Source organism: Stenotrophomonas sp. JAI102, from assembly GCF_013409105.1.
Lineage (GTDB): Bacteria > Pseudomonadota > Gammaproteobacteria > Xanthomonadales > Xanthomonadaceae > Stenotrophomonas > Stenotrophomonas maltophilia_AA.
The window spans coordinates 1-57671 of record NZ_JACCCI010000002.1 but is presented as its reverse complement, the minus strand read 5'-3'; the positions used below and the strand labels follow the sequence as shown (position 1 = coordinate 57671).

Genomic DNA, 57671 nt, shown 5'->3' with positions numbered 1-57671 from the left:
CGGCCCGACATTCGGCAGGTCGGTCAGACGCAACAGATGGTTGCGGTCGACCTTGGTGGGGTTCATTGCTTGGGGGAAATCCTCTGACGCCTGCGGGGGACTCAGCCCTTCTGTGCGCGAAGTCGGTCGAGCACGCCATCCAGCGTGTCCAGGTCGGTGTAATGGATGATCAGCTTGCCCTTGCCGCCACGGCCGTGGTTGATCGCCACGCGGGCGCCCAGCGACTCGGACAGTTCGGTTTCCAGCGACGCGATGTCGGCCTGCGGCGCGGCGGCCGCGGGCTTCTTGCGCAGCGCGCCCGGCACCTTGCCGGCGGCGAACTGCTGCGCGCGGTGCTCGACTTCGCGCACCGACCAGCCCTGGTCGGCCGCTTCCTGGGCCAGCTTGCTGGCCAGTTCCGGGGCCAGCGTCAGCAGCGCGCGGGCATGGCCCATTTCCAGCCGGCGGGTTTCCAGCAGCAGGCGGATCGCGATCGGCAGCTCGAGCAGGCGCAGCAGGTTGGAGACCGCCGCACGCGAGCGGCCGACGGCCTGCGCGGCCTCGGCGTGGGTCAGCGCGAATTCGGTGATCAGCCGCTGCAGCGCTTCGGCTTCTTCAAGCGGGTTGAGGTCTTCGCGCTGGATGTTCTCGATCAGCGCCATCGCGATGACGGTGCGGTCTTCCAGTTCGCGCACCACCACCGGCACTTCATCCAGGCCGGCCAGCTGCGAGGCGCGCCAGCGGCGTTCGCCGGCCACGATCTCGAAGCGGTCCGCGCCAAGCTGGCGGACCAGGATCGGCTGGATCACGCCCTGCGACTTGATCGATTCGGCCAGCTCGCCGAGCTTGGTCTCGTCCATGTCGCGGCGCGGCTGGTACTTGCCCGGCTGCAGGTGGCCGACCGGCAGCTTGCGCAGGATCTCACCCGGCTGCGGCTCGACCACCGCCGCTGCCTGCACCTGTGTCACCGCCCCCTTGGGCCCCAACAGCGCGTCGAGGCCACGGCCGAGGCCGCGTTTCTTGCCGAGGGCAGGCTTGGTGCTCATCAGGCGGTCTCCATGGCCTTGTCGGCCTTCTTGCGTTGGTTGTTGCGACGGATGATCTCGCCGGCGAGGCCGAGATAGGCAACGCCACCGCGCGAGGCACGGTCGTAGCCGACGATGCTCTGGCCATGGCTGGGCGCCTCGGCCAGGCGCACGTTGCGCGGCACGATGGTGCGGAACACCTGCTCGCCGAAGTGCTCGGTCAGCTCGGCCGACACGGCGTTGGCCAGGTTGTTGCGCACATCGAACATGGTGCGCAGCACGCCCTCGATCTCCAGCGCGGGATTGAGGTTGGCGCGCAGCGCTTCGATGGTTTCCACCAGCGCGCTCAGGCCTTCCAGCGCGTAGTACTCGCACTGCATCGGCACGATCACCGAGTCGGCCGCGGCCAGCGCGTTCAGCGTCAGCAGCGACAGCGCCGGCGGACAGTCGATCAGGATGTAGTCGTATTCGTCGCGGATCGGGGCCAGCGCGCGCTTGAGGCGCTGCTCGCGCTCGCTCTGATCCATCAGCTGGATCTCGGCGGCGGTCAGGTCGATGTTGCCCGGGAGCAGGTCGAAGCCTTCCGGCGTCTTGACCCGGACCTCGGCCGCGGTGCTTTCGCCCAGCAGCAGGTCACAGGTGGACGCGGCGACTTCACGCTTGTCCACGCCGCTGCCCATGGTCGCATTGCCTTGGGAATCGAGGTCGACAAGAAGCACGCGCTTGGGTGCAGCAGCCAGGGAGGCGGCCAGATTGACGGCGGTCGTGGTCTTGCCGACGCCACCTTTCTGGTTGGCGATGGCGATGATGCGGGCCATGCGGGTGAGCCTCATCGGCAGGGAGTGGGACTGGTCATTATGCGTATATGGGGCGTGTCATGCACTGTGAGATGCGCGGCAGGCACGCGCCGCAATGCCGCAGCCGCGCCCACGGGCACGCCGACGGCGCGGCGCAGGGCCAGGCCGGGAGAGGGGCAGGACGACCGTGGGACGGGCGATGCGGGCAGTGAAGTCACCGGCTCACGGGCCGGTGACCACCACCAGATGGCGCTCACCGGTCAACCCGGGGACGCTCAGCGGCACCACCTTCTCCACCGACCAGCCGGCCGGCAGCTGCGCGATCTCGTCGTGCGGGTACACGCCTTTCATCGCCAGCAGGCGGCCACCGGGGCGCAGCAGATGGCCACCGACCCGGATGATCCCGGCCAGGGTGTCCATCGCGCGCGCGGTCAGGTGGTCATACGCGGCCGGTTCGGCCAGCGCCTCGGCGCGCGACTCGGCCACGCGGGCATTGCCCAGGCCCAGCTGGCGCACGGCCTCGCGCATGAAGCGGGCCTTCTTGCCGTTGCTCTCGACCAGGGTCACCTGCAGCTGCGGGCGCGCGATCGCCAGCGGGATGCCCGGCAGCCCGGGGCCGGTCCCCAGGTCGGCCAGGGTGCCGGTCTCCAGGTAGGGCTGCATCGCCAGCGAGTCGAGCAGATGGCGGGTGACCATCTCCAGCGGGTCGCGGATCGCGGTGAGGTTGTAGGTGCGGTTCCAGCGGTCGAGCAGGGTCAGGTAGGTCAGCAGCGGCGGTGCCAGCGCGGCGTCCAGGCCCATCGCCGACAGCCCGCGCTCCAGCGCGTCGGCCACGCCGGACGGAAGTGTGTGATCAGTCATGCCGTGATTATCGCATCTTGCCTGCAGCGGCAGCGGCGCCCGGAGACGACTGGCATCCATTACAGGGCATGGAACGCCAGCGCGGCCCGGAAATCATCGGCCGCCTGCCACTCATGCAGGTGCCAGCGCTCGGCAGGCCCGAGTTCGGGGTCGCACCAGGCCAGATGCAGGCCACCATCGATGCCCGGCGCCAGCTGCAGCCGGTGCAGGCCGAACGAGATGCCCTGCCCCTGCGCCTTGAGCAGCGCTTCCTTGGCGCACCACACGCGGAAGAACCAGTGGTTGCGGGCGGTCTCGTCCAGCGACTCCAGCCAGGCGATTTCGGCCGGGTGGAAGAAGCGCTGGACGATCTCCAGCATCCGCGGGCGCGGGCGCAGCGGCTCCAGGTCCACCCCTAGCCGGACCCCCTCGCCCAGGGCGACCAGCAGCAGCCCGTGGCTGTGGCTCCAGCCGGTGCCCACATGCGCCAGCGGGCCATGCAGCTCCGGCCGGCCACGCGGGTCGCGCTGCAGCGGCAGGTCCTCCGGTTCGCCACCCAGCTGCCCGGCCAGCAGCACCCTGGCCTGTGGCTCGCCACGGGTGCCCGCCACGTGCGGCAGGCGCCAGACCGTGACCGGGCCGAAGCGCCAGGGGCCGTCGAGGGTGGCCGGCAGGCTCATGCCACGCCCCCGCGATCGCGGCTGCACGACGACTTCACGGGGTGTGCCGTCAACTGCACAGGTTGCAACCGCACAGAGGGAGTCAACGCTATGGGCATCATCATCTGGTTGATCGTCGGCGGCATCGTGGGCTGGCTTGCCAGCATCATCATGAAGCGGGACGCGCAGCAAGGCATCATCCTCAACATCGTGGTCGGCATCATCGGCGCACTGCTGGCCGGTTGGCTGTTCGGCGGTGGCATCAATGAAGCAATCACCATCCGTACGTTCCTGTTCTCGCTGATCGGTGCCGTCATCCTGCTCGCGATCGTGAACCTGTTTACGCGTCGAAGCGTCCGCTGACGCGCTTGCGTACTTCGTTCGATCAACAAGGCCCGGCACTGCCGGGCCTTGTTGATTATGGCGTAGTGCCGGCCGCTGGCCGGCACCCCACGCACTGCGGGTCCCTCATGAGCCGGCCAGCGGCCGGCACTACGCCAGCGTTACCCATGCCGGGGCGTGGTCGCTGGGGCGTTCCCAGGTACGCGGTTCGCGGTCGATGCCCGAGGCCATCGCGCGCGCCTTGAGCGCGTCGGAGACCAGGGTCAGGTCGATGCGCAGGCCCAGGTTGCGACGGAAGCCGGCCGCCCGGTAATCCCACCAGCTGAACACACCTTCTTCCTCGCTGTGCAGGCGGAACGCATCGTGCAGGCCCAGTTGCAGCAGCTTGTTCAGGGCGCCGCGCTCGGCGGTGGAGGTCAGGATGTGGTTCTCGTTCCAGACCAGCGGGTCGTGCACGTCGCGGGCATCGGGCGCGATGTTGAAGTCGCCCATCACCACCAGCTCCGGGTACCTGGCCAGCTCGGCCTCGACCCAGGCGTGCACGGCCTCGAGCCAGCGCAGCTTGTAGGCGTACTTGTCGGTGCCCACGTCCTGGCCGTTGACCACGTACAGATTGATGATGCGCACGCCGTTGACGGTCCCGGCGATGACGCGCTTCTGCTCATCCTCGAAGCCGGGAATGCCGATCTGCACGTCCTGCGCCGGTTCGCGCGAGAGCAGCGCGACGCCGTTGTAGGTCTTCTGCCCGGCAAATACGCTGCGGTAGCCCAGCCCGGCCAGCACCGCGTCGGGGAACTTTTGGTCCTCCATCTTGGTTTCCTGGATGCCGACCACGTCCGGCGCGGCCGCCGTGAGCCATTGTTCCAGGTGCGGCAGGCGCACGTTGAGCGAGTTGACGTTCCAGGAGGCGATTTTCATGCGGGCATTCTACCTGTGGGGCGCGCCTTCGTCGGCGGCCCCTAGCGCACCATCATCTTCAACATCCCGGCGATCTTCGAGTATGGCGGCTTGAGCAGATCGCTGGCAGCCCAGCGCGACTGCCACAGGATCGGCAGCTGCTTGCTCATCGCATCGAAGCCGGCACGCGCGTGGTACGCGCCCATGCCACTCGGGCCGACGCCGCCGAACGGCAGCCCATTGACCGCGAAATGCAGCAGCGTGTCGTTGACGGTGACGCCGCCGGCCACGACCTGCGCCAGCACCCGTTCCACCTGCGCGCGTTCGTGACTGAAGACGTACAGCGCCAACGGGCGGTCGCGTGACTGCACCTCCGCGATGGCAGCGTCCAGATCCGGATATGCGCAGACCGGCAGGATCGGGCCGAAGATCTCTTCGCGCATCAGGGCCAGATCGGCAGGCGGATCGAGCACGATGGTCGGCACGATCAGCCGCTCGCGCTGGGCACGCTCAGGATCGACGGTGGCCAGTTCGATCACCGGCACGCTCCGCGCGCGGGCCTCCTCGAGATAGCCGCGCAGCCGCTGGTACTGGCCCTCGTGGATGATGCGCGTGTAATCCGCGGCGTCGCTGAAATCGCCATAGCGCGCCTGCACCTGGGTCCGCAGCTGCTGCACCAGTTCGCGCTGGCGATGGCCGTCGATCAGCACGTAGTCCGGCGCGATGCAGGTCTGCCCGGCATTGAAGAACTTGCCGGTGGCCAGGCGCGCGGCGGCCTTGTCCAGCGGGTAATCGCTGCAGACGATGGCGGGGGATTTGCCGCCCAGTTCGAGGGTCAGCGGGGTCAGGTGCTCGGCGGCCGCCGCCATGACCTTGCGGCCGATGGTGGTGGAGCCGGTGAACACCAGGTGGTCCAGCGGCGAGCCGGCAACGGCACTGGCGAGGTCTCCATCGCCCTGCACGACCGCCACGCGATCCGACGGGAACACCTCGGCCAGCAGGCTATGCAGGAATGCACTGGTGCGCGGCGTGTGCTCGGACGGCTTGAGGATCACGTGGTTGCCGGCGGCGATCGCGGTCGCCAGCGGAATCAACGCCAGGTTGACCGGATAGTTCCACGGCGAGATCACCCCGACGACGCCCAGCGGCACTGGCCGGGTCTGCGCACGTGCCGGCCAGAACCGCCAGCCGACACCGACCCGGCGCGGTCGCATCCAGCGGCGCAGATGGCCGCACAGATGATCGATATCACCGAGCACGGTCATGCCATCGGCGATCAGCGATTCGTGGGTGGAGCGGTGGCCGAAGTCGGCCGAGATCGCGGCCGCCATCTCCGGCAGGCGGACCTTGAGGGCCGCGCGCAGGCGCTGCAGGTCACTGCGGCGCTGTTCCAGCGTCGGGCGGTTGGCCTGCCAGGCGGTACGCAGGGCGTGCAGGATCGCGGGAAGCGCGGCGGGATCGGTGTGGGCATCGCTCATGGCCCGACTATAGCGGCAGGCTGTGTGATGGCGGGATCGGTCGTGCCGGCCGCTGGCCGGCAACCTCGCACGCGTCGCCGTCGATTGATCGGGAGCCGGCCAGCGGCCGGCACGACCCGGAAAAACAGAAAGGGCCGCGATTCGCATCGCGGCCCCTTGGTCTTGCCGTGTGGATCACCGTTACTTGGTGATGTCCACATCCTTGGTTTCGTGCAGGAACAGGCCACCGACCACGACCGTCATCAACGCGATGATGATCGGGTACCACAGGCCGTAGTAGAGGTTGCCGGTACCGGCCACCAGCGCGAAGGAAATCGCCGGCAGGAAGCCACCGAACCAGCCGTTGCCGATGTGGTACGGCAGCGACATCGAGGTGTAGCGGATGCGGGTCGGGAACAGCTCGACCAGGTAGGCGGCGATCGGGCCGTAGACCATGGTCACGTAGAGCACCAGCAGCCACAGCATGAAGATCGTGCCGGGGATGTTGATGCGCGCGTTGTCGGCCTTGGCCGGGTAGCCCGCCGCAGCCAAGGCACCCTTGAGCTCCCCGCCGAAGGCATCGCCCTTGGCCTTCAGCTCATCCTTGGTCAGGCCAGCGGCCTCGTAGGAGGTCACGGCGGTGGTCCCGACGTTGACCGTCGCCAGCGTACCGGCCGGTGCCGGCTTCACTTCATAGGGCACACCGGCCTTGGTCAGGGCCGCGGTGGCCACGTCGCAGGAGCTGGTGAACTTGCGCAGGCCGACCGGATCGAACTGGAACGAGCAGGTGTTCGGATCGGCATTGACCAGCGCCGGCGAGTTGGTGCGGGCTTCTTCGATGGCCGGGTTGGCGAAGTGGGTCAGGCCCTTGAAGATCGGGATGTAGGTGATGGCAGCCAACAGACAGCCGGCCAGGATGATCTTCTTGCGGCCGATACGGTCGGACAGCCAGCCGAAGAAGATGAAGAACGGCACGCCCAGCGCCAGCGCGGCGGCGATCAGCAGGTAGGAGGTGGTGGCGTCGACCTTGAGCATGCTGCTCAGGAAGAACAGCGCGTAGAACTGGCCGCCGTACCACACCACGGCCTGGCCGGCTGCGGCACCGAGCAGGACCAGCAGCATCAGCTTGAGGTTGCCGTCCTTGAGGCTGTCACGGAACGGGGTCTTGGAGCCCTTGCCTTCGGCCTTCATCTGCTGGAACAGCGGGGACTCGCTCAGCTGCAGACGGATCCACACCGACACGCCCAGCAGCACGATCGAGACCAGGAACGGAATGCGCCAGCCCCAGGCTTCGAACGCTTCATTGCCCAGGAAATAGCGGCAGGCCAGGATGATCAGCAGCGACATGAACAGGCCGAGCGTCGCGGTGCACTGGATGAAGCTGGTGTACAGGCCACGCTTGTCGGCCGGTGCGTGCTCGGCGACGTAGGTCGCGGCACCACCGTACTCGCCACCCATCGCCAGTCCCTGGGCCAGACGCAGGATGATCAGGATGACCGGGGCAGCGAAACCGATCGAGGCGTAGTTGGGCAGCACGCCGACCAGGAAGGTCGAGATGCCCATGATCAGGATCGTGACCAGGAAGGTGTACTTGCGGCCGATGCGGTCGCCGAGGCTGCCGAAGAAGGCCGCGCCGAACGGGCGCACGAAGAAGCCGGCCGCGAACGCCAGCAGGGCGAAGATCATGCCCGTGGTTTCATTGACACCGCTGAAGAACTGCTTGGCGATGATCGCGGCGAGCGAGCCGTACAGGAAGAAGTCGTACCACTCGAAGACGGTGCCCAGGCTGGACGCGAAGATGACCTTCTTGTGTCCCTGGGTAAGTTGGGGTTTTGCAGGTGCGGGTGTTGTTGACATGGGACGCTTCCCCTCCGAAGCAATCGTTGTTGGTAGGTGCCGACCGTGGGTCGGCACTCATTTAGAAGCTGTATTTGGTCGTGAACTGCAGGCGGCTGATATCGCCCTTGCGGCCATCCTCGATTTCGCGCACGCCGTACATCAGCTCGGCGCCGACATCGACCTTCGGCATCGGCGTGTAGAACACGTTGCCCCGGATGCTCTGCACGCTCTTGGTGACCAGCGGGCCGAGGCTGCCGTCGTTGTCGTAATCGCTGCGCGCGTAGATCAGGTTGGTCCGCAGCTTCGGGGTGAAGGCGTGGCGCCAGCCCACGTAGCCGGCCAGCACGCCGGTCGGGTTGAGTTCGTCGCGGGCGATGTCATACGCGGTATCGGCGGTGACGCCCAGGCCGATGTAGCGCGCGATGCCTTCGCCGCCGGTGACCTGGTAGTGCAGCGTGTCGGTGTCGCCCATCACCCACTTGCCACCCAGGGTGAGGCCGCCGCCGATCTTGTCCGCGTCGGCACCGCTGGTCTGGTTGTCGACCTTCAGCTGGCGGACCACGCCGCCGACGCCGAAGGTGCCCCAGTCACCCTTCCAGCCATAGCGCAGGGTCAGATCGGGCAATGCGCCGCGATCGGAGTTGCTGGCCGCGTTGGTCCACGCACCGGTGACCGGATTACGGGCACCGGTGAGCAGCGTGGTTTCCGGGTTTTCCAGTGCGACGCTGAAGCCGCCCTGGGTGTAGCGGATCTGAGCCTGGCGCACGAAGATCACACCGTCGGTCGGGCCGACGAAGTCGGCGGCTTCCGGCAGCGAGGCCGCGTCCATGAAGTTCGACCAGGTCTGGCCGGCCATCCAGTTGTTCCAGTACATGTAGGCGTGACGCAGGGTCACGCCGTAGGTATTGGTGGCGGTCTGGTTGCCCAGCGAGTTGCCGAAGAAATCCATCTCGAAGAACGCACCGGACTTGTTGCCGGCCTCGCTGACATTGTCGATGCCCAGGTTGAAGCGCGAGAACTTGGCGTGGGCGTTGTAGTCCACGTCCGAACGCTCACCGCTGCCGCCGGCACCGGCCACCGGGGTCTGGCCCGGCAGGTACAGCGCGCGGCCGGTGGCGTCGTCGGCCAGCTGGCCGTCGCCGGTCTGGGTAGCCAGGAAATCGGCCTTGATGAAGCCGCCGATCTTGACCGTGGTGCCCGGCGCGGCGCCCGGGGTGATGGTGGTGACCTGGATCGGCTGCTTGCCGGCCGGCACGGTGGCCGCCACCGGCTGCTGCGCCTGGACCGTGCGCACGGCAGTGACCTCGGTCTGGGCCTGGCTGATCTGGGCCTGCTGTTGCTGCTGGTTGGACAGCAGCAGCTGGACCTGGCGCTCCAGCTCCACGACGCGGGCTTCCAGCGCTTTCTCTTTGGCGGTTTCGGCGAACGCCATGCCTGGCGCGATCAATGCGACGAACATGGCGGCGGCCAACGGCCGGCGTGTCGTCCTCAGCAAACGGTGGCTCATGTTGCCCTCTCTCCCGGGTGGCAAGGTGATGCCGCGCATGGGGCACGGTCGACCCGAGGGTGCGGCGCGTTGACGCACCGAAGCTATTGGCCATTAGTCGTACTCGCCCCCCGGGGGCGAGTACGACCCGGGCGCCGGCAGGCGGCCGGCAGGTGCCAAAGGCACCGTGTAGGTACCGACCGTTGGTCGGTACGCAGTGCCTCACGACCAACGGTCGTGAGCTACCGGGGCGAACGGTCATGAGCTGCCGCGGCGAACGGTCATGAGCTACCGGGGTCTACGACCGTGTCCCATCACGGCGCGCGGCGTTCGACCATGGTCTAACCACCCCGGTAACGCGCAGGCGGGTGGATGCGGCAAACTGAGGGGGAGAGGTCGTCACTTATGTTGCGACCGCACAACCCAAGTCAACGTGCAAGTGAGGGTGCCATGGCTGATCTTTACCCCGTCGACGCCGCGTTCGCCGCGGCATCGCGGATCGACAGGAACACGTACCAGCAGCTCTACCGCGAATCGCTGGAGCATCCGGATGCCTTCTGGGGCAAGGCCGCCGAGCGCCTGGACTGGTTCAAGAAACCCACCCGCATCAAGAACGTCAGCTACCAGCTCGACGATTTCCGGATCAAGTGGTTCGAAGACGGCGAGCTCAACGCCAGCGTCAACTGCCTGGACCGCCAGCTCGACACGCGCGGCGACAAGATCGCGTTGCTGTTCGAACCGGACAGCCCCGATGCACCGGCCCAGGGCGTCACCTACCGCGAGCTGTATGAGCGCACCTGCCGCCTCGGCAACGCGCTGCGCAACCTCGGCGTCAAGAAGGGCGACCGGGTCACCATCTACCTGCCGATGATCGTCGACGCCGCGGTGGCCATGCTGGCCTGTGCGCGTATCGGTGCGATCCATTCGGTGGTGTTCGGCGGCTTCGCCCCGAACTCGATCGCCGACCGCGTCATCGACTGCGGCAGCAAGCTGATCATCACCGCCGACGAGGGTCTGCGCGGCGGCAAGAAGATTCCGCTCAAGGCCAACGTCGACGCCGCGCTGAAGCTGCCCGGCACCACCACCGTGGAAACGGTGCTGGTGGTCCGCCACACCGGCGGCGCGGTGGACATGCAGGCCCCGCGCGACCGCTGGTTCCATGATGTGGTGGATCCGCAGCCGGCGCAGTGCGAACCCGAGCGCATGAATGCCGAGGATCCGCTGTTCATCCTCTATACCTCCGGGTCCACCGGCAAGCCCAAGGGCGTGCTGCACACCACCGGCGGCTACCTGCTGTACGCGGCCTACACCCATGAAGCGGTGTTCGACCTGCGCGAGGACGACATCTACTGGTGCACCGCCGACGTCGGCTGGGTCACTGGCCACAGCTACATCGTGTACGGCCCGCTGGCCAACGGCGCGACGTCGGTGATGTTCGAAGGCGTGCCGAACTACCCGAGCACCTCGCGCTTCTGGGAGGTGATCGACAAGCACCAGGTCACCATTTTCTACACCGCGCCCACCGCGATCCGCGCGTTGATGCGCGAAGGCGATGCACCGGTCAAGCGCACCTCGCGCAGCTCGCTGCGCCTGCTCGGCAGCGTCGGCGAACCGATCAATCCGGAAGCGTGGCGCTGGTACTACGAGGTGGTCGGCGACAGCCGCTGCCCGATCGTGGATACCTGGTGGCAGACCGAAACCGGCGGCATCCTGATCTCGCCGCTGGCCGGCGCGGTCGATCTCAAGCCGGGTTCGGCCACCCTGCCCTTCTTCGGCGTGCAGCCGGCCCTGGTCAACGCCGATGGCGAGATCCAGGAAGGGGCCACCGAAGGCAACCTGATCATCCGCGATTCGTGGCCGGGCCAGATGCGTACCGTCTACGGTGACCATCAGCGCTTCATCGATACGTATTTCCGCACCTACCCGGGCAGCTACTTCACCGGCGACGGCTGCCGTCGTGACGAAGATGGCTACTACTGGATCACCGGCCGCGTCGACGATGTGATCAACGTCTCCGGGCACCGCATCGGCACTGCCGAGGTGGAAAGCGCGCTGGTCTCGCACCCGAAGGTGGCCGAAGCGGCCGTGGTCGGCTTCCCGCACGACATCAAGGGCCAGGGCATCTATGCCTACGTCACCCTGATCGCCGACGAGACGCCGAGCGATGAACTGCACAAGGAGCTCGTGGCCTGGGTGCGCAAGGAGATCGGTCCGATCGCCGCGCCCGACCATCTGCAGTGGGCGCCGGGCCTGCCCAAGACGCGCTCGGGCAAGATCATGCGCCGCATCCTGCGCAAGATCGCCGAGAACGCACCGGATCAGCTCGGCGACACCTCGACCCTGGCCGATCCGTCGGTCGTGGCCTCGCTGGTGGAAGAGCGGAAAGTGAAGTGAAGTAACCCTTCACCGTGAAGGCGCAGGATGGGGCCGCGTCATCGCGTTCGCGCTGTCGCTCCCACGATCCGCAAGCGGATCGTGGGCCCCGCCTCACCAGCACCCACACCCCGCCGCTTCGCGGCCGCCCCCTGACTCAGGGGGCTGTCATCTCGATAGACTTTTTCGTTGCGTCGCTGCACTCCTCCGCAACATGGCCCCCACCATGACGACCCTCCTGATTGCCGATGACCATCCGCTGTTCCGCGAAGCCCTTCGCGGGGCCGTGCAACGCGTCATCCCCGGCGTGCAGCTGTACGAAGCGGACAGCGTGGAAGCGCTGTACCAGCTGGCCGACCAGCACACCGACGCCGACCTGGTCCTGATGGACCTCAACATGCCCGGTGCGCAGGGCTTCAACGCGCTGGTCCACATGCGCGCCCTGCACCCGCAGCTGCCGGTGGTGGTGGTGTCCGCACGGGAGGAGCCGACGGTGATGCGCCGCGCGCTCGACCATGGCGCCTTCGGCTTCATCCCCAAGTCCGCCGATTCGGACACGATCGGCCATGCGCTGGGCACCATCCTCGATGGCGAGACCTGGGCGCCGCCGGAAGCGCACAACGTGCCACCGACCGGCCGCGAGGAACGCGAGATCGGCCAGCGGCTGCGCGAGCTGACCCCGCAGCAGTTCCGGGTGCTGCAGATGCTCGGCGCCGGCCGCCTCAACAAGCAGATCGCCTACGACCTCAACGTCTCCGAAGCAACGATCAAGGCCCACGTCACCGCGATCCTGCGCAAGCTCGGCGTCACCAACCGCACCCAGGCGGTGCTGATGGCCGGCAAGCTGGCCATCGATGACGAACAGATCGTGTTGCCGCCCGAAGAAGAGTAGATCCACGCCATGCGTGGATGTCACGAGACCGGAACGAACAGCATCCACGCATGCCGTGGATCTACCCCCTTCGGCTGTAACGCCTTCGGCGTTATAGCCGGAGCTATGAATTCCAGTGTTACCTGCGCAATTCGCGCTGAACGCTCCTCGCTGCACCCACGGTGCTAAGCTTCGCGTCCCCTTGGGGAGTAGCCGGATTCCTGCTGAAGGAATCGCCCGCATCAACATACTCGGCCAGTGCGCCGTGGTGCGGGCAGCCATCTTGGTTGGCGAGACCAGCGGTCCGCGTGCGCAACGACAGGTTGGGCGCGTTCGCGGTCCGTTGCTCGCCATCGCCCGACCTGCCGCGTACCCAAATGTCGCCTGTTTCGATCCTGCTGATCGGCTTTGCCATGTCCACCGATGCCTTCGCCGCGGCGATCGGCAAAGGCGCGGCCATGCGCAGACCGCGCTTCTCCGACGCGCTGCGCGCCGGCCTGATTTTCGGTGTCATCGAAGGCATCACCCCGGTGATCGGCTGGCTGCTCGGCCGCGCCGCACTGCAGTACGTGGAAGCCTTCGATCACTGGATCGCGTTCGGCCTGCTCGGTGCGCTGGGCGTGCACATGATCATCAACGGCCTGCGCCCTGATGACGGGGCCGAGGACGAAGACACCAGCAAGCACCACGGCTTCTGGCGCCTGGCGATGACCGGTTTTGCCACCAGCATCGATGCGATGGCGGTCGGCATCGGCCTGGCCTTCCTCGACGTGCATATCGGCGTGATGGCACTCATCATCGGTCTGTGCACCCTGACCATGGTGACCGCGGGCATCATGCTCGGCCGCGTGCTGGGCGGCATGGTCGGCAAGCGTGCCGAGATCATCGGCGGCCTGATCCTGATCATCATCGGCTCGACCATCCTGTACGAACACCTCAGCGGCGCCATCGCCTGACCGGCCTCCGCCACGGCCCCGCGGCTAGAGATCGCCGCGGGTGTCGTGGAAGGCGGCCAGGAAGGCGCGCAGCGAGGCCGGCTTGATCGGCTTGGTCAACAACCGGTAGCCGCGGTCGCGTGCCATCCGCTTGAGCTCATCGCGCCCATCGGCGGTGAGCAGCGCGCCGGGAATCGCACGTCCGGCCTTCTGGCCCAGCGCCACCAGCGTGTCCAGCCCATCCAGGCGGTCGTGCAGGTGGTAGTCCACCAGCATCACGTCCGGCCGCTCGACCACTTTCTCCAGCGCCTGGTCGACCGTGCTGGCGGTGATCACCTGCACCTGCCAGCGTCCCAGCAGTGCACGCATGCCGTCCAGGATCTCCTGGTCGTTGTCCACGCACAGCACGCGCATGCCGGCCAGTGAATCCGCGCGGGTGACCGGGCTCGGTGCCGGCAGCGCGGTCGCCGTCGGCAGGGCCGGCGCGGCCACCAGCGGCAGCAGGATCGAGAACATGCTGCCGCTGCCGACCCGGCTGCGCGCGTTGAGGCGGTGATCGAGCAGGCGCGAGATGCGCTGGCAGATCGACAGTCCCAGCCCCAGGCCCTGCTCCCCCCAGTCGAACGGCTGCTGGTAGCGGTGGAACTCATCGAAGATCTGCTGCATGTGATGCTCGGGAATGCCGGGGCCGGTATCCCACACCTGCAGCTCCACCTCCGGCCCGCGATGGCGCACGGCCAGCACGATGCGGCCCTGGCGCGTGTAGCGCAGCGCATTGGCCAGGAAGTTCTGCAGCACGCGCCGCAGCAGGCGGCGATCGCTGCGCACCCAGGCCGGCCGCGCGAACAGGTCCATGCGCAGCCCGCGCCCGGCGGCGACCGGCGAGTACTGCGCGGCCAGCTCGCGCATCAGCAGGCTGACATCGAAATCGCCGATCACCGGGTGCAGCCCACCGGCGTCCAGGCGGGAGACGTCCAGCAGGCCGTCCAGCAGCTCCTCGGCGGCGCGCAGCGATGCGTCCACGCGCTCGGCCAGGTGCCGCTGCTCTTCATTGTTGTGGTGGCTCTCGCGCAGCGCCGAGGCGAACAGGCGGGCGGCATTGAGCGGCTGCAGCACGTCATGGCTGATCGCGGCCAGGAAGCGCGTCTTGGACTGCTGCGCCACCTCGGCTTCGTGCGAGCGCTCGGCCACGCGCTGCTCCAGGGTTTCGTTGGCCTCCAGCAGCGCGCGCTCGGCGTGCTTGTAATCGGTGATGTCGTTGTAGCTGGTGACGTAGCCGCCGCCGGGCAGGGCCTGCCCACGCATCTCGATCACCTTGCCGTCGCTGCGGGTGCGCTCGAAGATGTGCGGCGAGCCGGCGCGCATGTAGCCGATGCGGCGGTTGATCTGCAGTTCGATGTCGCCCTCGCCCAGCTCGCCACGCTCGGCGTTGTAGCGGATCAGGTCGGCGACCGGCCGGCCGACGTAGAGCATCCCATCGGGGTATCCGAACATCTGCTGGTAACGGCGGTTCCACGCGGTAAGACGCATGTCCGGATCGACCACGCTGACCCCCGCGCTGATGTTCTCCAGCGTGGTGGAGAGGATCTCGCGGTTGAAGCGCAGCTCCTGCCCCGCTTCGTCGAGCACCGCGACCACTTCGCCCAGGTCCATGCCCGAGCCGCGCAGCAGGCTGGTCAGCAGCAGGCGCGCTGATGCCGCGCCGATCGAAGCCGCCAGCAGGCGCTCGGTGAACTGCACCCAGGCGCGGTCGGCCGGCGCCGAGGCCTGCAGCTCACGGTCCATCGACTGGGCCTGCTCGAAGAAGGAGCGGCGGGCATGGCGGTCACCGACCACGCGCGAGGCCAGCGCCAGCAGGTCGCCCACATGCACGTTGCCGGGCCACGCGCCGGCCACCGAGGGCCGCTGCGCGTACGGGTCCAGGAACGGGGCGGCGCGCAGGCGCTCGTCCACGCCCGGGCGCCAGCGCACCGAGACCAGCACCATCGCCGCGACATTGACCAGCAGCGACCAGAACGTGCCGTGGGTCAGCGGGTCCCAGCCGCTCATGCCGAACAGATGCTGCGGCTGCAGCCAGCCGATCCCGAACGGCCCCTGCACCAGCCAGGCCTCGTCCATCCACCCGGCGTGGGTCAGCGCAGGCAGCAACAGCGTATAGACCCACGTGGCGAAGCCGAGCAGCATGCCGACTTCCACGCCCCGGCGGCTGGCACCGCGCCAGTACAGCCCGCCGATCAGGCCCGGCGCGAACTGCGCCACCGCCGCGAATGCCATCAGCCCATAGGACGCCAGGGTGCTGTCATTGCTGCTGCCGCGGTAATAGCTGTAAGCGACCAGCGCCAGCAGCAGGATCGCGGTGCGCCGGATCCACAGCACGCGCGAGGCGACATCCGCCGCTTCCTGATGGTCGCCACTGCGGCGCAGCAGGACGGGCATCACCAGGTCGTTGCTGACCATGGTGGCCAGCGCGATCGAGGCCACGATGACCATGCCGGTGGCCGCCGAGAAGCCGCCGACATAGGCGACCAGCGCCAGGAACTTGCGGCCTTCGGCCAGCGGCAGCGCCAGCACCATGCTGTCATCGGCGACACTGCCACCGGTGCCGAACAGGGTCACACCGGCGGTGGCGATCGGGATCACCATCGCCGAGATGATCACCAGGTAGGCACCGAACATCCAGCGCGCGCGGCGGATGTCGCGTACGTCGCCACACTCGACCACGGCCACGTGGAACTGGCGCGGCAGGCAGATGATCGCCAGGAAACTCAGCAGCGTCTGTGAAATGAAGCCGACCGGTGGCAAGCCGGTGAACAGCGTATGCGCCGACTCGATCACCGCATCGGTGCGGTCGTTGAGCCACAGGTAGGCGAACAGGCCGAGCGCGACCATCGCGATCAGCTTGATCATCGACTCCAGCGCGATCGCCAGCATCATGCCGTGATGATGCTCGGTGGCATCCACCTGGCGGGTGCCGAACAGCGTGGCGAACAAGGCCATCAGCAGCGCCACGTACAGCGCAGGATCGGTGAAGAATCCGGTGGGGCCGACGTTGCCGGTCAGTACCTGCAGGCTCATCGCCACGGCTTTGTACTGCAGGGCCAGGTACGGCACGATGCCGATCAGTGCGATCACCGCCACCAGCGCGGCCAGGCGGCGCGAGCGGCCGAACCGCGAGGAAATGAAATCGGCGATGGAGACCACGTTCTGGCTGCGGGCGATCAGCGCCAAGCGCTCGATGATGCGCCAGCCGAACACCCACAGCAGCAGCGGCCCCAGGTAGATCGGCAGGTAGCCGATCCCGTTGCGTACCGCCGTGCCCACCGCACCGTAGAAGGTCCACGACGAGCAGTACACGGCCAACGCCAGGCTGTAGACCACCGGCCGCAGCCACGGCCGGTTCGGATACATCGGGCGACGGTCGCCCCACCACGCCACGGCGAACAGCAGCGCGGCGTAGGTTACCGAGACCAGCAGCAGGATCCAGCTAGAAACCACAGGGTTGTTTCCGCGAGAGCAGCCCGCAGTGTAGCGGCTGGGCGGCCTCGGTCACGGCCCGGTTCGGCCCGGCACCGTCGCCAGCGGCCGGGTCGGCAGACGGATGCTGACCCGGGTACCACGGTCCTTGCCGCTCTCCACCTGGATATGCCCACCGGCCGCCTCGACCAGGCTCGCGGTGACGGCCAGCCCGAGTCCCGTTCCCTGCCCGACCGGCTTGGTCGTGAAGAAGGGTTCCAGGCAGCGGGCACGCACCTCATCGCTCATGCCGTGGCCGCTGTCGCTGACCTGGATGACCACCTCGTCGATGCGCGAGGGCTGCGCGACCACCAGGCTGAAATGACCGCCCTCCGGCATGGCCTGGTTGGCATTTACCGCCAGACTGAGCAGGATCGACTCGAGCTGTGCCGGATCGAAATGGATCAGACACTGCACCTGACCGCTGTCCACCTCGCACTGCACCCGCGCGTCGAACACCTGCTGCAGGGTAGGTGCCATCGCCGTGATCGTCGCCGCGACATCCAGCAGCTGCGGCCGGCTCTGCTCCAGCCGACTGAAATCCAGCAACCGGCGGCTGACGGCCGTCGCGCGCCGCACCGCGGCGTCGGCCCCCTGCAGCGCCACCTGGAGCTCACCCGCCTGGCTGCGCCTGGCTTTGGCGATATAGCTCTGGATCAGGGCCAACAGATGATTGAAGTCATGCGCGATGCCGCTGGCGAGTCGGCCGACGTTCTCCATCTTCATCGCGTGCACCAACTGGTCCCGCGAGCGCTGCTTCTCCTGAATCTCCACCTGCAGCTCATCGCGCTTGCGGGCCAGATCGCGACCGTGCTCCCGCGCCACCTGCAGGCTCTCACGCAGGCCGGTGACGCTGTGATGCAGCAACCAGGCGGCCATCAACGTGGCGAACATGCAGACCGCGAGGTCATTCACCGCGAGCAAGAGGCGATCGGGGCGGAACATCAGGCTGGACGCATCGACCCACGCACCGACCACGATCAGCACGCACACCGCGCCGGTGACCCACCACAGCGGACGCCTGCCCAGTACGGCCGCCACCAGCATCACCGGCAGCAGCAACACCAGCTGCAGTCGAAGCTGTGCCGCCAGCCCCCAGTACGCATAGGTCACGGTGAGCAGCAGCAGCTGCCCGCCAACAAAGAGGCTCGCCGCGGGTAGCGGACGCCCTGCCCGCTGCAGCAGCAGGCAGAGCAGGCACAGCAACGCGTGCAACACGCCGATGACCGGCACCATCAGGTCCAGGCCCATCCCCATGCGCAGCGCGATCCAGACCGCCATCAACAGATGGAACAGGCCCACCATGTGCAGCAGGCCACGCAGCATCGCGTCCGTACGGCGGCCCAGCGACTGCGGCGCCGCAACGGAAGTGGAACCATTCCGGGTGTGCGGTGGTGGTATGGGCATGCGCGGCAGGCTCCAGGCCGGAGCGACAGCGTCCGGCAGCAAGGAGGGTATATTAGCGGCGTGTGATCCGGCAGCGTCGCTGCTCGTGTCGCCAGGAACATGCCGCACTGCCGTCCGTCCGCATTCGACCGGGAAGTCGCTGTCCTCATGCCTACGTTGTCCCTTGTCCGTCGCAGGCTGTCCGCGCTCGTCTGTCTGTCCTGGCTGGCTGCACCATGCGCGCTCGCGCAGCACCCCATGGACAGCGCTTCACTGACCTCGCAGGTACAACAGTGCCACGGCCTGCTGACCAGCGCGCCGCGCACGTCACTGCAGATGGCGCGTTCGTTGCTCGGCGCGCCCGCGCTGCCCACCTCGATCGAGATCGGTGCCTTGGGGTGCCTGGGTGCGGCGCTGCGCTCCCAGGGCCACCTTGACCAGACCATGGAATTGCCCGACCGGCTGCTGGCCGCTGCCGCGCGCCCTGATGCAACGGCCGAGGACCAACTGCGCGCTCATTCCATCGCCGCGCACCTGCTGTTGTGGCGCGGCGACCATGGCCAGGCACTGGAGCTGACCAGCCGCTTCCTGGAAGATGCCGTCCGCCAACGCGACATCCAGGGCCAGATCGGTGCCTTGATGCAGATCGCCATGATCCGCGGCGACGCGATGGGCGACGCGCAAGGCGCATTGACCTACCTGCAGAAAGCCACCGTGTTGAGCGAGCATATGCGTCGGCCGCCCAACCCCGGCGATCTGGTGCTGTACTACAACTTCGGGTATGCACTGCTGCAGATGCAGCGGCTTGAAGAGGCCAATACGGCCTTCAGCCGAGCCGAGGCGATCGGCATGCGCGTGGGCGGCCAGGATCTGTTCCTGCACCGCATCGTCAGTCATCGCGCTGAGATCCAACGCCTGCGCGGACAGTTGCCGGCCGCCGAAGCAGGGCTGCACCGGGCCCTGGCCTGGCAGGCGGCGCAGGACCCGCAGGGCCAGGTGGTCACCCTCCAGCGGCTCGCCCGGCTCACCTTGGAGCGGGCCGGTGCGGAGGCGGCGCGTCCATTGGCGGAAGAAGCCCAGGAGCAGGCCGAGCGCGGCCATTTCACCGATGAAGTCCGTGGCGGGCTGGACCTGCTCGGTGATATCCATACCTTGCTGGGCAACCGCGAGCAGGCCCTGCAGTATGCGCGCCAGGCCCGTGATATCGATCGAGCGCGCAGCAAAGGGGAGACGCTCAATCAGCTCGCCAAGCTACAGGCGACCGCCGAACGCAGCATCAACCCGGCCGACATCCATGCCATGCAGGACCTGGACCGCGTGCGGGTGCTGCGTAATGCCGCACTGGTCGCCTTGTTGATGGTGGCAGGCATCGCCACGTTCATCGTGCTGCGCATGCGTCGGCAACGACGTCGCCTCACCGAGCTGAGCAGCACCGACTGGGTGACCGGCCTGGTCAACCGCCGGGAGGCCGAACTACTGCTCGCCGCGGAACGCGCCAAGTGCGTCGCCGACCAGCGCAGCGTGGTGATGCTGGTGGAAGTGGATGCGTTCAAGGCACTCAACGAGCAGCATGGCCAGGTGGCGGGAGATGCCGTGTTGCGCGCCGTGGCCCAGTGCCTGCGCCGGCACTGCGACCGCCATGACCGGATCGCCCGGTGGGGGGGCGCCACCTTCCTGGTCGTCCGGCACGATACCGCTGCCCCTGCCGCTCAGGCGCTGGCGAGCCATCTGCGTGCCGCGATCGAGCGCCTTGTGGTGGACATCGGCCCGGCCCAGCACCTGACCCCGACGGCGAGCATCGGCATGGCACCGTTGCCGCTGTTCGCGCATGCGCCGGATGCGCTCGACGACAGCCTGCGCGCTGCCGATCGGGCGCTTCAGAGCGTCCGTCGCAGTGGTCACAATGCCTGGGCCATGTTGTGGGGTGAGGAGGCTGGCCGCGATGTCGATCTGTACAGCCTGCTCCACGACCCCGCCAAGGCAATGGCCAGCGGTTGGCTGTCACTGGCGGGAAGCCGGCCAATGGCCTGGCTTCCGCCACGCCCGGAGCCCGCGCGCACCCCGGTCGATCAGGATGTGCAGACCGGCACCGGTCAGCCGCGCTGATCGCGCCCTGCGATCAGCGCGTCACGTCGAAGCGGACTTCCACCCGGCGGTTGGGCAGCAGGCATTCCAGCAGCGCCGCGCGCGGGCGCACGCCATCGCACTGCTGCACCTGCTGGGTATCGCCCTTGTACTCATAGCGGATGTGGGCAGGATCCACGCCCCGGCCAATAAGCAGCTCGCGCACGGTACGGGCACGCCGCTCGGACAACGCCTGGTTGGCATCGAACCCGCGGCCCTGCATGCGGTCGGCATGCCCAACCAGGGTCACACCGTGCAACTGCAGCGACTCGTCGGCAACGCTGGCCAGCGCGCGGTCCACGCTCTCCAGTGAGTAGGTGCGGATGTCGCGGTAGGTGTCCCGGTCGAACTCGAACAGCACATTGGCCACCAGTGGGCCCGGCGCACTAGCGAGGGCCGGGCCGATATCGCACTGTCGGGCCAGCGCCTCGGCGTCATTGACCAGTTCCTCGGCGATCTGGATGTATGGCTTGGAATGGCGCCACTGTTGCTGATTGAACTCGTTGCCGGCGTGCACCAGCTCGACCTCACCGCAGGCGACCTGCTGCTGGGCACACATGAAGCCCGGCGAACCGTGCAGTACCCGCAGGCGCTGCCACAGATCATCGCGCAGGTACTTGGCGTTGTTCACCAGCGGAGTGTCGGTGGGCAACGGCGAGACCCCCTGCTCCATGCCGACGATCAGCCGCTCCGATTCGGTGAGCGCCTGCTGTGGGAACGCGCTGCGATCATTGCGGCTGTACTCGTGGAAGGACACATCCAGCCAGCACTGCGCCTTGGACAGGTGATAGTCGCGTATCGGGCGCCCACCGTCATTGAGCGCCTGGATGCGGCCCTGGGTGGCCTCGTAGGTGCCATGGTCGGCATGGATCGCCTCATCAGTGATGCGCTGCTGCTGCGGCAACAACTGCGCCTGCTGCGCGCCGGCGGGCCCGGCCACGGCAGCCAGGAGGGCCGCGGCAAGCAGCGACGGAGCAATACGGTCAAACGGGGAAAGAGTCGTCATCAGGGCATCCTCAGCGTGCCGGGTCGCGGTAGCGGACGGGGTCCGGCCGGAAAAGGTCTTCATCGAACTTGAAGCGCAGGCGCAGGAACACGCCCTGCTGGGTGTACTCGTAACCATTCAGATCACGATCGCCGGCGAAACCACTCCAGTTGTAGCCGGCCGACAGCCACAGGTTCTGCCGCAGCAGGCGGCCGACCTCCATGCCGTAGGCGTACTGGTTGGCACCGCTCTGCCCGCGGAAAGTGGAGCCAAGCACGCCGATGTCCCAGTTCTCGGTGATGTCATACACCACGCGGCCGGAGAACAGCAGCGCGCGGAAGCGGCTATTGACCCGTGCACTATCGGTGTAGGCGAACTGGTCCTGCTGCCACTTGCCGGCCACGCGGCCGGTGAACCACCACGGTCGCGACGGATGCCAGTCGGCATGCGCCGAAACGATATGCGCGCGGGTGCGCACGTCCTGGCTGCTGCCGTCGATGGTGTTGCCATCGGACAGGGTCAAGCCGCTTTCATCGCGCTCCAGCTTGTACTCGTAGCGGGCCAGCGCATTGATCCGGTTGCGGTCGGTATCGCGGTAGGCCACGCCCAGCTGGAAACGATCCTGAAGCACATCGCCGCGCGCGTCGTACCGCGTGCTCAGCAGGTAGTTGCGGGCCAGCAGGGTCCAGTCGCGGCTGAGCTTGCGGGCCAGCATGAACTGCAGCAGGGTGGTGTTGAACGCTTCGTTGGTCTGGGTATCGGGCACGTCCTCGGAGATGCGGTGCTCGCCGCGGATGGCACCGCGCCACAACGGGTTGGCGCTGTAGTCCAGCGCCAGCGCCAAGCCGGTGCTGTCCCCGGTGCTGCCGTCGATCACCTTGACGTGCTCGGCCGAGCTGGCCAGGCGTAGGCCTTCGCGGATGTCCCAATTGTTGCGGATACCCGAGGCGGCCTGCACATCGCGGCCGCTGATCGAGTCGCGCAGGCGGTACTCGCTGAAGGTCTGGGTATCGCGCAGGTAGCTGCTATCAATACCGAACACCAGCGCATCGGCTTCGCGGTCGGTGGTGGTGATGCCGTAGGCGCTGGTCAGGCCCGTCTGCTTCTCATAGCGGCCATACACACGGCTGCGTTCGAACACCTGGTAATCCAGGCCGGCGGCCAGCCGCTTGCGATCTTCGCCACTGACGCTGTGCTCCACTTCCGCACCCGCGCTGAGGCGATCGCTCATGCGGTAGCCCAGGCCGAACCGGGCACTGTCCGATTCCAGCTCGGTGCCGACCGGCAGGTCGCTGGTGATCGGGCTGCCACTGCTGCTGCCGTTGATGACCATCAGGCCGGTCAGCGGATCCAGCGCTTGTTGGCCGTAGCCCAGTGCACCGCCACCCGATCCGGTCGCAAAGCCACCCGTGAGACCGCCAGCATTGCCGAACGGCACCCCGGACGACCACGGCGAGGTCACGCCGATGGTCTCGCGGATGCTGCGCACGCCCAGGTCAACGGTCAGCCGTTCGGTAGCACCGATGCGTACACCGGCGCCACCGGCATCGCGCTTGCCGCCGTCGGGATTGCGGTCCTCGCTGCGCAGGCCTTCCACATACAGTTCCAGCCGCGGGCCCACCTGGTACGCCAACCGCGCGTTGTACTCACCACGGCCACCGTACAACGGGGCAGCCGGGTTGTTGAAGGCCGGATCGGTACGTGCGGCGAACACGCGGGCGTCGAGCTTGTCGGCGCTGTGCGCGAACTCCACCCGCCAGGCATCGCCCTCGACTTCCCCGGTGATGTCCTTCAGGCCCTGTGAGGTGATCTGGTTGATCGAGTTGGTATTGACCTCGCTGCGGGTGCGCGCGAACTCGGCGACGAGCAGCGTGTTGGCGCCGAACCGGTAGCTCGCGTTCGCGCTGCCCATTTTGAACTCGGCATAGGGATTGCGGTCATCGACCGCCGCCGCGCCGACCTCGAGCTGCTCGGTGAGTTTGACCTGCGCGTCGGCGCCGACCACCCAGAACTTCTCGGTGCCCTGGTCCAGCTCATAGGTGATACGCAGCGACACCGGATTGAGATCGCTGTCGAAGGCCGGCAGGAACTGATTGAGCAGGATGCGGCCGGAGAACGGCTCGAAGCTGTAATCGACCAACCGCGCCAGCGAGCGGACCGAGGTGATGCGGGTAGGCTGGTTGCGATCGCGCACGATCACCTCCACCCGCTCGCTGCCTTCCAGCACGGCGTTGTTGCGCAGCGCATACGGGCCACTGCCCTGGCTGCGGAACTCCTCGATCACCTGGCGCAGCGAATCCTGCATCGCAAACACATTGCTGCGCACACGCTCGCTTTCGAAATGCCAGCCCAGGCCGGTAGCGGTGCGGTTGTAGGTGCCCAGGCTGCGCTGCGGGATCGCGCCACTGCCGCCAATACCGGTTGCGGTGGCCAGCGTGTCGCCGGTCTGGAAGTCGCCGTACAGCAGGTAGCTGCGCTGGTTGTCGATGCGCACGTACAGACGCTCGGCCGAACGTGCATCGAAGCCGCGCAGCGAGGAGTCACCGTAGACCGGATAGAACTCTTCCGGCTGGATGTCGCGCAGCAGGCGACCACGGGTGTCCTTGTCCGAGTCGTAGGCGGCGGTGAGCAGATATTCGCCCTTGATCCGGCCCTTGACGAAGAACGCGGTGCGCGCGGCCGCATTGGCCTTGCCGTTGTTGAACTGGCGTTCCCAGCGGCGGATGTCACGGTCGAAAGCATCGTGATGCTCCACCGGCGAGATCAAACCGGCGTTGCTGCGCCGGCGGAAGTTGACCACGCCTTCGATCAGACCGGTGGCCAGCAGCTCACGCATTTCCGGCAGGAACCCGATCGTGCCCTGCGCCGTCTCGGCGCCGGCAGTGATGCGCAGCACCACGTCCTGCGGCTCATGCGGGGCAAGCAGGTCGAATTCGGCCACGCCATCGACCACCTGCAGCTGGATGCCCGGGGTGACCTTGTCGGCGTCCAGCGCGCCCGGACCGAGTTCATCGGTGCGCGAGCCGGGCAGGCGGATGCGGCCACCACTGGTCTCGATCGTGGCGTACGTGGTACCGGCCAGTGCGCGGCCCTGCCCATCGAGCAGCTGCACACGTACATGCACGGCGCTCTGGCCGTCGGCTGGCACGCCATCACGGTCCAGCTCGACCAGGATCCGGTCGAGCGTGCCCGGCACGGCGCTGTCCAGCGCGCGCGGGGCGGCGTCGGTACTGGTCGGGCTGCGCGGGTACAAGGTGCTGGCATCGCCGAGCACCGGCGTGAAGCGGCCCGGGCTGCCGACGCTCTGCGCCATGGCGGGCACCGCAGCCAGGGCGCAGGCGAGCAGGCTCAGGCGCGGCAGGCGGGACAACGTCGAGACGCGGCTCATGGCTGGTCCTCCGTCGAAGCGCCGGCAGCGGGCGGATGGGCTCTGGGATGCACGATCGGTCTCTGGTTGGCCGAGTCGGTCGCCTGTTGCGGCGCCCGCGCGGGTTTGCTGTCGAAACGCAGCGGCGGTTGCCCGGTCTCGGTCTCCGGCGCACGCACCTCACCCTGGGTGCGGCGGGCCTTGACCTGCTCCAGCACCGGGTTGGCACAGCTGCCTTCGATGAAATCAGCCCGGTGCAGTTCACCGTTCTTGAGATCCAGGAACAGGCTGTCTGCATCGCCCAGGTTGCGGTTGCTGCTGGTGGTCAGGCGCGCGCCGAGCGGCAACGTGCTGGCGTCCACTTTCAGCGTGTGACTCTGCGGCGGCAGGCCGCAGTAGCTGTACTTGCCTTCCGAATCGCTGATCACCCAGGTGCCGTCGGAGAAGTACAGGCGCACGCCGGGGATGCCGAGTTCTTCGCGGTCCTGCACGTGGTTGTTGTTGCAGTCCACGAACACCTTGCCGAGCACGCAGGCCTGATCGGTGAACACACCGCCGGTGACCCGCACGCGGTACTCGGCACGGTTGGAGGGCAAGGCACCCGGCAGCGGGGTGATCGCCGCCGGATCGATACAGCCGCCGGCGATGGAACAGCCGAACGCCTGCGCGCGATTGATGCCATCGCCCTGCTGTGCGCCTACGCCTACCCGCACGCGGTAGGTCAGCACGATCTGGCCACCGACGCTGATCGGGCCGACATCGAAGCCCAGCAACGGGCCCGGCTTGCCGGACGGATCGGTCACGGCGCGGCCGTCGGCACGTGCGGTGCCGTCGATGTAGGTAAAGCCACGCGGCAGGCGATCAATCACGTTGACCGTGCGCAGCGCGCTGCCCGCGGTCTGACGGATGGTGATCGTGTACTGCACGGTATCGCCGATCTCGGCGGTCTGCCGATCGCCGTTCTTGCTGATGGCCAGGCCGGTCGCTACCGCGGTATCCAGCGGCAGGTGGTTGTTGATGATGGCCGCCGTGTCCGAGCCGGCGAACAGGCCGAGGTAGTACTGCGTCGCCACGCCGACCGCACCGGTTGGCGCCAGACGATTCGGCTGCACCTGATGGTTGGCACCGGCACTACCGGCCGGCGACAGCGAGCCGCCCTGCGGTGGGATCAACGTCGACACGAATTGATAGCTGCCCGGCGGCGTCACGGTGAGTTGGAATTCGCAGCGGGCCGGCGCGGCAGGACCGAAGGCGAACTGGTAGAAGCCCTCGCTGCCCACTGTCATCGAGATCGCGCTGCCTTCCAGACGATAGCCGCCGCTACCCGCATTGAGCACCGAGGTGCGCGGGTCGTAGCCCGCACACATGCCGACCGGCGCCAGGGTCACGATCGAGCCGGGGACGGGGTCGCGGGTGGTGGCGTCATAGACCACGCCCGACGGATCCACCGGCAGACTCTGCTGCGGCAGGTGCTGGCCAGGACGGAGCACGACTTCCAGCTGGCTGAGGCCGTTCTCGTTGACCCGGCAGGCGCTGACCCCGGCGCGCGCGATGGCGGCCGGTGCATCGCAGGCTTCCTGGATCCCGGCCACGGTTTCGCGGGTCACCGGGTTCGGCCACAGGATGTTGGAGGTCGGATCGCGGAAGCGGATGTTCCAGGTCACGCCTGGCACCACGTCGCCGAAGCGGTAGCTGCCGTCGGCACCGGTCGTGGTGGTCTTCACCACTTGGCCGCTGGCCGGGTCGACCAGTTCGACGATCCACGATGGCAGCCGCTTGTCGCCGCCGTCCAGCAGCTGGTCATCGCTGCCGATGTCGTACCACACGGTGCCGCCGACCGAGGCGGCCAACTGCACGGCATTGGGCACGCGACAGGCGTTGAACTGGATGGCCTCCACGCACTCGGGCAGTTGGGTCACATCGCCTTCAAACGCGCTGCGCTCGGCCGGGGTCGGCGCGCGGAATTCATTCTCGCCGCCGCCCTCGACCAACACGGCATTGTTAACGGTGCCAGCTTCTGCGGCGGCGGCACCAACCAGTGCCTGCACCTCGATGGTGTCCACCGCGGTGGCACCGGCGGCCAGCACCTGCTGGCTGCGGCAGTTGAAGCGGGTCTCGCCCACCGCGCCGGTGCACACCCAACCGGTCCCGCTCGGCGCCGCCGCCAGGGTCAGCCCCTGCGGCAGACGGTCGTGCACGATGTACTCGCCACGCGACGGCTGCTGCCCACCATTGCGCACGTGGACGGTGTACGTGGCGATGTTGTTGACGGTGAAGCGTGTGCTGCCCGCGGTCTTGCTGACCAGCATGTCCGGTGAATCACCGATCTCGCCGAAATTGTTGTCGAGCGAGTCGCCGCCCAGCGGCAACACAATCTGGCTGATCGCCGAGGGCACGGTGTCGCGGCCGGTGGCCAGGCCAGTGACGACGCCGTCCACGGCGCCGGCACTGGTGATGCCGTTGAGGGTCTGCGGCGGCTGGGTCGGCTCCGTCACCGTATAGGTGCCCGGACGCAGCTCTTCGAAGCGATAGCGGCCCTCCGCATCGGTGGTCAGGGAGATCGAGACCGACTGGCCCAGATCATCGGTTCCGGTCAGCACCACGGTGACGTTGGCGATGCCGCCCTCACCTGCGTCGACCACGCCGTTGTCGTTGCTGTCGTTGTAGACGCGGCCGGCAATGCTGCCGGTCGGGATCTCACCGAAGTTGTTGTTCACCGACTGCTGGTTCACGCCCAGCACCAGGCCGGTGATCTTCGACGGCGTGGTGCCCGGCGCGGTCACGGTGCCGCCGGTGCTGCCAGCCACGGTACGGCCGTCACGGGTGCCCGCCGGCTGGTCCGGCTCGGTCACCGTGTAGGTGCCCGGCGGCAGGTCGCTGAAGCTGTAGTTGCCCTCGGCATCGGTCACGGTGTCGCGGCTGACCGGATTGCCCACCAGGTCGGTGCCGGTCAGGGTGATGGTGACGTTGGCCAGACCGGTTTCACTCGGGTCAACCACGCCATCGTTGTTACGGTCGATCCAGACCTTGCCACTGATGCCGCTGTTGAGCGGAATCTCACCGAACAGGTTGTCCACCGAGGCGCTGCCCGGGGTGGACAGATCGATCGTGCTGATGCGGCTGGGCACGGTGGTCACCGGCGTGCCGGTGCCACTGCTGACACCATCGACGGTGCCCGCGGTGGTGATGCCATTGCTGGTGCCGGTCGGCTGCTGCGGTTCGGTCAGGGTGTACGTGCCCGGGCGCAGGTCGGCGAAAGCGAAACGACCCTCGGCGTCGGTCTGCACGCTGCGCGTGACGCTGGCGCCGGTGTCGTCGGTGCCGGTCAGCTCGATGGTGACGCGTTCGATGCCGGTTTCGGCCGCGCCGTTCTGCGCACCATTGTTGTCGGCATCGAAAAACACCGTGCCGGACACGGCGACGGCCAGCACTTCACCGAAGTTGTTGTTGAGGGACGTCTTGCCCGCCGGCAGCACGACAGCGCTGATCGCGCTGGGCACGCTCGCCACCGGGGTGGCGGCGCCGACCGGGCTACCGTCGATGATGCCGGCAGCGGTAATGCCGTTGATCGTCGCGACGCCGTTGAACACCGGCTGCGCGGCCTGCTGGGTCACCGTATAGGTGCCCGCCAGCAGGTCGTCGAAGCGATACCGCCCGTCGGCATCGGTCGCGATCGCCGCGACCGGCTGGCCCAGCGCATCCACGGTGCCGCCCGGCAGCTGCACCTGCACGTTGGGCAGGCCCGGTTCGCCGGCGTCCTGCACGCCGTTGTTGTTGCGGTCCAGGTAGACCGTGCCGGAGAGCGCAGCAGCGCGCTCGCCGAAGTCATTGCCGGTGGAGCCGGCCGCGGGCAGGTTGGTGATCGTGATCAGGTTGCCCGGGGTTTCGCGCCCCTCGGCCAAGCCGGTCGGCTGGGTCTCGGTGATGCGGTAATCCTGGCCGGCCACGGCGCCGGGATAGCTGTAATGGCCATCGGCATTGGTCACCAGCGTTTCGGTGGTGTCATCGGCGGTGCCGAACACACCGTCCGGGCCCGCACCCACGATGATCACCTGCACGCCGGGGATGCCGACGTCGCCGGCGTTGCTCTCGCCATCGTCGTTGCGGTCCAGGTAGACCGTGCCGCTGATCGGGGCGTTGGCCAGCTCACCGAACAGGTAGCCGGTAGCGTCCTGTCCCGCGTTGATGGCGATGCCGGAGATCACGTTGGGCACGGCGGTGCTGCCCGGCGTAGCGGCGTTGCCGGCGGTGTGCTTGCCATCCAGGTACGTGGCCGGCTGGGTTTCAGTCAGCGTGTAGCCGGTGCCCGCCTGGGCCGGCAGCAGATCGCTGAAGCGGTAGGCGCCATCGGCATCGGTGGTCGCGGTCAGGTTGACCGGATTGCCGAGCACATCGGTACCGGTGAGCGTCACGATCACGTTGGCGATCGGGTTCTCGCCGCTGTCGCGGAGGCCGTTGTTGTTGCTGGCGGCCACGTTGGAGAAATCTTCGTAGACCGACCCGGCGATCGAGCCGAGCTTCTCGCCGAAGTCATTGCCGCTGGAACCGGTCAACGGCAGCGCGGTGATGTCGATCTGGTTGCTCGGGTTCTCGGTCGCATCGGCGTAGCCCGGGGGCTGCGTTTCAGTGATGCGGTAGTTCTGGCCCACGACCAGATTTTCGAAGGTGTAACGGCCCTGTGCATCGGTCTGCACGGTGACCGGCGGCAGATCATCGGCGGTGCCATAGATGCCGTCCGGGCCTGCGCCGGTCAGGGTGATGGTGACATCCAGCAGGCCACCATTGGGCTGCGAGCCGCGGCCGCCGGCGTCACCCGCGTCGAAGTCGCCGTTGCCGTTGCGGTCCAGGTAGACATGGCCGGAAATGGACGTGATCGCGTCTTCGCCGAAATTGAACGCGGTACCGTCGTCGCCACTGGACAGATCGATGCCGGCAATGCGGTCCGTCGTGGGCGCATCGCCGCTCGCGCCCGTGCCCACCGTGCAGCTCGCGCAGGCAGCCCCACCGATCAGGCCGGGGTTGATGGCGCTGGGGCGGTTGCGATAGCTGCCATCCGGCAGCACTTCGCGCAGCGTATAGACCTGCAACGGGTCCAGCGCGATGAAGCTGTAGCTGCCGTCATTGCCCGTGGTGCGGGTGTCCAGCACCGTGCCGGTGGCATCGAGCAGTTCGATGGTCGCGTTGGCGATCGGGGCATCACCGGCATCGCGCACGTTGCTGTAGTTGCCGTCCACGTAGACGAAGCCGGACAACGACGGGCGACGCACTTCGGGGAAGTTGTAGCGCACCGCATCCACACCCGCGCCCAGCGCGATCGTGGTGTAGACCGAATCGGCGCTGGCGGGCGGCGTCACCGCGGCGAATGCACCACCGGCCGAAGGCGCCTGGGCGCCGGTTGCCGGCGGCGCAACCGGACCGTTGACGTAGGCAGCCGGCTGGCCCTGGGTCAGGGTGTAACCGGCGGTGCCTGCCGGGGCCAGGTTGTCGAAGCGGTAGGCGCCCTGCGCGTCGGTGGTGGCATCCAGCGCAACAACATTGCCGTACGCATCTTCACCACTGAGGTGCACGGTGACGCCGGAGATCAGCGGCTCGCCACTCTGCAGCGTGCCACCGTTGGCACCGTCGCGGTCGCGGTCCTGGAATACCACGCCGGCCAGGGAAGAACGCACCACGGTGTGCGTGGTGGTGCCCTCGTTGTTGTCCGGCTCCGGATCGAGCTGGTCGCTGGTGGTCTTGGCGGTATTGATGCCGGCGCCATTGGCCGGCACGGTGGTCCAGCGCGCGGGAATCAGCACCCGCACGCGCCCGTCCAGAGCCAGATCGCCCATACGGCAGGTGACATTGCGACCGGCCAGCAGGCAGTTGCCGATACCGGTGGTCTGCACGCCGCTGTCGTTGGTGCTGCCCAGCTTCTGCCAGGTGATCGCGGCGGCTCCGCCAAGGACTTCCAGCCCTTCCGGCAGGGTGTCGGTGACGACCACGCCATCGCCGTTGAGCGGATTGCTGCCGCTGCGATCGCGCGACAGGCTGTGTCCGGGGCCGTGGTTGACCACGTCCAGGACGAACCAGAACGGCTGACGCAGGCTGACCGTGCCTGCCGCGGCCGGCAAGGCCTGGCTGGGGTCGGCGCTCGGCGCAAGCACAACGCTGGACTTCTTCATTTCCAGATCCGCGCGGGTGCGGATGCTGGTTTCCTGGGTCGCGGTGTTGTTGCTGGTGTCGCTCTCTGCCTCAGAGGAACGCGCGGTCACCGCGTTCTTCAGCGTCTCGCCGGTGGACGGTGGGGCGGTCATGTACTGGTAGACCAGATACAGATAGCTGGTCTGGTTGGCGGTGATGATGCCCTCTTCCGTCGTGCTCACCCCGGCACTGGGCATGGTGCAGGAAATGGTCTGCGGCCCGTTGCTGGGATTGCTGCTGCCGGCCGCCACCGAGCAGCGACTGCCGACCGGCTCCAGCGCGCCAAGGGGCGCGGCGGCCGTGCCCGTGCGGCTGCCCACCAGGCTGACGCTGGCGCCGGGCGGCGGGCTGATGGTGTCATCGATCATCGTGTGCGTGGCCAGCGAGGGGCCCGCGTTGCGCACGCTGATCTGGTAGTAGATGTGGTTGTTGGTCTCCATCCCGGCGCGGGAGTCGAAGCCCAACGGGTCCACCGCACCGACGAAGTTCTGATCGATCTTGTTGACGATCAGGTCCACGCGACCGGCTTCGAACGGCAAGGTGGCGTCCTTGGTGTCGTCGTCGTTGCGATTGTTGTAATCGTAGGTACGGCCATTGGCATCGGTGCCACTGGACGGATCCGGCGTGCCATCGCCATTGAGGTCGAAATGGAAGCCCCCGGTGTTGGTGAACTGGCGTCCGGTATTGCCACTGTTGACGTTCGGACGGATCACCACCGTCATCGTTTCGGTCGAACTGTTGGCCATGTCCTTGGCCGTGCAGGTCAGGCGCAGCGTGGCCGGTGCACCGCCGGTGTTGAACCAGGAGGTGCCGCCCGGCGCCGACGCGGATCCGATCGAAGCATCCTGCGCGCTGACGTTGCACCTCTTGTCCCCCGCGTCCGAGCCGGTCCGCAGCGCCGAAACCAGCACGAAGCCGGCGTCGTTGGCGGGCAGCGTGAACAGGTCGCTGAAGACCACGCCCCGTGCCGTCGACGGACCCATGTTCTGGTAGGTGATGCGATAAGTAGTGTTGACGCCCGCACGCCCCGGGGTGCCCGAGGTGATGTCCTTGCGGGTGGTGGCGACGTTGGCGACCGCATCGATCTGAACCCAGTCCGAGGCAGTGTTGTTGCTCTGATCGATCTCGCCGAGCGCGCCGGCGATGGCCGGGTTGATGCGCACCCCGGCCGTATTGCAGAAGCGGCCCGGCAGTAGCGGCTGCCCACCGCAGACGCCAGCCGGTTGACTCTGGCTGTCGAACAGGCCACGGTTGACGGTGAAGCGTACCGTCGCGGTCTCGTTGCGGGCCAGCACGGTGGCGCCGGCATCGCACACCCACGCGCTGCCACTCAGGCGGCAGTTCCACCCCGCCGGCATGGTGTCCGCGGTCACCGTGGTGACCCCGGTGACGAAGCCCGGAATCGGATCGTTCACTACCACGCCGGTGGTGGCTGCACCGGCATTGCGGATCTGCAGCGTGTAGCTCACCGAGCCATCACTGTTGCGGATGATGTTGTCGGTGTCGCCCGCGCCGTTGGTCTGCTTGGTGATGGACAGGTCGGCACGGTCATCGGTGGCACGACTTTCGCCACCTGCACAGTCATTGGTGTCGTTCGGGTCGCGATCGATGCCGCCGGCGGTACCCGGCTCGAGCGCGCCACCGCTGCCACCGGTGCAGGCGTCGTTGCGCAGCGCGCCGGCGGTGCGTGCCAGGGTCCGCAGTGACAGCGCAGGCGCGCTGGCATTGACGGCCACCGGGTAGCCGGTGGCCAGGGTGCAGGTCACCGTCTGTGCCCGACCGACGGCCCAGACGCGATCGACGCTGCAGCTCCACTGCCCCACGGTCACCGAGGTGCCGGGCAGGATCGGCTGCCCGCTGGTGTCCACCCATTCCTCGCCGGGGGCCAGCGTATCGACCACCTGCAGATTGCTGGTCACCGCGCGCGGCCCCAGGTTCTGCACACCCAGCGTGGACGTCATCATGCTGTCGCTGCGCATGCCGGTGCCGTTCCACACCGGCACCAGCAACGGCAACTTGGACTTGCTCATGCGCAGGTCGGCGCCATCGGGAATGATGGTCAGGCCAACGGTGCCGCGATTGTTGCCTGGCACCGGGTCCGGCGTGGTCGCGCTGATCTGCGCGGTGTTGCTGACAACGCCGCTGCTGTTGGCACCGGTCGAAGGCACCTGCGCGGTGATGGTGATGATCGCCTGGGCACCCGGCGCGAAGCTGCCGGCCAAGGTACAGGTGCGCGTGGTCGCGCCCGCATTGTTGTTGCAGGTCCAGCCCGGGGGGGCGTTGCCGCCGGTGATCACGAAGCCTTCGGGCATCGCATCGGTGACCACGACGCCGCTGGCGGCGCTGGGGCCGTCGTTGCGTGCGGTCAAGGTGTAAGTGACGATCGAGCCGGCCGCCGCCGGGGCCGGCGATACCGACTTGGACATCGCCAGGTCCGCACCGGCCGTGACGGCGGTGGTCACCTGCGCTGAATTGTTGTCCGGCACCGCATCGGGCACGGAACCGGCGTTGACCACCGCGGCATTGACGATGTTGCCGGTGCCGACGTTGACCTTGCCGCGGAACTGATAGCTCGCGCTCGCGCCAACGGCCAAGGTGCCGTTGTAAGTGCCGTTCTGTGCGCTGAAGCTCCAGTCCGCACCGCTCGGTGCACCGACCAGCGTCACATTGGGCGGCAGCGTGTCCACCACGCGGAAGCCGGTGGTGACGCTGGGGCCGTTGTTCTTGACGGTCAGGGTGTAGGTGATCTCACCGCCACCGATCACCGGGTCGGGCGTGGCGGACTTGCTCAGCTCCAGATCGGCCGCGGCCTGGATTGTGGTGGTCTGGTTGGAAAGGTTGTTGCCGGTATTGGTGTCACCGGCAAAGAACGGATCGTTGTCCTGCAACAACACGATCGGTGTGGTTGCCGGCGGCAGCGCGGCGGCGAAGCCGATCGCCGCATGCAGGGTGATGGTGGCCGGCTGCGTCTGCACGGTGGCGACCGGCAGCTTGAACTGGTACGGCGCACCGGAGGCGCTCAGGGTCGGGTTGGTGCACACCACGCGGGTGGTACCGGCGCTGCCAGGCGAGGCGCTGCAGCCTGCCGGTGCCGGGCTTCCCAATGCCGTGCCGACCGGCAGGTCGATGATCGTGACGCTGCCGGGCGCGTTGTCATTGGCGCCGTTCTCGACCTTGACGTTGTAGATCACGGTGGTGCCCGCCGGTACCGGGTCGTAGCCGGTATCGGAGAAGTCGGTGATCTGCAGATCGATCGCCAGCGCCGACAACGGCAGGGCCAGCAACAGGGTCGCCAGGGCGGCGCGCAACCGGCCCAGGCGGGCGGATGTGTTTGCGCGCTCGAACGGCGTCACCGCCGCGCAGATGGCTGCGCGATCGCTATGGCTGGACATGCGTTGTTCCCCTGTTCCGGTCTCTGCTGCTTTCAGAGGGAACGCGCTGCGCTCCCATGACGTGATGCGACCTGGCCGTGCACGACTGTCGTCATTGACACGCTCAGGCGGGGCGCATTGTGGTGGTGCCGGATCGGCAAGTCAGTTCCGCCCGCTCACGCTGGCTCACACTTGCTCACGCCGGGATGGGAGGCCTGGTCAGGCGGTCAGCAGATAGCCCCGCCCACGCAGGGCGCGGATCGGCAGCTCCGCACCGGTGGCGGCACGCACGCGCGCGCGTAACCGGTGCACCAGCACGTCGAGCCGGTGCGGATCGAAATCCCACGGGGTGTCGGTGATGTCGTCGATCAGGCACTCACGCGTGACCGGCTCACCCGCGGCCTCGAACAAGCGCTGGAGCGCAGCACGCTCCATGGCGGTCAACGCCAGCGTCTGCTGAGTGGGCGAGTGCAGCGTCCAGGCATCGGCAGAGAGCTGCCAGGCCCGCCGCACCTCCGTGATGATCTGCACGGCGGGGTGCCCTGCGGACAAGCGACGACGCAGGCTGAGCAGCCCGGCGGCCAGCACGTCCAGATCCAGCGGTTTCACCAGGTACACATCGGCACCCTGGGTCAGGCCATGCGCCATGTCATGCGGACTGCCACGCCCGGTCAGCATCACGATGCCGATGTCCGCGGCCTGGCGCAGGTGGCTGGCCACCGTATAGCCGTCTTCGCCGGGCAGGCCGACATCGAGCACGACGATATCGCAGCGATCATGCAACAGCGCGCGGTAAAGCGCCTCGGCGCTGCCCAGACCGCGGACCCCGGCACCGCGCCACTGCAGGTCATCGAGCATCAGTGCCAGCAGTTCCGGGTCGTCCTCGACCACCCAGACGGTCAAACCGTCCAGTTCCTTGTGTGCCGCTGGCAGCTGTGCGCCGCCGCGGTTGTCCTGGTCTGCCGTCACGTGACCGCTGTCTCCCTTCACCGGCCTGCAGTCTAGCTGCCACCCGGAAGCGAGCCAAATGCGACAAAGGTGGCAGTCGAATCAAGGCATGCCACCCGTTGGAAACGGCTGTCGCCGGTCACGACGATCCTGACCGGCGATGCCCCTTACTCGGCCGGCACGCCCATTTCCTTCAGCAGCTCCGGTGCCGGGTAGACCTTGGCCAGCAGCCAGCGCAGGTAGCGCATGTCCACGTGCACCGCGCGCTTGAAGCGCGGGTCGAACCACCAGCTGGCGCTGACCGACTCCCAGTTGCTGTCGAAGTTAAGGCCGATCAGCTCGCCCTTGGCATTGAGCACCGGCGAGCCGGAGTTGCCGCCGGTGGTATCCAGGTTGGTCAGGAAGTTGACCGTCTGGGTCTTCAGCACCGGATCGGCGGTGGAGCCGAAATCACCCTTGGCGATCGCGTCCAGCAGCGGCTTGGGCGCATCGAACGGATAGGCGTTGGTGTTCTTCTCGACGATCCCGGCCACGGTGGTCACCGGGTCGAAATGAACCGCATCGCGCGGGGACAGCGCTTCGACCTTGCCGTAGCTGATGCGCAGCGTGCGGTTGGCATCCGGGTACACCGCACGGCCCTGCTTGGCACGCCAGGCGAACAGGGCCTGCATGTAGGCCGGGCGCAGGCGCAGCTGCTCGCCCTCACGGGTCTTGCGCTCGTCATCCAGGCGCAGCTGCGCGGCGACCAGCGGGCCGGCCAGATCGATCAGCGGATCGCGCGCCAGCGCCTTGCCCGCTTTCGCCGCAGCAAAGCGCGACAGGCGCTCGGCTTCGTCGCCCAGATGCGTGCTGGCGTACAGCGTGTCCAGGGTCTTGACCAGCGCGGCCGGGGTGCGGCCGAAGGCGGCATCGAACTCGGGCACGCGCTGCGCCTCCGGCAGCTGCTGGTAACGGGTCAGCAGCGTGGTCAGCAGGGCCTTTTCGATGGCTGGGTCGTACCGGCGCTGGACCTGCTTGAGCACGCCTTCGATCAGCGCCAGATCGCGCTGCTGGTAGCCGCTGTCACGCTCGGCATCGGGCTTGGTCGATTCGATGCGCAGGCGTTCCAGGGTCAATGCCGAACGCAGCAGCTGGCTCTGCGCCGAGAGCAGGTCGAGCAGCAGATCGCGCTCGCCTACCGAGGCACCGCTGGACAGCGAGGTGAGCAGCGACTGGATGTCGCCCTGGTACTTCGCATCGGTGGCCTGCAGCATCGCCGCTTCATCGGCGGCACGCTGCGCCTTGGCATCGCTGCGCAGCAGGCCTTCCAGCTCACCGGCGGCCCGCTTGCGGTTGTTCTTCAGCGACTGCAGCTGTGAGGCGTAACGGGTACGTGCCTGGGCGTCCTTGGCACTGGCCCCCTCGATGGTGTCGATCATCTGCTGGAACACCGCCACGCGGCGCGGCAGCACCGCGTCGATCTGGCTGGCGAATTCCGCGGCCGTGCGATGGCGGTAGGTGATGCCCGGATAGCCGGCCAGCATCGCGTAATCGCCGGTCTTCGGGCCGTCGATCGCCATCTTCAGGTGGGCCGGCGGGTGATAGGGCACGTTGTCCACGCTGTACGGCGCGGGCTTGCCGTCCTTGCCGACGTAGGCACGCAGCAGGGTGAAATCGCCGGTGTGGCGCGGCCACATGAAGTTGTCGATCTCATCGCCGTAGTTGCCGATCGCGCGCGGCGGCGCATAGACCAGGCGCACATCGCTCAGCTCGAGCTGGCGGATGCGATAGAAATCGGTGCCGTAGTACATGTCCGCCACGCTGCAGCGGATGTTGCCTTCCTTCTCGCAGTCGGCCACCAGCTGCTTGCTGGCGCGGTCCACCGCGTCGAAGTACGCACGCCCGGTCTTGCCGCGCGCATCGCGCAGCACGTCATCGGTGACCTTGTCGAACCCGACCGTGACCAGCACGCGGAAATCCGGGTTGGCCGCGCGCTCATCGCTGCGGCCCTTGGCGATGAAGCCGTCGTTGATCAGGTTGTGCTCGGCCGAGCTGTTGTACTGGATCACGCCCATGGCGACGTGGTGGTTGGTCAGCAGCAGGCCGTCGTCGGAGACGAACGAGCCGGTACCGCCACCGGCCCGCACCACCGCGCTCAGCGGCGGCGCGGTGACGTTGGCCAGGTTGCCCGGGTTGCCCTTGAAGCCGGCCGCCTTCAGCGGTTTGGCCAGGTCCGGCAGCTGGGTCGGCATCCACATGCCTTCATCGGCATGGGCGCCGGCGGCGAGGGTCAGGCCAAGCGCCAGCGCGGCGGTGAGGGGTTTGCGTGAAGACATGGGCACATCCGGTACGTCAGAACAGCCCGAGACCTTAGCCGCTGCGCCCGGCAGGGGCAACGGCCGATGGTTGGGCAAGCACCCGCATCACGACCAACGGTCGTGATCTACTTTTCTTTTCGCCAGTTCAGCGACCCACGGTTCTCCACCGTGCTCGATTCCAGCTCCACATCGAAGCCGCGGCGCAGCAGGTATTTCAGCGTCAGCACCGAGCCACTGCCGACCAGTGAGACGCCGTAGCCGATGTAGAGCTTGGGCGAGATGTACTTGCCGAAGCCGATCACCGAGCCGCCCAGCGCGCGCGACTGGCTCACGCCGGCGTCGTCCAGGCCGAGCTTGGCTCCCAGCTGCGAGGCGAGCAGGCCGCTGCCGGCCGACAGCGCCGCCGAGGCCGCGTTGACCTGCTGGGCCTGGTCGCTGCTGGCCCCGGTGAGGCTGCGGCCCAGCACCAGGTAGGCCAGTGCTTCGGACTGCGACATCGCCGGTTCCGACCACACATCCACGCGTGGCGACTGCGCCCGCCCGGTCACGTCGATGCCGGCGGTGACATCGCCGACGGCGCGCTGGGCCCGGATGTTGATGCGCGGATCGGAGACCGCGTTGTAGTTCCAGTTCAAGTTGCCGCGGGTGATGGTCAGGTCCTGTCCGTAGGCCTTGTAGCGGCCACTGACTTCCAGTCCGCCGTTGGCGGTCATCTCGCGGCCGGGGCGCGCCCATACCTGCATCTTGCCGGTCAGCGCACCCTTCAGGCCGAACCCGGCCATCTTGACCTTGTCGCCCAGGCTCACGGTCAGGTCCATGTCCAGCGGCGAGCTGGGGCCCTCTTCCGGATCGACCGGATCGAGCACCACCACGTCTTCGGAGACCGAGGTACCCCGATCCAGCCGCTCCAGGTCCAGGTCCGCTTCGGGCACATGCACGGTGCCGCGCAGCTGCATCGCGCTGCCGGCCAGGGTGAAGTCCAGGTTCGGGTTGGCGATCACGCGCAACTCGCTGGTATTGGCCAGCAACACGTTTTCGCCGTGGATATGCAGCTGCAGCGGCTGGGCATCGCCGAACCAGGACAACCCGCCATCGACATACAGCGTGCCCTTGCCGGAGTTGGCCTGCGCGGTGATCTTGGCCGAGCCATCCGGCTGCGCGGTGAAGCTGCCCTTGCCCTCGGCGAAGGTGAGCCCCAGCGCGGGGAACTCACCCTTGAACTTGCTCAGTGTCGCCTCCCCCCCCAGCGACGGCGTGCCGCGCGTGCCGCGCAGGCTCACGTGGCCTTCGATCAGCCCGGTCGGACGCACGATGTCCGGCGAGAACAGCTCCAGCCAGTACAGCCGCGCGATGTTCATGTACAGCTCGCCGTTGAGGGGTGCGTTGGCGTCCCAGCCGGTCTGCACCTTCGCATCGACGAAGCCGTCGCCCTGGAAACCGACACCGAGCTTGGCGTTGATCTGCTGCGGGGTCATCTCCAGGTTCACCGAGAACTGGTCGTAGCGCACCAGCTCGCCACGCGCGTTGTCGCCCAGCCGCACCCCGCCTTCGCGCGAGGTGACCGAGGCGCTGCCTTCCCACGCGTTGCCGCGAGGGCGGATGCGCCCATCCAGATTCACTTCACCGCGCAGGTAGATGCGACGCCCGGACTGCGGCGGCAGCCACGGCTGCACCAGCGCCAGCGGCAGCGCATCGCCACGCACCAGCAGGCCTTCGCGCGGCCAGTTCGCGCTGGCGCACAGTGCCCCACCGGTGGCCGACCCGAGGCAGGCATCGCTCAGGGTGAAGGTGCTGCCCTGCACGCTGAAGGTGGCCGGTGCGCGCAGGCTCCAGGCATCGCCCTTCATCGGTGCGATGCGCAGCGCGGTGAGATCACCGCGCCAGGTCTGGCCCTGCTGGCGCACGCCGCCCTGCAGCGCGACCGCACCCAGTTCGTTCTTGGTCTGTGCATCCAGACGCAGATTGGACAGACTGCCGCGGGCGTCCACGTTGAGCGTGTCCAGCAGCATGCCCACCTGCACCTTGCTGCCCTGCACCGCCAGCGTGCCGCTGTCGCCCTGCCAGGGCAGGCGCCCCTTGATGCTGATCGCCTCGGCGCTCCAGTCGTCCCAGTGCAGGCCGCTGCCGACCAGATCGGCGGTGATGTCCGGCGCGGTACGCGCGCCCTTGATCAGCACGCGGCCGCGCAGGCTGCCGCTGCTGTTGGGCAGCAGGTCGGCCAGTTGCACCGGGTCCAGCTGCGCATCGATATCCAGGCGGTCGCCGACCGAGCCCTTGGCGGTCAGTCGGCTGCTGCCCACCGCGAGCTTGAGATTGCCTTCGCCCTGCTCGCCGCGCAGCGCGAACCTGCCTTGCGCATCAAACGGGCGTTTGCGCAGCGTGCCCTTGATGCCGGGCACATCGACCGTGGCTTCATAGCTGCCGGCGGTGCCGACCGGACTGCCGGCCGGCGGCGGCAGCTGGCGACCCTTCGAGGCAAGCGAACCGGACAGCTTGCCGTCCCAGCCCGGGGCGAAGTAGCCCGGATCGAAGCCAGCTAGTTTGGCGGCCACGTCCCAGTCCAGCTGCGGCGCCCAGGCCACCTGGCCGGTGACATCGAGCGAACCGCCCGGCGTGCTCGCCTGCAGCTGTTTGATGATCGCGGCCTGATCGTTGCCGCGCACGTCGAAGGTCAGGTCGGCGACCTGTTTCTCGCGTTCGACCGAGGCACGGCCAACCGCCGCCCACGCCTTCAACGTACCGGCCAGGCCCATGCGCGCTTCTTTCAACGTCACCGGCACCGGCGCCGCGGCGCCCGGGGTGGTGGTATCGGCAGCGGGCACGAAGGTCAGGTCGTTGGCGATGATGGAGAACCGCAGGCTGGCGTTTTCCTTGTCGGTGAAATCGGCGACGCCTTCCAGCCGCGCCTGCCCACCGAAGCCCTTCACCTGCAGCGGCGAGACGGTCAGCACCTGGTCGGCGAGGCCCACCTTGGAGGGCGCCAGTTCCACCGCGATGTCGCCCTGTTTGAAGCTGCCCTGCAGATTGGCCTGGCCGCCCTTGCCGTCGGCCTGCACGTCCAGCGCCATCGGCGTGCTGGTGCTCGCATCCATCCCCGGTACCAGCAGCGCCAGGTCCAGTTCCCTGCTGCGCGCGGTGAGTTTCCACACCGGATCGGTGCGGCCATCGAAGACCAGGCTGGCCTGCAGCGGCGCCGGCGCGTTGCCGGCGATCGCCACTTCCATATGGCCCAGATCGCCGCGTGCGACCAGGCCGAGCCGCGCCGGGGTGCGCCCGCGCGGGGCCGGCATCAGCGCGCCGATGGTGATGTCGGTGTCGTAATCGCTGCGCGGCAGATAACGGCCGTCCACGCGGAAATCGCCCATGTCGCTGTCGACCTTGAGCTGGGTCGCGCGGAATTCGCCATTGGCGATCTCCACGCCGCCGCGCACCTTGGCGATGTCGATCAGCGGCTGCTGTGCCTGGGTGATGCGGAAGCCATCGATGATGATGGTGTCGGCCTGGATCGCCAGCGGCATTTCGATCTGCGGCAGCGAGTCCGGCCACGAGGGCAGCTCGAACGGCTCATCGCTCTTGGCCAGGTTCAACGTCGCGTTCTTGATCTGCAAGGCATCGAGCTGCAGCTTGCGACCCAGCAGCGGCCGGATGTCCGGATCCAGATAGGCGCGCTCGGCGGTGAAATGGATGTCGTCGTAGCGGAAGTCCAGATCGTGCAGCACCAGCGGCCCGGCGACCGGACCATCCACCTTGCTCCACGTCAGCGACGCGCCGACCGGCAAGCGTGAGACCACCTGGGCCAGCAGCACATCGCGGCCGGCCACGGTCTGCAGCAGCCAGTACACCAGCAGCAGCGCGAGCAGCACCAGGCCGAGCACGGTGAAGCCGGACCACGCCCAGAAGCGGCGCTTGCGGTAGAAACGCACGCGCGGCGGCGGCGGGGTGGCGGGTGCGGAAGGCGTCGGCGTGCTCACAGGTCCGCTCCGATGTTCAGGTACAGCTGGAACTGCGAATCCGGATTGTTGAGGCCGTGCGCGACATCGACGCGCACCGGACCCACCGGCGATTTCCAGCGCACGCCGAAGCCCACGCCGGTGTGCAGGTCGATGGTGTTGTCGAACGCGCTGCCGGTATCGACGAACACGGCCGCGCCCCACGGCCCGCCCTTGAAGTAATGCTCATACTCGGCCGAGCCGACCACCAGGTTCTTCGCGCCGAGCGCGAATTTGTCCGGCGGTGCGGTGCGCGGGCCGACTTCGCGGTAAGCGTAACCGCGGATGCTGCGATCGCCACCGGCGAAGAAGCGCAGGCTCGGCGGCATCGCCACCAGATCGCTGGTCCAGGTCGTGCCACCCTCACCGCGCAGGATCAGGCGGTCGGTGTCGCCGATCGGCACATACCAGCGCAGCACCATGTTGGCCTGCACGAAGCTGGTGTCCGAGCCGGCGCCCTCGATGCCACCGCGCAGGGTCGCGCTGCCGCTGAGGCCGCGGCGCGGGAACATCTCATCGTCGACGTTGACGTAGTCGGCGACCAGCTGCGGGTAGACCAGGGTGGAGGTGTTGTAGACGGCGTCGGTGAATTCGGTGCCGGAGGCATACCGCCAGCGCTCGCGCAGGGCGTTGATCGAGGCGATCGCGGTCCAGTACTCGTTGATCTCGCCACTGCGGCTGGCCGACAGCTTGAAGTTGCGCAGGTCGATGTAATCGGTCTGCTCGTCATAGGCGCTGGCGGTGAACGCATACCAGCCATCGAGCCACGCGAAACCCGGGATCCGGTAGCTGGTGACCAGGCTCTTGCGCTTCTGCGCGTAGTCGAGCTGGGTGTTCATCTTGTGGCCGCGGCTGTTGAGGAACCGCCGCTCCAGGCCACCGCGCACACCGGCGCCACTCTCGCTGCCGTAGCTCAGACCGGCGGTGTAGATCGTGCGCTTGGCCCGGGTCAGGCTGACGTCCACCGGCACGTCGCCGTTTTCGTTGGCCTGGTCCGGGCGCGGCTGGATGTCGATCACACTGAAGTAATCGAGCTTGGTCAGCGACTCGCGCAGGCGGTCGAGCTTGCCTTCGTGGAAGTAACTGCCTTCGTCCCAGTACACCAGCGGGTCGAACAGCTTGTCGACGAAGTAATTCTGGTGGAAGCGGATCTCGCCCATGTTGTAGCGGCGCCCGCTGTCCCAGGTGAGATCGACGTCGGCGGCGTTCTCGGCGCGGGTGATCTGGACCTGGCGCTGGGTGAAGTCGGCATCGAAGTAACCGCGTTCGGCCAGGCGCCGGGTCACCCGGATCTTGCTGGCCTCGTATTCGGTGTGCTCGAAACGCTGGCCCTTGCGCGGCTTGAAGTCCTCCAGGTCTTCCTGGAGGTACTGGTCCAGCTGGGCGGGGCCGGTGATGTCGATGTGTTCGCGGCGGACCAGGGTCGGCGGCCCCTTGTCGACCTGGATCACCACGCGCAGGTTTTCACCTTCGCGGGGGCTGTCCACGGTGATGGTCGGGTTGTAGTACCCGAACGGCTCCAGCGCCTCGCGGGTCTGGCGCTCGGCCTGGGACAACAGGTACTCCAGGCGCGACTCGCCCTGGACCTTGCCGATGGTGTCGTACAGGGACAGCGAGACCTCGATGTTCTCGATCATCTCGGCGTCGTCGCCCTTGTCCAGTCCTTTGATGTCCACTTTTTCGATGGTCCCCCGCGCATGTGCCACCGAGGCGGTGGCAAGGGACAGGAACATCAGGGGAAGGGCGAATTTCGTTGGCTGCATGGCGACAGCATAACGGGCCATCGCGGGCATGCGAAATCGGCGTGACCGTTTCAGAACGGCAGTGAAGACGCCGTTAAATTCCACGAGAAAGTCGCTGCTGACGCATCGACCCTGAGCGATGCCGGCACGGTGTCGGACAGAACCGTCCGCGACGCCTCATGATGTTCCCGGCGCGAACGGTGCGCAGTGCGCCGGCCACCCCCTTGAAACGCAGAAGGCGCGAACCGCCGAAGCCGTCGCGCCTTCTGGTGAGCCTCGGGGCGTCCTGCCCCGCAGCGTCAGTTGGACAGGTGTTCGATCGCCGCCACGCTGCCCAGGCGGTCGCCCAGGCGCTTGAGCAGGGCCAGGCGATTGGCCCGCAGCGCGGGATCCTCGGCATTGACCATCACCGCATCGAAGAACGCGTCCACCTGCGGGCGCAGGCGCGCCAACCGGTTCAACACGCTCACGTAGTCCTTCTGGTGCAGGCTGGCGTTGCTGTCGTCGATCGCCGCTTCCACCGCTTCGGCCAGTTCGCTCTCGGCCGGCTCGGCCAGCAGCGCCGGGTCGATCATGCCCGGGATGTCGCCCTCGGCCTTGCGCAGGATGTTGCGGATGCGCTTGTTGGCCGCGGCCAGCGCCTCGGCTTCCGGCAGCGCGGCGAAGGTGCCGATGGCATCGATGCGGCGGTCGAAATCGTACAGCGAGGCCGGCTTCAACTCGGCGACCGCGTTGAAGTGCGTGGCCGGCACGCCCTTGTCGGCGTAGTAGCCGCGCAGGCGGTCGATCACGAAGTCGTACAGCTCCTGCGGCAGCGCCTCGGTCTTGCGCTCGGCACTGGGCTGCACGCCCGCCGGCAGGCCGGCGATGGCGGTGGCGACCAGCGCGCGCAGGTCCAGGTCGAACCCGCTCTCGATCACCGTGCGGGCCAGGCCCAGCGCATTGCGGCGCAGCGCGAACGGATCCTTGTTGCCGGTCGGCTTCAGGCCTGCGGCAAAGCCACCGGCCAGCGTGTCCAGGCGCTCGGCGATCGCCAGCACCTTGCCCAGCGGCGACAGCGCGATGTCATCGCCACCGAAGCGCGGCTGGTACGCCTCGTCGATGGCCAGCGCCACGTCCGGCGACTCGCCGCCGACCACGGCGTAATGCCGGCCGGCGATGCCCTGCAGTTCCGGGAACTCGTTGACCATGCGCGACTGCAGGTCGTTCTTGGCCAGTACCGCGGCGCGCTTGGCCAGCACCGGGTCCACGCCCACCTGCGGCGCGATGGCCTCGGCCAGTGCGGCCACGCGGGCCACCTTGTCGGCCACCGAGCCCAGCTTGGCCTGGTAGGTGACGGTCTTCAGGCCGTCGCCCATGGATTCCAGGCCCTGCTTCAGATCTTCGTCGAAGAAGAACTTGGCATCGGAGAAACGCGGACGGATCACGCGCTCGTAGCCCTTGGCCACTTCGGCGACGTCCTTGGACTCGATGTTGGCGATGCCGATGAACTTCTCGGTCAGCTTGCCGCCGGCATCGAGCACCGGGAAGAACTTCTGGTTGATCTCCATCGTCTCGATCAGCGCTTCCTGCGGGACCGCCAGGAACTCGCGCTCGAAACTGCACAGCACCGGCGCCGGCCACTCGACCAGGTTGACCACCTGCTCCAGATTGTCGGCAGTGATGCGCGCCTGGCCGCCAGCCTCGGCGGCCGCCGCGTTGACCTGCTCGACGATGCGCGCGCGGCGCGCGTCGGCATCGACCAGCACATAGGCGGCCTGCAGCGAGGCGACGTAGTCCTCCGGCGCGCTCAGCCACACGGTCTTGTCATGCATGAAGCGATGGCCGCGGCTCATGCGGTCGGCCTTCAGACCCAGCACCTCGGCCTCGATGATGTCCGGGCCGTGCAGCAGCACCAGCCAATGCACCGGGCGGGCGAAGCCGTAGGTGTGGCTGCCCCAGCGCATCGGCTTGGGGATCGGCATCGCGGCGATCGCCTCGCGCAGGATCTCCGGCAGCAGGGTCGCGGTGCGCGCGCCCGGCGTGGTGGAGCGGTGCACGAAGCGCTCGCCCTTGGCATCGGTGGTGCGCTCCAGCGCGGTCCAGTCGATCCCGGCCTTGGCGGCGAAGCCCTGCAGCGCCTTGGTCGGCTGACCCTCGGCATCCAGCGCGATGTTCAGGTACGGGCCGAGCACTTCGGAATGCTGTTCCGGCTGCTCAACGGCCACGCCGGGCAGCAGCACGGCCAGGCGGCGCGGGGTCGAGAGCGGCTTGGCATCGCCACGTTCAATGGCCACGCCACGCTTGCTGAGGCCGTCGACGATGCCATCGAAGAAGGCCTGGGCCAGGCCCGGCAGCGCCTTGACCGGCAGTTCTTCGGTACCCAGTTCAATCAGCAGCGGCTGCATCGTGCTCATGCCTGCACCTCCTTGGCGGCGACGGCTTCGAGGCGCTTGGCCTCGTACAGCCTGGCCACGGCCTGGGCCAGCGCGCGCACGCGCAGGATGTAGCGCTGGCGCTCGGTCACACTGATCGCGCGGCGGGCATCCAGCAGGTTGAACGCATGGCTGGCCTTGCAGACCTGCTCGTAGGCCGGCAGCGGCAGGCCGACATCGACCAGCTTCTGTGCTTCCTTTTCGCAGGCATCGAAGCGGTGGAACATCTCGTCCACATCCGCGTATTCGAAGTTGTAGGTGCTCTGCTCGATCTCGTTCTGCAGGTACACATCGCCATAGGTGACCGGCGTGCCGTCCGGACCGTAGGTCCAGATCAGGTCATAGACGTTGTCGCAGTTCTGCAGGTACATGCACAGGCGCTCCAGACCGTAGGTGATCTCGCCGAGCACCGGCTTGCACTCCAGGCCGCCGGCCTGCTGGAAGTAGGTGAACTGGGTGACTTCCATGCCGTTGAGCCAGACTTCCCAGCCCAGGCCCCAGGCGCCCAGGGTCGGCGATTCCCAGTTGTCCTCGACGAAGCGCAGGTCGTGCACCAGCGGATCGATACCCAGCGCCTTGAGCGAATCCAGGTACAGCTGCTGGATGTTGTCCGGGCTCGGCTTCATCGCCACCTGGTACTGGTAATAGCGCTGCAGGCGGTTGGGATTCTCGCCATAGCGGCCGTCGGTCGGGCGGCGCGAGGGCTGCACGTACGCGGCATTCCAGCTTTCCGGACCGATCGAGCGCAGGAACGTGGCCGGGTGGAAGGTGCCGGCACCGACCTCCAGGTCCAGCGGCTGGATCAGCACGCAGCCCTGCTGCGCCCAATACTGGTTGAGGGTCTGGATCAGGCCCTGGAAAGTGATCGGAACGTTCGGAGTGGCGGACATGCGGCGGATTCTTGCCTGCAGAAGGGGTGCGCTAGTATAGCGACCGACCGCACGGGCCTTCCGTGCCTGGGGAAATGGAGGATGGAACCACGCCTGCCAGCGGCGTTTGCCAGCGTCCCTGAGGGGGGCCTGCCCCTGCCACACGGCCGCCTCGATTTCGACCAGGTCGCCGCGGCGCTGGTCGCCGATGGCCTGGTCGCCGCCGCGGACCTGGAGCGCATCCGTTTCTCCGCCCAGGGCGCGCGCAACGCCAGTGAGGTCCATCCGCTGGTGCTGCTTGCCAACCTGAAGCTGGGCGCCAGCGCCGGCGGCGAGCTCGGCCTGGAGCGCCTCAGCGAGTGGCTGGCCCAGCGCGCGGGCGTGCGCTACCTGCGGGTGGACCCGACCCGGGTCGACGTCTCGGCGGTCACCGCGCTGGTCTCCCACGCCTACGCGCGCCGCCACCGTTTCCTGCCGCTGGCCGTGGACAGCGAGCGCGTGCTGGTCGCCACCAGCGAGCCGCTGGCCCAGGAATGGCTGCGCGACCTGCAGCACCTGAGCCGCCGCCGGATCGAGCTGGCCATGGTCAACCCGCTCGACCTGCACCGCTACACCATGGAGTTCTACGGGGTGACCCGTTCGGTGCGCGGCGCCCGTGGCGATGTGCGCAGCGAGACCAGCAGCACCCTGCCCAGCTTCGAGCAGCTGGTCGAGCTGGGCCGCGCCGGCGACGTCAATGCCGACGACCAGCACATCGTGCACATCGTGGACTGGCTGCTGCAGTACGCCTACGAGCAGCGCGCCTCGGACATCCACCTGGAGCCGCGCCGCGACATGGGGCGCATGCGCTTCCGCATCGACGGGGTGCTGCACAAGGTGTTCGAGGTGCCGCCGGCGGTGATGACCGCCGTGGTCAGCCGGATCAAGGTGCTGGGCCGGATGGACCTGGCCGAGCGCCGGCGCCCGCAGGATGGCCGCATCAAGACCCGTTCACCGGGCGGGCGCGAAGTGGAAATGCGCCTGTCGACCATGCCTACCGCGTTCGGCGAAAAGTGCGTGATGCGCATCTTCGACCCGGATGCGGCGTTCAAGAGCATCGACCAGCTGGGTTTCAGCCCGCAGGAGGCGGCCGGCTGGACCGCCCTGGTCGAGCGCCCGCACGGCATCGTGCTGGTCACCGGCCCGACCGGCTCGGGCAAGACCACGACCCTGTATTCCACGCTCAAGCGGCTGGCCACGCCGGACGTGAATGTCTGCACGGTGGAAGACCCGATCGAAATGATCGCGCCGGAATTCAACCAGATGCAGGTGCAGACCAACATCGACCTGGATTTCGCCAGCGGCGTGCGCACCCTGCTGCGGCAGGACCCGGACATCATCATGATTGGCGAGATCCGCGACCTGGAGACCGCGCAGATGGCGGTCCAGGCGTCGCTGACCGGCCACCTGGTGCTGTCCACCCTGCATACCAACGATGCCCCCTCGGCGATCACCCGCCTGCTCGATCTGGGCGTGCCGCACTACCTGCTCGCCTCCACCCTCAACGGGGTGCTGGCCCAGCGCCTGGTGCGCACCCTGTGCACCAGCTGCAAGGTGCCCACCGTGCTCTCGGCCGAGCAATGGGCGGTGCTGACTGATGCCGATGCGGCATTACCTGAGGCGCCCACGCCATATGCACCGGTCGGCTGCATCGACTGCCGGCGCACCGGTTTCCTTGGCCGCGTCGGCCTGTATGAGTTGCTGCCATTGGGTTCCAGCCTGCGCCGGCACATCCGCGCGGACATGGATCTGGCCGCCTTCAACCGTGCCGCACGTGCTGAAGGGGTACGAACCCTGCGCCGCGCGGGGCTTGAAAAGGTGGCGGCAGGGCTGACTACAATCGAGGAAGTCCTCTCGGTCCTGCCTCCCCCGGATGAATTCCGCCCCGTTCCTGATTCTTGAAACCGGTCAACCCGTCGCCTCGCTGCGCCGCTACGGGCGGTTTTCGCACTGGATCCGGGTCGCGGCCGGGCTGGATGCCGATGAGACGGTGGTGGTCGATGTGGAGCACGGCGGTACCCTGCCCAGCCACCGCGATTTCGCCGGGGTGATCGTCAGCGGCTCGGCCGCCTACGTCACCGACCGCGCCGAGTGGAGCGAGCGCAGCGCGCAGTGGCTGCGCGATGCCGCCCACGACGACCGCCCGGTGTTCGGCATCTGCTACGGCCACCAGCTGCTGGCCCACGCGCTGGGCGGCGAAGTCGCCTACAACCCGGCCGGACGCGAGTCCGGAACGATCGAACTGGCGCTCGACCCGTCGGCCGTCGACGATCCGCTGTTCGGCGGCCTGCCGGCGCGATTCCCGGCGCATGCCACCCACCTGCAGACGGTGCTGCGCGCCCCCGAGGGCGCGGCGATCCTGGCGCGCTCGGCACAGGACAACTGCCACGCGTTCCGCTGGGGCGCGCATGCCTGGGGCGTCCAGTTCCATCCCGAGTTCGCCACCCACCACATGCGCGGCTATGTCCGCGCCCGCGCCGAGTGCATCCGCCAGCACGGCGGCTGCGCGCGCAGCGTCGCCCGCGAGGTCAGCGCCGCGCCGCTGGCCCGCCAGCTGCTGCGCCGTTTCGTCCGCCAGGCACGCAACGCCTGACACCTGCGCCGGTACCGCCTCCGGGCGCAACGCAGCGTCCGGGCCGCGCATGCCGGCCTTCAGGTCACGCGTCGGGAAAACAGGGATAATCGACCGCACTCGGGCGTTCGCGCCTTCTCCCCTGTCCCGGAATGTTATGAGCGAGATTCGCAAGCTGCCGGCCTCCGCCGGCGCGGAATGGCTGGTGTCGGGTTTCACCCTGCTGCGCAAGGCGCCGTTGGCGCTGGGCCTGCTCGGCGTGATCTGGGCCGTGGCCGCGTTGCTGGTGATGTCGCTGGCGATGGTCAGCCCGGCGCTGAGCTCGCTGGCACAGCTGTTGATGGCGCTGGCCGGCCCGCTGTTCTTCGGCGGCCTGGTCTGGGCCGTGCGCGAAGTCGACCAGGGTCGCGTCGCGCAGCCTGCGCACCTGCTGCAGGGCCTGCAGGAAGGCCGCGCGTTGAACCTGCTCGCCTCGCTGCTGCCGCAGCTGGTGGCCGGCCTGTTCCTGGGCGTGTTGTTGCTGGTGCTGATCGGCAGCAGCGGCCTGCAGCACCTGAGCGAGGTGATGGTGCAGCTCAACGCGATCAGCCAGTCCGGCGCGCAGCCGGACCCGGCCCAGATCGAAGAGTTGATGGCCAGCCTGCCGGCGATGCGCATCCTGCTCTGGCTGGCGCTGGTGGTGGTGACCTTCCTGGCGATGGCGCTGGCATTGTTCACCCTGCCGCCGCAGGTGATGTTCGAACACCGCAACGGCCTGCAGGCGATGCGCCTGAGCCTGCGCGCCTGCCTGCACAACGTGCTGGCGATGGTGGTGTTCTTCCTGCTCGCCTTCGTGGCCGTGTTCGCGATCTACTTCGGCGTGATGCTGGTGGCCCTGGTCGCGCAGCTGATCGGCGGCACGATGATCGCCCTGTTCGTTGCGCAGGTGCTGCTGATGGGCGTGGTGATGCCGGTCTTCGCCGGTGCCATCTACACCGCGTGGAAGCAGATGTTCGGCCAGCAGGGGCCGCAGACCCCGCCGCCGATGCCGGGCCCGAACAACGTGTTCGCGGCCTGATCAAAACGAAACCCCGGCCAAGGCCGGGGTTTCTGTTTGTGCGTCACTCCGGCTGTTCTTTCCCGCCCGCGCGTGGCACCAGCCAGCGCGCGGCATGGATGCCCAGCTCGTAGAGCAGACACATCGGAATGGCCAGCATCAGCTGCGAGACCACGTCCGGCGGCGTCAGCACCGCGGCCAGCACGAAGATGCCGACGATCGCGTAACCGCGGCCTTCCTTGAACTGCTGCGGCGTGATCCAGCCCAGCAGCACCAGGATCACCATCGCCACCGGCAGCTCGAAGCTGGTACCGAAGGCGAAGAAGATCGCCAGCACGAAATCCAGGTACGCGGTGGCGTCCGGGGTGATCGCAATCACTTCCGGGCGGAACGTGGTGAGGAAGTGGAATACCGCCGGCAACACCAGGAAGTACGCGAACGCGCAGCCCAGGTAGAACAGCAGCACCGACGAGGCCAGCAAGGGCACCGCCAGGCGTTTCTCCCGCGCATACAGGCCCGGCGCCACGAACGACCACAGCTGGAACAACAGCCACGGCACGGCGATGAACACCGCCACGAAGAAGGTCAGCTTCAACGGCGCGAAAAAGGCACCGGCCGGGTTGGTCGCGATCATCGTCTGCCCGTTCGGCAGCTGCGAGATCAGCGGTTCGGCGATCATCGTGTAGATCTGCCGCGAAAACGGCATCAGGCCCAGCAGTACCACGCCCAGGCCGATCAACGCACGCACCAGGCGCGCACGCAGTTCGATCAGGTGTTCGACCAGCGAACTCTCGCTGCTTTCATGCTCGCTCATCGCGGCGTCTCCTCGCTCGGCGGCGCAGGCGTGCGCTGCGCGGTGTCCGCCAGGGCCGGGGAGGCCGCGGGCTGCTCCGCACGTGGCGCGCTGCCATCTATCCCGGGGGGCGACATCGCATCGCGTGGCGGCTCGGCCTCGTCGGTCGCCACCACATGTTGGGCCACGCTGGCCGGGGAGCCCGGTGCGGGACCGGTCATCACCGGTTCGTCGTCGGCTCCCCTGGCAACGTCATCGCCCCGCCTGGCCAGGTCCTGACGCATCTGTTCGGCTTCGCGGCGGACCGCTTCGCCACTGGCGCGCAGCTGCGACTCGGTATCGCGCACCGAAGACTTCACATCATCGAACTGCCGCTTGATCTCTTCGGCATGCAGCTCGCGCTCGAGCTCCTGCTTCACTGAATCCCACTGGCTGCGCGCACGGCGCACCCACAGCCCGGCGAAGCGGGCGGCCTTGGGCAGCCGCTCGGGGCCGAGCACGACCAGGGCCACCACCGCGATGACCAGCAGTTCACTGAAACCGATATCGAACACGCCAAGCCGCCCGGATCAGCGCGGGTCGCGGTCGTGCTCGGTCTGCGACTTCGTCGTCGAGTCCTGCGGACGCGAGCTGTCGCTGAGCTGCGCGTTCGGCTTGTCCTCGTCGCGCATGCCCTTCTTGAATTCCTTGACGGCGCTGCCAAGGTCCTTGGCGCCGCTGGTCAGTTTCTTGGTGCCGAACACCAGCAGAACGATGACCAGCACGACCAACCAATGCCAGATGCTGAAACTGCCCATGACTCGCTCGTTACGTAGTGATCAGACGGTTGAGCATAGCGCACCGGCGGTAAGCCGGCGCGCGTGACAAAAGTCAGTTGCCGTCCAGCGATTCGGTACGGACTTCACCGTCGCCGACCGGCTGGAAGCCCTGCTGCGGGGCCGGTTGCGCCGGCACGGACTGCAGCGGGGCGGTGGTCGCGCCAGCGGCGGCCGGGGCCGGTGCCTGTTCAGGTCGGACCGGCACGGCAGCAGCACGCGGCGCCGGTGCGGGCGCGCTGCCGGCAGTGCCACGCTTCTCGCGGGCGGTGTAGGTGGCTTCTTCCAGGCGATCGCGGAAGGCGACCACGTCCACCGACGGCGGCTCGCCGACGCGGCCTTCGAACACCATGCGCGGCGTGGTGTTGCTGCCGTAGGCATCCAGGTTGGCGGCATCGTCGATCTGCAGCACGGCGCCATCCAGCGCCACACCGGCGAATAGGCCGCGGGCACGCGACCAGGACCAGATTTCGGCCTTCAGCTGGCCATCGGTGGCGGCGGCGGCGTTGCGGCCGACCGGGCCTGCGGCGACGCCGGCATCGGCGCCCAGGGTGAATTTGCCGTTGACGAGATTGTCCAGGCTGCGGTCATTGCGGAACACCAGCACCACGTCGGAGGACTGCACGCCGGCCTGGAAGCCGATGCTGCCGCCGGTGAGCTTGACGAACACCGGGTTGGACCAGCTGCCGTCCGGCGTCTTGATCGACATCAGCCCGTGGCCGCGACGGCCACCGATCACCAGGCCGGCCTTGATCGTGTCGGGAATGACGATGACCGCGCGGCCCTCGTCGAGCAGCTTGTCCGGAATCCCCTGCTCGGGGATGTCCTGGATTTCATTCAGGACGCGCACCGCATTGCGGGCGCGCTGGTCCTCCTGTGGCCCGGCCATCGCCTGGGTCGACAGCAGGCTGGCGGAGATCAGCAGTACAAGGCTGAGGCGGCGCATGGGTGGGCTCCAGAAAGTCGATTCATACAAGATAGCGGCAGGTACGCCCGGGGTCGATACGCTTCTCGACGTTAGAAGGCCCGCGATGAATCGGCAATGAGTATTCCGGGCTATCGATATGCCTGCTGGATCACGTTCATCATCCAAATCCATCCCGCCAATCGCTTAGACCTGCGAGAATGACACCATGATCGACGCACCCGACACCGCCGTGCTGGCGGTCAATCTAGGCACGCCCGAGACGCCAACCGCCCCGGCGGTACGTCGCTACCTGGCTGAGTTCCTCAGCGATCCGCGCGTGGTCGCGATTCCGCCGCTGTTCTGGAAACCCTTGCTGTACGGGCTGATCCTGCCACTGCGCAGTGGTCGCTCGGCCGCCAAGTACGCCCAGGTCTGGCTGCCGGACGGCTCCCCGCTGATGGTCTACACCCGCCGCCTGGCCGAGGCCATGCAGGGCCTGATGCCCGACCTGCGGGTGCGCCACGCGATGCGCTATGGCATCCCCGCGCTGCCTGCCGAGCTGGATCGTCTGGCCGCCGAGGGCATGAAGCGGATCGTGGTGCTGCCGCTGTATCCGCAGTATTCGACCACCACCACCGCCTCGATCGAGGACCAGGTGCGCGAATGGCAGCCGAAGCACCCCGGGGTGACCGTGACCCTGGTGCGCGATTACGCGGTTGATCCGGACTGGGTTGCCGCCGTTGCGGGCAGCATCCGCCAATGGTGGGACCAGCATGGCCGCGGCGAGACGCTCGTGTTTTCCTTCCACGGCATTCCGCAGCGCCTGGCCGACGCCGGCGATCCGTATCCGCAGCGCTGCGAAGCCAGCGCGCATGCGATCGCCCAGGCGCTGGAGCTGAGCGACGATGCCTGGCAGCTGACCTACCAGTCGCGGTTCGGTCGCGAGAAATGGCTGCAGCCCTACGCCGAACCCACGCTGTGGGCGATGGCCGAACGCGGCGTGCGCAGCATGGACGTGGTCTGCCCCGGCTTCGCTACCGACTGCCTGGAAACCCTGGAAGAAGTGGCGATGGGCTTCACCGAAACCGTCGCCGAGCGGGGCGCGACGATGCGCTACATCCCCTGCCTCAACGACGCACAGGCCCATGCACTGGCGCTGTCGCGGCTGAGCATCGCGGCGTTGGCGTGACCCTGGCGTCCTTCTCGCTGACGGTTGCCGGCACCACGGTGGCCGGTCTGCGCTCCCCGGGCACGGGCGGCCAGCGTGTGCTCGCCCTGCACGGCTGGCTCGACAACGCCGCCAGCTTCGTCCCGCTGGCGGCGCAGCTGCCCGGGCTGGAGCTGGTCGCGATCGATCTGCCCGGCCACGGCCACAGCGCGCATCTGCCGCCCGGTACGCAATACAACACGCCCGGTGCGATCTGCCATGTCCTCGACGTCGCCGATGCGCTGGGCTGGGACCGCTTCGTGCTGCTCGGCCATTCGATGGGCGCCGGCATCGCCAGCCTTACCGCGGCCGCCGCACCGGAACGCGTGGAACGCCTGGTCGCGATCGAAGCGCTGGGCGGCCTGCGCGGGCCCGAGAATGAAACCGCACAGCGCCTGCGCGAGCATGTGCGTGCTGCCCGTGCGCTGCCCACCCGCAGGCTGCGTGTGTTTCCCGACCTTTCCGCACCGATCCGCGCGCGCATGATGACCAACCAGCTCAGCGAGCCGTGCGCACGGCTGCTGGTGGAGCGTGGTGTCAAACCGGTCGACGGCGGGTACAGCTGGTGCAGCGATCAGCGCCTGATGCTGCCCACCGCGATGCGCCTGAGCGAAGCGCAGATCGATGACCTGCTCGCGGCGATCGAATGCCCGACCCAGGTGATCTACGCCACCCCGGCGCAGGCCTATTACCCCGAGCCGTTGCGCAGCGAACGCATCTCGCTGCTGCGCGACGGTCGCCTGGCGGTGTTCCCGGGCACGCATCATCTGCACATGGAGCATCCGCAGCTGGTGGCCAAGGTGATCCGGGCCTTCCTGGCCGGGTAGTCCCGGCGCGGTGCGACACACGGTCGCACTCAACTTATCCCGGCAGCGACCGATACCGATAATGCAGGCCGATTTTCCTCGGCCGCACTGTCGTCGCTTGCTCCGCCGTTGCGAAGCCGCGCATCACCCAGGCTTCCAGGGAACGTCGTCGCAATGCCGGATTGGCCGTGCCATCGCCCACAGGACCGGGCCCTGCCGGCGGTGATCGCCACCGCCGACGCGGCGTCCGCCGCTGCCCGTTCCCTGCGCACCCATCCGTTTCTTCCCGCTGCCACACCCACCGCTACGCCGGTGACGGGTGCGGCATCCGCCTGCGTGCGTACGCGCCGCGGGCTCTCTGCTTTCTACTGACCCTGGAGCCGCCATGTCCGCCCTTCCTGCTGCCACCTCCCGACCGCCCGACCAACGGCGCGCGCGATCGCCCCGGGTCTCCGTGGACACCGCGTATCTGCTCGCGACGGGCGTGCTGCTTGCCGCGGCCGTGGCCACGGCGATCTGGCAGCGGCAGCCGTGGGCCATGCCCTTCATCGCGGTCGCAGCCGTGCTGCTGGGCCTGGTGGCGCGGCGTTCGCGGCAGCAGGCCCACGCCCTGCGGCAGGCCGAGCAGCGATCGATCTCCGTGGCTGCGGAAGCGGCGCGCGACCACGCCCGCGACAGCATCGGGCATGCCCATGACGCCCAGGTAAGACAGGCACTGGACGTCTCGCGCACGGCGATGATGATCGCCGACAACGACCACGTGATCCGCTACGTCAACCAGGCGGTGGTGAGCCTGCTGCGCAACCAGCAGGCCAGCCTGCGCGAGGCCTTCCCCGACTTCGACGCCGAACGCCTGGTCGGCAGCAGCATCCACCGCTTCCATGTGGATCCGGACCGCATCCGCGGCATCCTCAACACCTTGATGGTCACCCACCACGGTCGCGTGCGGATCGGCCCGGTGCACTTCGCCCAGGTGGTGACGCCGGTGTTCGATGCGCAGGGCCAGCGCCAGGGCTTCGCGGTGGAGTGGCATGACCGCACCCACGAACTGCTGCTGGAGACTGCGGTGGCGGACATCGTCGAGGCTGCCAGCAAGGGCGATCTTGATCGTCGGCTGCAGGCCACCGACGGTGGCGCCAGCTTCCTCAATAGCCTGACCGGCGGGATCAACCAGCTGTTGGACAACGTGGGCGGCACGGTCGGCGAGATCCGCCGCGTGCTGTCGGCCCTGGCCGATGGCGACCTGGACCAGCGCATGCACGGCGACTTCCATGGCTCGTTCCAGGCCATGCAGCGCGACGCCAATGCCACCGCCGAGCAGCTGACCGCGATGGTGGAACGCATCAAGCAGTGCACCGGCTCCATCTCGCTCGCCGCCCACGAAATCACCAGCGGCAACGATGACCTGTCCGAGCGCACCGAGCGCCAGGCCGCGCATCTGGAAGAGACCGCCGCCTCGATGGAGGAGCTGACATCGACCGTGCGCCAGAACGCGGAGCACGCACGCCAGGCCAGCGCGCTGGCGCACGGTGCGCATGATGTCGCCACGCGCGGCAGCCAGGTGGTCAGCCAGGTGGTAACGACCATGGATGCGATCCAGACCGCGTCGCAACGGATCGGCGATATCACCCGGGTGATCGACGGCATCGCTTTCCAGACCAACATCCTGGCACTCAACGCTGCCGTCGAAGCGGCCCGTGCCGGCGAGCAGGGCCGCGGCTTTGCGGTGGTCGCCAGCGAAGTGCGCATCCTCGCCCAGCGATCCGCCGACGCGGCCAAGGAGATCAAAGGGTTGATCGATGCCTCCGTGGTGCAGGTCGCCGAAGGCGCGCGCCTGGTCCAGGACGCCGGGCAGACCATGGGCGAGATCGTCAGCAGCGTGGCCAGCGTCAGCGGCATCATGGCCGAGATTTCCTCGGCTTCGCAGGAGCAGGCGGCGGGTATCGATCAGGTCAACCAGACCGTGGCACAGATGGACGATGCGACCCAGCAGAATGCCGCCCTCGTCGAAGAAGCCAGTGCCGCCGCACGCCTGCTCGAAGCCCAGGCCGCGGACCTGACCCAGGCGGTGGCGGTGTTCCGTCATCAGGAACAGGCCTGCCGCGCAGTCGCGTAAGCCTCATCTGCCTCAACGCCCAGCGCCCCGCTGCGGCGCGCGACCTGCAGCCAGGCGGCGACATGCTCGACCGCCTGGTTGACACGCGATGGTTGTGTTGGCCTCCGGGCCCGATGCAGCGGACGCGCTGGCCAAAGAGCGTAACGACAGCGATACCCCGACCTCATCGGTCGAAGCAGACACCCCATCACTGCCCGGCGACAGCAGCTGTTTCGCCGCGTCCAGCGGCACGTCTGTGGCGCCTCGCGCCCCGAACCAGGCTCGCTTACGCACGCATGGCCAATCCGCGCAGCGCGGTGACCACGGGCACCCACAGAGACAGCACACCAAGATCAGCGTCCAAGCTGCCGCGACAGCCAGCTCCATGCCTGATCGGGAGGGCGATATCGATTGACCTGCAGGCGCCGGCCGAAGCGCCGCGTGAAGGAAAGGACTCGCACCACCCCAGAATGCCCGACTCGGGAAAGCGCCGACCGGCGGGGAAGGTGGCGTTACTCAACTTTCGTCACCGCCTGGAAGGATCGCTGGGTCGCTGAGTCGCGGAATGGCTGAATCGCGGACAAAAAAGAAAACCCCGCTGCATGAGCAGCGGGGTTTTCGGGGTAAAAACCCTGGCGATGACCTACTCTCGCATGGCTTAGGCCACACTACCATCGGCGCAGCTGCGTTTCACTTCCGAGTTCGGGATGGGATCG

At 67.8% G+C, this 57671-nt stretch carries 35 protein-coding genes, 1 rRNA gene and 1 riboswitch (1 of these 37 running past the window's edge); of the genes, 11 read left to right on the top strand and 25 right to left on the bottom strand.

All coding sequences use genetic code 11. The features are described from left to right. The 5 genes from HDC96_RS08890 to HDC96_RS08870 form a co-directional block, all read right to left on the bottom strand. On the bottom strand, positions 1–66 hold the 5' portion of the coding sequence (locus tag HDC96_RS08890) for a helix-hairpin-helix domain-containing protein (RefSeq protein ID WP_019185615.1). The gene continues 243 nt to the left of window position 1, outside the view; the window shows 66 of its 309 coding nt (coding positions 1–66); its start codon is at positions 64–66; its stop codon lies off the left edge, out of view. Between the two features lie 35 nt (positions 67–101). After that, positions 102–1025, bottom strand: a complete 924-nt coding sequence (locus HDC96_RS08885; protein WP_179459690.1) for a ParB/RepB/Spo0J family partition protein — start codon at positions 1023–1025, stop codon at positions 102–104. Further along, positions 1025–1822 carry a ParA family protein gene (locus HDC96_RS08880; RefSeq protein ID WP_019185613.1) on the bottom strand — a complete coding sequence of 266 codons (798 nt, stop codon included), beginning with the start codon at positions 1820–1822 and terminating at the stop codon, positions 1025–1027. The genes HDC96_RS08885 and HDC96_RS08880 overlap by 1 nt, the downstream gene beginning before the upstream one ends. Before the next feature lie 201 nt (positions 1823–2023). Continuing rightward, complete coding sequence (gene rsmG, locus HDC96_RS08875; protein WP_179459689.1) at positions 2024–2662, bottom strand: 16S rRNA (guanine(527)-N(7))-methyltransferase RsmG; 639 nt, start codon at positions 2660–2662, stop codon at positions 2024–2026. Between the two features lie 59 nt (positions 2663–2721). After that, positions 2722–3321 (bottom strand): 4'-phosphopantetheinyl transferase superfamily protein, encoded by a 600-nt coding sequence (locus HDC96_RS08870; protein WP_179459688.1) that lies wholly within the window; start codon positions 3319–3321, stop codon positions 2722–2724. 90 nt (positions 3322–3411) lie between these two features. Between HDC96_RS08870 and HDC96_RS08865 the strand changes: the two genes are divergently transcribed. Next, positions 3412–3663, top strand: a complete 252-nt coding sequence (locus HDC96_RS08865) for a GlsB/YeaQ/YmgE family stress response membrane protein (protein ID WP_038685456.1) — start codon at positions 3412–3414, stop codon at positions 3661–3663. Positions 3664–3792: 129 nt separating this feature from the next. Here the strand turns inward: HDC96_RS08865 and xth are convergent, their stop codons facing one another. From xth to HDC96_RS08845, 4 genes are all read right to left on the bottom strand, one after another. Next, entirely contained in the window at positions 3793–4560 is a 768-nt protein-coding gene (gene xth, locus HDC96_RS08860; RefSeq protein WP_179459687.1) for an exodeoxyribonuclease III, read from the bottom strand. A 41-nt stretch (positions 4561–4601) separates the two neighbouring features. After that, the gene (locus HDC96_RS08855; RefSeq protein ID WP_179459686.1) at positions 4602–6017 is read right to left on the bottom strand and encodes a coniferyl aldehyde dehydrogenase; all 1416 of its coding nucleotides are present in this window, start codon (positions 6015–6017) and stop codon (positions 4602–4604) included. A gap of 180 nt (positions 6018–6197) precedes the next feature. Beyond that, positions 6198–7853 (bottom strand): MFS transporter, encoded by a 1656-nt coding sequence (locus tag HDC96_RS08850; RefSeq protein WP_179459685.1) that lies wholly within the window; start codon positions 7851–7853, stop codon positions 6198–6200. A gap of 61 nt (positions 7854–7914) precedes the next feature. Continuing rightward, a complete protein-coding gene (locus HDC96_RS08845; protein WP_179459684.1) occupies positions 7915–9342 on the bottom strand; it encodes a DcaP family trimeric outer membrane transporter in 1428 nt (475 codons plus the stop codon). A gap of 429 nt (positions 9343–9771) precedes the next feature. On the opposite strand from HDC96_RS08845, the gene acs reads away from it, so the two are divergent. From acs to HDC96_RS08830, 3 genes are all read left to right on the top strand, one after another. After that, positions 9772–11715: an acetate--CoA ligase gene (gene acs / locus HDC96_RS08840; protein ID WP_179459683.1), complete on the top strand. Its 1944-nt coding sequence runs from the start codon at positions 9772–9774 to the stop codon at positions 11713–11715. A gap of 205 nt (positions 11716–11920) precedes the next feature. Continuing rightward, positions 11921–12586 carry a response regulator transcription factor gene (locus HDC96_RS08835; protein WP_070470067.1) on the top strand — a complete coding sequence of 222 codons (666 nt, stop codon included), beginning with the start codon at positions 11921–11923 and terminating at the stop codon, positions 12584–12586. Between the two features lie 177 nt (positions 12587–12763). After that, a riboswitch (yybP-ykoY riboswitch) is annotated at positions 12764–12926 on the top strand. 16 nt (positions 12927–12942) lie between these two features. After that, positions 12943–13521, top strand: coding sequence for a manganese efflux pump MntP family protein (locus tag HDC96_RS08830; RefSeq protein WP_179459682.1), 579 nt, complete (start codon positions 12943–12945; stop codon positions 13519–13521). A 24-nt stretch (positions 13522–13545) separates the two neighbouring features. On the opposite strand, the gene HDC96_RS08825 is transcribed toward HDC96_RS08830, so the two are convergent. After that, positions 13546–16995, bottom strand: a complete 3450-nt coding sequence (locus tag HDC96_RS08825) for a PAS domain-containing hybrid sensor histidine kinase/response regulator (protein WP_179459681.1) — start codon at positions 16993–16995, stop codon at positions 13546–13548. Positions 16996–17046: 51 nt separating this feature from the next. Next, positions 17047–18420, bottom strand: a complete 1374-nt coding sequence (locus HDC96_RS08820) for an ATP-binding protein (RefSeq protein WP_179459680.1) — start codon at positions 18418–18420, stop codon at positions 17047–17049. A gap of 237 nt (positions 18421–18657) precedes the next feature. On the opposite strand from HDC96_RS08820, the gene HDC96_RS08815 reads away from it, so the two are divergent. Continuing rightward, entirely contained in the window at positions 18658–20505 is a 1848-nt protein-coding gene (locus HDC96_RS08815) for a GGDEF domain-containing protein (RefSeq protein ID WP_179459679.1), read from the top strand. A 13-nt stretch (positions 20506–20518) separates the two neighbouring features. On the opposite strand, the gene HDC96_RS08810 is transcribed toward HDC96_RS08815, so the two are convergent. The 9 genes from HDC96_RS08810 to glyQ form a co-directional block, all read right to left on the bottom strand. Further along, a complete protein-coding gene (locus HDC96_RS08810) occupies positions 20519–21529 on the bottom strand; it encodes an OmpA family protein (protein WP_179459678.1) in 1011 nt (336 codons plus the stop codon). Positions 21530–21539: 10 nt separating this feature from the next. Beyond that, a complete protein-coding gene (locus HDC96_RS08805) occupies positions 21540–24896 on the bottom strand; it encodes an Ig-like domain-containing protein (RefSeq protein ID WP_179459677.1) in 3357 nt (1118 codons plus the stop codon). Further along, positions 24893–34447 (bottom strand): SdrD B-like domain-containing protein, encoded by a 9555-nt coding sequence (locus HDC96_RS08800; protein WP_179459676.1) that lies wholly within the window; start codon positions 34445–34447, stop codon positions 24893–24895. Before HDC96_RS08800 ends, HDC96_RS08805 begins: the two co-directional genes overlap by 4 nt. Before the next feature lie 198 nt (positions 34448–34645). Next, on the bottom strand, positions 34646–35395 hold the full coding sequence (locus tag HDC96_RS08795) for a response regulator transcription factor (RefSeq protein WP_179459675.1): 750 nt from the start codon (positions 35393–35395) through the stop codon (positions 34646–34648). 146 nt (positions 35396–35541) lie between these two features. Further along, positions 35542–37689 carry a S46 family peptidase gene (locus tag HDC96_RS08790; protein ID WP_179459674.1) on the bottom strand — a complete coding sequence of 716 codons (2148 nt, stop codon included), beginning with the start codon at positions 37687–37689 and terminating at the stop codon, positions 35542–35544. 107 nt (positions 37690–37796) lie between these two features. Next, entirely contained in the window at positions 37797–41642 is a 3846-nt protein-coding gene (locus HDC96_RS08785) for a translocation/assembly module TamB domain-containing protein (protein WP_179459673.1), read from the bottom strand. Continuing rightward, on the bottom strand, positions 41639–43423 hold the full coding sequence (locus tag HDC96_RS08780) for an autotransporter assembly complex family protein (RefSeq protein WP_179460369.1): 1785 nt from the start codon (positions 43421–43423) through the stop codon (positions 41639–41641). Before HDC96_RS08780 ends, HDC96_RS08785 begins: the two co-directional genes overlap by 4 nt. Positions 43424–43701: 278 nt before the next feature. After that, positions 43702–45798, bottom strand: a complete 2097-nt coding sequence (gene glyS / locus HDC96_RS08775) for a glycine--tRNA ligase subunit beta (protein ID WP_179459672.1) — start codon at positions 45796–45798, stop codon at positions 43702–43704. Then, a complete protein-coding gene (gene glyQ, locus HDC96_RS08770; protein WP_176987777.1) occupies positions 45795–46706 on the bottom strand; it encodes a glycine--tRNA ligase subunit alpha in 912 nt (303 codons plus the stop codon). The genes glyS and glyQ overlap by 4 nt, the downstream gene beginning before the upstream one ends. 81 nt (positions 46707–46787) lie before the next feature. On the opposite strand from glyQ, the gene HDC96_RS08765 reads away from it, so the two are divergent. The 3 genes from HDC96_RS08765 to HDC96_RS08755 all read left to right on the top strand — a co-directional run bounded on the left by HDC96_RS08765 (position 46788) and on the right by HDC96_RS08755 (position 50353). Next, a complete protein-coding gene (locus HDC96_RS08765) occupies positions 46788–48626 on the top strand; it encodes a GspE/PulE family protein (RefSeq protein WP_179459671.1) in 1839 nt (612 codons plus the stop codon). After that, positions 48598–49317 (top strand): glutamine amidotransferase, encoded by a 720-nt coding sequence (locus HDC96_RS08760; RefSeq protein ID WP_179459670.1) that lies wholly within the window; start codon positions 48598–48600, stop codon positions 49315–49317. The genes HDC96_RS08765 and HDC96_RS08760 overlap by 29 nt, the downstream gene beginning before the upstream one ends. Before the next feature lie 136 nt (positions 49318–49453). Continuing rightward, the gene (locus HDC96_RS08755) at positions 49454–50353 is read left to right on the top strand and encodes a BPSS1780 family membrane protein (RefSeq protein ID WP_179459669.1); all 900 of its coding nucleotides are present in this window, start codon (positions 49454–49456) and stop codon (positions 50351–50353) included. A gap of 43 nt (positions 50354–50396) precedes the next feature. Here the strand turns inward: HDC96_RS08755 and tatC are convergent, their stop codons facing one another. From tatC to HDC96_RS08735, 4 genes are all read right to left on the bottom strand, one after another. Next, a complete protein-coding gene (gene tatC / locus HDC96_RS08750) occupies positions 50397–51146 on the bottom strand; it encodes a twin-arginine translocase subunit TatC (RefSeq protein ID WP_176987773.1) in 750 nt (249 codons plus the stop codon). After that, positions 51143–51679, bottom strand: coding sequence for a Sec-independent protein translocase protein TatB (gene tatB, locus HDC96_RS08745; RefSeq protein ID WP_179459668.1), 537 nt, complete (start codon positions 51677–51679; stop codon positions 51143–51145). Before tatB ends, tatC begins: the two co-directional genes overlap by 4 nt. Positions 51680–51694: 15 nt before the next feature. Beyond that, a complete protein-coding gene (gene tatA, locus HDC96_RS08740) occupies positions 51695–51922 on the bottom strand; it encodes a Sec-independent protein translocase subunit TatA (RefSeq protein WP_179459667.1) in 228 nt (75 codons plus the stop codon). A gap of 73 nt (positions 51923–51995) precedes the next feature. After that, on the bottom strand, positions 51996–52886 hold the full coding sequence (locus HDC96_RS08735) for a YSC84-related protein (RefSeq protein WP_179459666.1): 891 nt from the start codon (positions 52884–52886) through the stop codon (positions 51996–51998). A 187-nt stretch (positions 52887–53073) separates the two neighbouring features. Between HDC96_RS08735 and hemH the strand changes: the two genes are divergently transcribed. The 3 genes from hemH to HDC96_RS08720 all read left to right on the top strand — a co-directional run bounded on the left by hemH (position 53074) and on the right by HDC96_RS08720 (position 56976). Continuing rightward, positions 53074–54036 carry a ferrochelatase gene (gene hemH / locus HDC96_RS08730; RefSeq protein WP_179459665.1) on the top strand — a complete coding sequence of 321 codons (963 nt, stop codon included), beginning with the start codon at positions 53074–53076 and terminating at the stop codon, positions 54034–54036. Next, positions 54033–54881 (top strand): alpha/beta hydrolase, encoded by an 849-nt coding sequence (locus tag HDC96_RS08725; protein WP_179459664.1) that lies wholly within the window; start codon positions 54033–54035, stop codon positions 54879–54881. The genes hemH and HDC96_RS08725 overlap by 4 nt, the downstream gene beginning before the upstream one ends. A gap of 364 nt (positions 54882–55245) precedes the next feature. Next, positions 55246–56976, top strand: a complete 1731-nt coding sequence (locus HDC96_RS08720) for a methyl-accepting chemotaxis protein (RefSeq protein ID WP_179459663.1) — start codon at positions 55246–55248, stop codon at positions 56974–56976. A 609-nt stretch (positions 56977–57585) separates the two neighbouring features. Here HDC96_RS08720 and rrf read toward each other — a convergent pair. Beyond that, positions 57586–57671 (bottom strand): 5S ribosomal RNA (gene rrf, locus HDC96_RS08715); the annotation flags it as partial.

Coding starts and splice junctions, on each gene's coding strand:
- HDC96_RS08815 (WP_179459679.1), top strand. CDS start 18,658: ATGGACAGCGCTTCACTGACCTCGCAGGTACAACAGTGCCACGGCCTG.
- HDC96_RS08820 (WP_179459680.1), bottom strand. CDS start 18,420: ATGCCCATACCACCACCGCACACCCGGAATGGTTCCACTTCCGTTGCG.
- HDC96_RS08885 (WP_179459690.1), bottom strand. CDS start 1,025: ATGAGCACCAAGCCTGCCCTCGGCAAGAAACGCGGCCTCGGCCGTGGC.
- HDC96_RS08755 (WP_179459669.1), top strand. CDS start 49,454: ATGAGCGAGATTCGCAAGCTGCCGGCCTCCGCCGGCGCGGAATGGCTG.
- HDC96_RS08865 (WP_038685456.1), top strand. CDS start 3,412: ATGGGCATCATCATCTGGTTGATCGTCGGCGGCATCGTGGGCTGGCTT.
- glyS (WP_179459672.1), bottom strand. CDS start 45,798: ATGAGCACGATGCAGCCGCTGCTGATTGAACTGGGTACCGAAGAACTG.
- glyQ (WP_176987777.1), bottom strand. CDS start 46,706: ATGTCCGCCACTCCGAACGTTCCGATCACTTTCCAGGGCCTGATCCAG.
- HDC96_RS08855 (WP_179459686.1), bottom strand. CDS start 6,017: ATGAGCGATGCCCACACCGATCCCGCCGCGCTTCCCGCGATCCTGCAC.
- HDC96_RS08760 (WP_179459670.1), top strand. CDS start 48,598: ATGAATTCCGCCCCGTTCCTGATTCTTGAAACCGGTCAACCCGTCGCC.
- hemH (WP_179459665.1), top strand. CDS start 53,074: ATGATCGACGCACCCGACACCGCCGTGCTGGCGGTCAATCTAGGCACG.
- HDC96_RS08810 (WP_179459678.1), bottom strand. CDS start 21,529: ATGACGACTCTTTCCCCGTTTGACCGTATTGCTCCGTCGCTGCTTGCC.
- HDC96_RS08720 (WP_179459663.1), top strand. CDS start 55,246: ATGTCCGCCCTTCCTGCTGCCACCTCCCGACCGCCCGACCAACGGCGC.
- HDC96_RS08835 (WP_070470067.1), top strand. CDS start 11,921: ATGACGACCCTCCTGATTGCCGATGACCATCCGCTGTTCCGCGAAGCC.
- HDC96_RS08790 (WP_179459674.1), bottom strand. CDS start 37,689: ATGTCTTCACGCAAACCCCTCACCGCCGCGCTGGCGCTTGGCCTGACC.
- HDC96_RS08830 (WP_179459682.1), top strand. CDS start 12,943: ATGTCGCCTGTTTCGATCCTGCTGATCGGCTTTGCCATGTCCACCGAT.
- HDC96_RS08880 (WP_019185613.1), bottom strand. CDS start 1,822: ATGGCCCGCATCATCGCCATCGCCAACCAGAAAGGTGGCGTCGGCAAG.
- xth (WP_179459687.1), bottom strand. CDS start 4,560: ATGAAAATCGCCTCCTGGAACGTCAACTCGCTCAACGTGCGCCTGCCG.
- HDC96_RS08765 (WP_179459671.1), top strand. CDS start 46,788: ATGGAACCACGCCTGCCAGCGGCGTTTGCCAGCGTCCCTGAGGGGGGC.
- HDC96_RS08845 (WP_179459684.1), bottom strand. CDS start 9,342: ATGAGCCACCGTTTGCTGAGGACGACACGCCGGCCGTTGGCCGCCGCC.
- HDC96_RS08805 (WP_179459677.1), bottom strand. CDS start 24,896: ATGAGCCGCGTCTCGACGTTGTCCCGCCTGCCGCGCCTGAGCCTGCTC.
- HDC96_RS08800 (WP_179459676.1), bottom strand. CDS start 34,447: ATGTCCAGCCATAGCGATCGCGCAGCCATCTGCGCGGCGGTGACGCCG.
- HDC96_RS08780 (WP_179460369.1), bottom strand. CDS start 43,423: ATGCAGCCAACGAAATTCGCCCTTCCCCTGATGTTCCTGTCCCTTGCC.
- tatA (WP_179459667.1), bottom strand. CDS start 51,922: ATGGGCAGTTTCAGCATCTGGCATTGGTTGGTCGTGCTGGTCATCGTT.
- HDC96_RS08850 (WP_179459685.1), bottom strand. CDS start 7,853: ATGTCAACAACACCCGCACCTGCAAAACCCCAACTTACCCAGGGACAC.
- HDC96_RS08870 (WP_179459688.1), bottom strand. CDS start 3,321: ATGAGCCTGCCGGCCACCCTCGACGGCCCCTGGCGCTTCGGCCCGGTC.
- tatC (WP_176987773.1), bottom strand. CDS start 51,146: ATGAGCGAGCATGAAAGCAGCGAGAGTTCGCTGGTCGAACACCTGATC.
- rsmG (WP_179459689.1), bottom strand. CDS start 2,662: ATGACTGATCACACACTTCCGTCCGGCGTGGCCGACGCGCTGGAGCGC.
- HDC96_RS08735 (WP_179459666.1), bottom strand. CDS start 52,886: ATGCGCCGCCTCAGCCTTGTACTGCTGATCTCCGCCAGCCTGCTGTCG.
- acs (WP_179459683.1), top strand. CDS start 9,772: ATGGCTGATCTTTACCCCGTCGACGCCGCGTTCGCCGCGGCATCGCGG.